This window comes from Gilliamella sp. G0441, assembly GCF_050589305.1.
GTDB lineage: Bacteria > Pseudomonadota > Gammaproteobacteria > Enterobacterales > Orbaceae > Gilliamella.
Window position 1 is genome coordinate 1 of record NZ_JBNRJF010000001.1, and the last position, 57,671, is coordinate 57,671.

55 protein-coding genes, 1 tRNA gene and 1 pseudogene (1 of these 57 running past the window's edge) are annotated in these 57,671 nt (G+C 34.0%); 8 read left to right on the forward strand and 49 right to left on the reverse strand.

Features of this window, described 5'->3' with window-relative positions; genetic code table 11:
* From ACKJXD_RS00005 to ACKJXD_RS00035, 7 genes and pseudogenes are all read right to left on the reverse strand, one after another.
* Positions 1 to 324, reverse strand: a pseudogene (locus ACKJXD_RS00005) (hypothetical protein); the annotation flags it as partial.
* Between the two features lie 807 nt (positions 325 to 1,131).
* On the reverse strand, positions 1,132 to 2,199 hold the full coding sequence (locus ACKJXD_RS00010; RefSeq protein WP_430875158.1) for a tyrosine-protein phosphatase: 1,068 nt from the start codon (positions 2,197 to 2,199) through the stop codon (positions 1,132 to 1,134).
* A gap of 10 nt (positions 2,200 to 2,209) precedes the next feature.
* Positions 2,210 to 3,025, reverse strand: a complete 816-nt coding sequence (locus ACKJXD_RS00015) for a PTS system mannose/fructose/sorbose family transporter subunit IID (RefSeq protein WP_294829654.1) — start codon at positions 3,023 to 3,025, stop codon at positions 2,210 to 2,212.
* Positions 3,022 to 3,828 (reverse strand): PTS mannose/fructose/sorbose/N-acetylgalactosamine transporter subunit IIC, encoded by an 807-nt coding sequence (locus ACKJXD_RS00020; protein WP_430875159.1) that lies wholly within the window; start codon positions 3,826 to 3,828, stop codon positions 3,022 to 3,024. The genes ACKJXD_RS00015 and ACKJXD_RS00020 overlap by 4 nt, the downstream gene beginning before the upstream one ends.
* 34 nt (positions 3,829 to 3,862) lie before the next feature.
* Complete coding sequence (locus ACKJXD_RS00025; protein ID WP_430875160.1) at positions 3,863 to 4,342, reverse strand: PTS system mannose/fructose/N-acetylgalactosamine-transporter subunit IIB; 480 nt, start codon at positions 4,340 to 4,342, stop codon at positions 3,863 to 3,865.
* A 10-nt stretch (positions 4,343 to 4,352) separates the two neighbouring features.
* Positions 4,353 to 4,799 (reverse strand): PTS sugar transporter subunit IIA, encoded by a 447-nt coding sequence (locus ACKJXD_RS00030; protein WP_430875161.1) that lies wholly within the window; start codon positions 4,797 to 4,799, stop codon positions 4,353 to 4,355.
* Positions 4,800 to 5,077: 278 nt separating this feature from the next.
* Positions 5,078 to 5,923 (reverse strand): MurR/RpiR family transcriptional regulator, encoded by an 846-nt coding sequence (locus ACKJXD_RS00035; RefSeq protein WP_430875162.1) that lies wholly within the window; start codon positions 5,921 to 5,923, stop codon positions 5,078 to 5,080.
* Positions 5,924 to 6,652: 729 nt separating this feature from the next.
* Between ACKJXD_RS00035 and ACKJXD_RS00040 the strand changes: the two genes are divergently transcribed.
* Positions 6,653 to 8,014, forward strand: coding sequence for an APC family permease (locus tag ACKJXD_RS00040; RefSeq protein ID WP_430875163.1), 1,362 nt, complete (start codon positions 6,653 to 6,655; stop codon positions 8,012 to 8,014).
* Positions 8,015 to 8,138: 124 nt separating this feature from the next.
* On the opposite strand, the gene ACKJXD_RS00045 is transcribed toward ACKJXD_RS00040, so the two are convergent.
* The 9 genes from ACKJXD_RS00045 to ACKJXD_RS00085 form a co-directional block, all read right to left on the reverse strand.
* Positions 8,139 to 8,402, reverse strand: coding sequence for an HPr family phosphocarrier protein (locus ACKJXD_RS00045; protein ID WP_065558280.1), 264 nt, complete (start codon positions 8,400 to 8,402; stop codon positions 8,139 to 8,141).
* Positions 8,403 to 8,538: 136 nt separating this feature from the next.
* Complete coding sequence (locus ACKJXD_RS00050) at positions 8,539 to 9,477, reverse strand: phosphatidate cytidylyltransferase (protein ID WP_411598653.1); 939 nt, start codon at positions 9,475 to 9,477, stop codon at positions 8,539 to 8,541.
* A gap of 56 nt (positions 9,478 to 9,533) precedes the next feature.
* Positions 9,534 to 10,019 (reverse strand): hypothetical protein, encoded by a 486-nt coding sequence (locus ACKJXD_RS00055; RefSeq protein ID WP_430875164.1) that lies wholly within the window; start codon positions 10,017 to 10,019, stop codon positions 9,534 to 9,536.
* Positions 10,006 to 11,322 carry a phosphatase PAP2/dual specificity phosphatase family protein gene (locus tag ACKJXD_RS00060; protein ID WP_430875165.1) on the reverse strand — a complete coding sequence of 439 codons (1,317 nt, stop codon included), beginning with the start codon at positions 11,320 to 11,322 and terminating at the stop codon, positions 10,006 to 10,008. Before ACKJXD_RS00060 ends, ACKJXD_RS00055 begins: the two co-directional genes overlap by 14 nt.
* Before the next feature lie 12 nt (positions 11,323 to 11,334).
* Positions 11,335 to 13,086, reverse strand: a complete 1,752-nt coding sequence (locus tag ACKJXD_RS00065) for a bifunctional alpha/beta hydrolase/class I SAM-dependent methyltransferase (RefSeq protein WP_430875166.1) — start codon at positions 13,084 to 13,086, stop codon at positions 11,335 to 11,337.
* 13 nt (positions 13,087 to 13,099) lie between these two features.
* Positions 13,100 to 13,708, reverse strand: coding sequence for a CDP-alcohol phosphatidyltransferase family protein (locus ACKJXD_RS00070; protein WP_267359900.1), 609 nt, complete (start codon positions 13,706 to 13,708; stop codon positions 13,100 to 13,102).
* Positions 13,709 to 13,773: 65 nt separating this feature from the next.
* Positions 13,774 to 18,048 (reverse strand): acyl-CoA dehydratase activase-related protein, encoded by a 4,275-nt coding sequence (locus ACKJXD_RS00075; protein WP_430875167.1) that lies wholly within the window; start codon positions 18,046 to 18,048, stop codon positions 13,774 to 13,776.
* Between the two features lie 256 nt (positions 18,049 to 18,304).
* The gene (locus ACKJXD_RS00080) at positions 18,305 to 19,024 is read right to left on the reverse strand and encodes an epoxyqueuosine reductase QueH (protein ID WP_430875168.1); all 720 of its coding nucleotides are present in this window, start codon (positions 19,022 to 19,024) and stop codon (positions 18,305 to 18,307) included.
* 281 nt (positions 19,025 to 19,305) lie between these two features.
* Complete coding sequence (locus ACKJXD_RS00085; protein ID WP_220215206.1) at positions 19,306 to 19,638, reverse strand: DMT family transporter; 333 nt, start codon at positions 19,636 to 19,638, stop codon at positions 19,306 to 19,308.
* A 536-nt stretch (positions 19,639 to 20,174) separates the two neighbouring features.
* Between ACKJXD_RS00085 and ACKJXD_RS00090 the strand changes: the two genes are divergently transcribed.
* Positions 20,175 to 20,693, forward strand: a complete 519-nt coding sequence (locus ACKJXD_RS00090; RefSeq protein ID WP_267380348.1) for a hypothetical protein — start codon at positions 20,175 to 20,177, stop codon at positions 20,691 to 20,693.
* On the opposite strand, the gene ACKJXD_RS00095 is transcribed toward ACKJXD_RS00090, so the two are convergent.
* From ACKJXD_RS00095 to ACKJXD_RS00200, 22 genes are all read right to left on the reverse strand, one after another.
* The gene (locus tag ACKJXD_RS00095; protein ID WP_430875169.1) at positions 20,694 to 22,361 is read right to left on the reverse strand and encodes a terminase large subunit; all 1,668 of its coding nucleotides are present in this window, start codon (positions 22,359 to 22,361) and stop codon (positions 20,694 to 20,696) included.
* Positions 22,345 to 22,689, reverse strand: coding sequence for a phage terminase small subunit P27 family (locus tag ACKJXD_RS00100; protein ID WP_430875170.1), 345 nt, complete (start codon positions 22,687 to 22,689; stop codon positions 22,345 to 22,347). The genes ACKJXD_RS00095 and ACKJXD_RS00100 overlap by 17 nt, the downstream gene beginning before the upstream one ends.
* 142 nt (positions 22,690 to 22,831) lie before the next feature.
* On the reverse strand, positions 22,832 to 23,200 hold the full coding sequence (locus ACKJXD_RS00105; RefSeq protein WP_430875171.1) for an HNH endonuclease signature motif containing protein: 369 nt from the start codon (positions 23,198 to 23,200) through the stop codon (positions 22,832 to 22,834).
* A 7-nt stretch (positions 23,201 to 23,207) separates the two neighbouring features.
* Entirely contained in the window at positions 23,208 to 23,501 is a 294-nt protein-coding gene (locus ACKJXD_RS00110; protein WP_430875172.1) for a head-tail connector protein, read from the reverse strand.
* Positions 23,494 to 24,696, reverse strand: coding sequence for a phage portal protein (locus ACKJXD_RS00115; RefSeq protein ID WP_430875173.1), 1,203 nt, complete (start codon positions 24,694 to 24,696; stop codon positions 23,494 to 23,496). The genes ACKJXD_RS00110 and ACKJXD_RS00115 overlap by 8 nt, the downstream gene beginning before the upstream one ends.
* 2 nt (positions 24,697 to 24,698) lie before the next feature.
* Positions 24,699 to 25,253 (reverse strand): HK97 family phage prohead protease, encoded by a 555-nt coding sequence (locus tag ACKJXD_RS00120; protein WP_430875174.1) that lies wholly within the window; start codon positions 25,251 to 25,253, stop codon positions 24,699 to 24,701.
* Between the two features lie 32 nt (positions 25,254 to 25,285).
* Positions 25,286 to 26,443, reverse strand: a complete 1,158-nt coding sequence (locus ACKJXD_RS00125; RefSeq protein ID WP_430875175.1) for a phage major capsid protein — start codon at positions 26,441 to 26,443, stop codon at positions 25,286 to 25,288.
* A 225-nt stretch (positions 26,444 to 26,668) separates the two neighbouring features.
* Complete coding sequence (locus tag ACKJXD_RS00130; protein WP_430875176.1) at positions 26,669 to 26,932, reverse strand: hypothetical protein; 264 nt, start codon at positions 26,930 to 26,932, stop codon at positions 26,669 to 26,671.
* A gap of 13 nt (positions 26,933 to 26,945) precedes the next feature.
* Positions 26,946 to 29,339, reverse strand: coding sequence for a phage/plasmid primase, P4 family (locus ACKJXD_RS00135; protein ID WP_430875177.1), 2,394 nt, complete (start codon positions 29,337 to 29,339; stop codon positions 26,946 to 26,948).
* Between the two features lie 14 nt (positions 29,340 to 29,353).
* Positions 29,354 to 29,935, reverse strand: a complete 582-nt coding sequence (locus ACKJXD_RS00140) for a hypothetical protein (RefSeq protein WP_430875178.1) — start codon at positions 29,933 to 29,935, stop codon at positions 29,354 to 29,356.
* Entirely contained in the window at positions 29,932 to 30,135 is a 204-nt protein-coding gene (locus ACKJXD_RS00145) for a hypothetical protein (RefSeq protein WP_430875179.1), read from the reverse strand. Before ACKJXD_RS00145 ends, ACKJXD_RS00140 begins: the two co-directional genes overlap by 4 nt.
* Before the next feature lie 2 nt (positions 30,136 to 30,137).
* A complete protein-coding gene (locus ACKJXD_RS00150; protein WP_430875180.1) occupies positions 30,138 to 30,860 on the reverse strand; it encodes a host cell division inhibitor Icd-like protein in 723 nt (240 codons plus the stop codon).
* 67 nt (positions 30,861 to 30,927) lie between these two features.
* Entirely contained in the window at positions 30,928 to 31,461 is a 534-nt protein-coding gene (locus tag ACKJXD_RS00155) for a BRO-N domain-containing protein (RefSeq protein ID WP_430875181.1), read from the reverse strand.
* Positions 31,448 to 31,735, reverse strand: coding sequence for a helix-turn-helix transcriptional regulator (locus ACKJXD_RS00160; protein WP_430875182.1), 288 nt, complete (start codon positions 31,733 to 31,735; stop codon positions 31,448 to 31,450). The genes ACKJXD_RS00155 and ACKJXD_RS00160 overlap by 14 nt, the downstream gene beginning before the upstream one ends.
* A gap of 10 nt (positions 31,736 to 31,745) precedes the next feature.
* A complete protein-coding gene (locus tag ACKJXD_RS00165) occupies positions 31,746 to 31,925 on the reverse strand; it encodes a helix-turn-helix transcriptional regulator (protein WP_065569266.1) in 180 nt (59 codons plus the stop codon).
* A 189-nt stretch (positions 31,926 to 32,114) separates the two neighbouring features.
* Positions 32,115 to 32,882 (reverse strand): hypothetical protein, encoded by a 768-nt coding sequence (locus tag ACKJXD_RS00170; protein ID WP_430875183.1) that lies wholly within the window; start codon positions 32,880 to 32,882, stop codon positions 32,115 to 32,117.
* A gap of 412 nt (positions 32,883 to 33,294) precedes the next feature.
* Positions 33,295 to 34,521 carry an integrase domain-containing protein gene (locus tag ACKJXD_RS00175; RefSeq protein WP_430875184.1) on the reverse strand — a complete coding sequence of 409 codons (1,227 nt, stop codon included), beginning with the start codon at positions 34,519 to 34,521 and terminating at the stop codon, positions 33,295 to 33,297.
* Between the two features lie 161 nt (positions 34,522 to 34,682).
* Positions 34,683 to 34,758, reverse strand: a tRNA-Lys gene (locus ACKJXD_RS00180).
* A 279-nt stretch (positions 34,759 to 35,037) separates the two neighbouring features.
* Positions 35,038 to 37,896, reverse strand: a complete 2,859-nt coding sequence (locus tag ACKJXD_RS00185) for a valine--tRNA ligase (protein WP_430875185.1) — start codon at positions 37,894 to 37,896, stop codon at positions 35,038 to 35,040.
* A 245-nt stretch (positions 37,897 to 38,141) separates the two neighbouring features.
* Entirely contained in the window at positions 38,142 to 38,987 is an 846-nt protein-coding gene (locus ACKJXD_RS00190) for a Rossmann-like and DUF2520 domain-containing protein (protein ID WP_430875186.1), read from the reverse strand.
* Positions 38,988 to 39,276: 289 nt separating this feature from the next.
* Positions 39,277 to 39,732, reverse strand: coding sequence for a DNA polymerase III subunit chi (locus ACKJXD_RS00195; RefSeq protein ID WP_294829394.1), 456 nt, complete (start codon positions 39,730 to 39,732; stop codon positions 39,277 to 39,279).
* Positions 39,733 to 39,750: 18 nt separating this feature from the next.
* Entirely contained in the window at positions 39,751 to 41,232 is a 1,482-nt protein-coding gene (locus ACKJXD_RS00200; protein WP_430875187.1) for a leucyl aminopeptidase, read from the reverse strand.
* A gap of 142 nt (positions 41,233 to 41,374) precedes the next feature.
* Here ACKJXD_RS00200 and lptF point away from each other — a divergent pair, with 142 nt between their 5' ends.
* Together lptF and lptG are read left to right on the forward strand one after the other, a co-directional pair.
* Positions 41,375 to 42,478, forward strand: a complete 1,104-nt coding sequence (lptF, locus tag ACKJXD_RS00205) for an LPS export ABC transporter permease LptF (RefSeq protein WP_294829399.1) — start codon at positions 41,375 to 41,377, stop codon at positions 42,476 to 42,478.
* Between the two features lie 11 nt (positions 42,479 to 42,489).
* Positions 42,490 to 43,554: an LPS export ABC transporter permease LptG gene (gene lptG / locus ACKJXD_RS00210; RefSeq protein ID WP_294829402.1), complete on the forward strand. Its 1,065-nt coding sequence runs from the start codon at positions 42,490 to 42,492 to the stop codon at positions 43,552 to 43,554.
* A gap of 64 nt (positions 43,555 to 43,618) precedes the next feature.
* Here lptG and msrB read toward each other — a convergent pair whose 3' ends face one another.
* Genes msrB through msrA form a run of 3 tightly spaced genes read right to left on the reverse strand, consistent with a single transcriptional unit; the run spans position 43,619 to position 45,175 of the window.
* Positions 43,619 to 44,065, reverse strand: coding sequence for a peptide-methionine (R)-S-oxide reductase MsrB (gene msrB, locus ACKJXD_RS00215; protein WP_220215213.1), 447 nt, complete (start codon positions 44,063 to 44,065; stop codon positions 43,619 to 43,621).
* A gap of 33 nt (positions 44,066 to 44,098) precedes the next feature.
* Positions 44,099 to 44,623 carry a cytochrome b gene (locus tag ACKJXD_RS00220; protein WP_220215214.1) on the reverse strand — a complete coding sequence of 175 codons (525 nt, stop codon included), beginning with the start codon at positions 44,621 to 44,623 and terminating at the stop codon, positions 44,099 to 44,101.
* 3 nt (positions 44,624 to 44,626) lie between these two features.
* Positions 44,627 to 45,175: a peptide-methionine (S)-S-oxide reductase MsrA gene (gene msrA / locus ACKJXD_RS00225; RefSeq protein WP_430875188.1), complete on the reverse strand. Its 549-nt coding sequence runs from the start codon at positions 45,173 to 45,175 to the stop codon at positions 44,627 to 44,629.
* A gap of 99 nt (positions 45,176 to 45,274) precedes the next feature.
* On the opposite strand from msrA, the gene ACKJXD_RS00230 reads away from it, so the two are divergent.
* Positions 45,275 to 45,547 (forward strand): DksA/TraR family C4-type zinc finger protein, encoded by a 273-nt coding sequence (locus ACKJXD_RS00230; protein ID WP_220215216.1) that lies wholly within the window; start codon positions 45,275 to 45,277, stop codon positions 45,545 to 45,547.
* Positions 45,548 to 45,781: 234 nt separating this feature from the next.
* Here the strand turns inward: ACKJXD_RS00230 and ACKJXD_RS00235 are convergent, their stop codons facing one another.
* Positions 45,782 to 45,991 carry a hypothetical protein gene (locus ACKJXD_RS00235; RefSeq protein WP_065558216.1) on the reverse strand — a complete coding sequence of 70 codons (210 nt, stop codon included), beginning with the start codon at positions 45,989 to 45,991 and terminating at the stop codon, positions 45,782 to 45,784.
* Positions 45,992 to 46,320: 329 nt separating this feature from the next.
* Here ACKJXD_RS00235 and ACKJXD_RS00240 point away from each other — a divergent pair, with 329 nt between their 5' ends.
* The gene (locus ACKJXD_RS00240; RefSeq protein ID WP_220215217.1) at positions 46,321 to 46,971 is read left to right on the forward strand and encodes a DUF421 domain-containing protein; all 651 of its coding nucleotides are present in this window, start codon (positions 46,321 to 46,323) and stop codon (positions 46,969 to 46,971) included.
* 50 nt (positions 46,972 to 47,021) lie between these two features.
* Here the strand turns inward: ACKJXD_RS00240 and nsrR are convergent, their stop codons facing one another.
* Complete coding sequence (gene nsrR, locus ACKJXD_RS00245) at positions 47,022 to 47,438, reverse strand: nitric oxide-sensing transcriptional repressor NsrR (protein ID WP_220215218.1); 417 nt, start codon at positions 47,436 to 47,438, stop codon at positions 47,022 to 47,024.
* Positions 47,439 to 47,607: 169 nt separating this feature from the next.
* Positions 47,608 to 49,278 carry a hydroxylamine reductase gene (gene hcp / locus ACKJXD_RS00250; RefSeq protein WP_430875189.1) on the reverse strand — a complete coding sequence of 557 codons (1,671 nt, stop codon included), beginning with the start codon at positions 49,276 to 49,278 and terminating at the stop codon, positions 47,608 to 47,610.
* Positions 49,279 to 50,425: 1,147 nt separating this feature from the next.
* On the opposite strand from hcp, the gene ACKJXD_RS00255 reads away from it, so the two are divergent.
* Both ACKJXD_RS00255 and cysK read left to right on the forward strand, forming a co-directional pair.
* The gene (locus tag ACKJXD_RS00255) at positions 50,426 to 50,791 is read left to right on the forward strand and encodes a nuclear transport factor 2 family protein (RefSeq protein WP_430875190.1); all 366 of its coding nucleotides are present in this window, start codon (positions 50,426 to 50,428) and stop codon (positions 50,789 to 50,791) included.
* Between the two features lie 410 nt (positions 50,792 to 51,201).
* The gene (cysK, locus tag ACKJXD_RS00260) at positions 51,202 to 52,167 is read left to right on the forward strand and encodes a cysteine synthase A (protein WP_294828006.1); all 966 of its coding nucleotides are present in this window, start codon (positions 51,202 to 51,204) and stop codon (positions 52,165 to 52,167) included.
* Between the two features lie 82 nt (positions 52,168 to 52,249).
* Here the strand turns inward: cysK and ruvB are convergent, their stop codons facing one another.
* The 5 genes from ruvB to ACKJXD_RS00285 form a co-directional block, all read right to left on the reverse strand.
* Positions 52,250 to 53,254 carry a Holliday junction branch migration DNA helicase RuvB gene (gene ruvB / locus ACKJXD_RS00265; protein ID WP_294828003.1) on the reverse strand — a complete coding sequence of 335 codons (1,005 nt, stop codon included), beginning with the start codon at positions 53,252 to 53,254 and terminating at the stop codon, positions 52,250 to 52,252.
* 14 nt (positions 53,255 to 53,268) lie between these two features.
* On the reverse strand, positions 53,269 to 53,877 hold the full coding sequence (ruvA, locus tag ACKJXD_RS00270) for a Holliday junction branch migration protein RuvA (RefSeq protein ID WP_430875191.1): 609 nt from the start codon (positions 53,875 to 53,877) through the stop codon (positions 53,269 to 53,271).
* Between the two features lie 274 nt (positions 53,878 to 54,151).
* Positions 54,152 to 54,490: a YbaB/EbfC family nucleoid-associated protein gene (locus ACKJXD_RS00275; RefSeq protein ID WP_220215224.1), complete on the reverse strand. Its 339-nt coding sequence runs from the start codon at positions 54,488 to 54,490 to the stop codon at positions 54,152 to 54,154.
* Positions 54,491 to 54,522: 32 nt separating this feature from the next.
* Positions 54,523 to 56,649 (reverse strand): DNA polymerase III subunit gamma/tau, encoded by a 2,127-nt coding sequence (gene dnaX / locus ACKJXD_RS00280; RefSeq protein ID WP_430875192.1) that lies wholly within the window; start codon positions 56,647 to 56,649, stop codon positions 54,523 to 54,525.
* A gap of 321 nt (positions 56,650 to 56,970) precedes the next feature.
* On the reverse strand, positions 56,971 to 57,671 hold the 3' portion of the coding sequence (locus ACKJXD_RS00285; RefSeq protein WP_220215226.1) for a M20 family metallopeptidase. Its footprint extends 478 nt past the window's final position; only the last 701 of its 1,179 coding nucleotides appear in the window; its start codon lies beyond the right edge, outside the window; the stop codon is at positions 56,971 to 56,973.

Consider the following 57,671-nt stretch of genomic DNA (forward strand, 5'->3'; position numbering starts at 1 on the left):
ATTCGGGACATTTAATGCAAAAAAACCTTCTATCTTTTCATTTTCACAATATAGCTCCACATCAAAAAACTGAAGAGTATTTGTATTGGCTTCTAAGACTTCTTTTAAAAGTTTATTTACAAGTTTAGGACCTGATGATTCTAATATTAAGGCAGATTTAACTTTATTTAAATTAGATTTTTTAGAGATACTAAAAAACAATGGTAATTCTTTTTCAGGGAAAAATCTTCCTTTCAAAAACTCTTGATAATCTGTCGAAATATCATTTTCATAAATAACCCAACCATATGTATTCTTGGTAGTATTTATAATATATCCTTTCATAAAATCATCCCCGGTAATAATGGATTACATCATTTAAATATATTCGCTTTATGTCATTGGCACATATAAGGTTAAATGGAATCGAGTCTTTAGCCTATTAATTATCATACGCCAGATTGTGTTTTTCGTCATAGACTATTCTTGTTTAGGTCGATATTAGCATTCGCAGGTAACTTAAGAATATTAATACTTTTTGAATATTAAATCCCAATTTATCCAACAATAAATGTTTCAATGATAGGAGAATGATATGACGATTTTAGTACACTGATATTGATAGATTTGATGAAATTTTGTAATGTCAAAGAGTTAATTAAAAATTTCTAAGTATGAAAGAATGCGTATAAATTTGTCTTAATTATTTAAGACAAATCTAAAAAGTTAGTAATAAATGAGCTACTGTCCATTTTTATATTCCAAAGTATATAGTGATTGGTTAATGGAATTATTTTAAAAAAGAAGCCGAAATAGCAAGAAATGAAAAGGAATTAAAGAAAAAATTTATTTTAAAGTATAAAATTAGATATAAATTTATTACTACAATTATTTCATAGATTTCAATAATTATCATGACTCTATTTGCACTTACTTCTTGGTTTTTCTATAAAAAAGATGGGTTCTTTTAAATAACTACTTTTACATTTATATTATTAACAATACTTATGTTTTATATATCAGTTAAAGTAAACAATTAGACATCTAATAATTATAGAATTTTGGAAGAATTAAAAAAATGATCAGGTTGAGAAAGTAATCAAGGAAATAAAAGCGCAATATTTTGCGCCTTTATTCAAACATAAATAATATCTATTCTAAATAGAGATCTTGCATTGTTTTAAAATCTTGATCGGTGAAACCTAATTCTTGTTTAATATAGTTAGCTGGGGTTCCAGCAACTTCTTTCATGGTATTGAGAATTTCCATAATAAAACTTTCTCGAGTATCAATAAGACTTAATAGATAACCTAAGACATCTTCATTATCGGTAATTTTGCGATAAGCATCCATTTTAATTTTATTGCGCTCTAGGCGATTTTTTTGCGTTAGCATGTAATCATATATAATATCTTCTTCGGATACTCCTAACATTACTTGCAATAGCAATACTCCATAACCAGTTCGATCTTTTCCCCCACGACAATGCTGAATGCTTGGGCTTGAATTTGGCTTCAACAAGATGCGAATCATCTGACTGTAAGCATTTTTGGATTTGTCACTTAGAACAAAATTACGATATTGTTCAAAAACTTGTATCCCTTCTCCATTCACTAACTCTTTAGGAATATCCCGTATTACACTTTCCACTAAAGCACGATCTTCATCACTTGGATCGGCAGCAAATTGTGCAGCAAGCTCAGCGGTTTGAGCAGAAGCATTTAGATTGAATGTTTGTCTTTCTCCTACATTGGTATTTGGACTATTTTTAATTTCATTTTCACTACGATAATCAATAATAGTTTTTATATCGAGCGCTTTTATATAAGCTTGTGCATCTAGGGTTAATCCATACAAATGATTTGAACGATAAAACACTCCCCATTTGATTCGTCTCCCATCTTGGCCAACATAACCACCATAATCTCGAAAATTATTTAGACCAGTTATTGGTAAAGTTCTTTCACCAAAAATGAGCGGTTTTTTTTCTTTTGTCTCCAGAATAAAGTAAATACGTTTTTTACTTTGTAACGGATCATCAATGATTACTGGACTATGCATGTTTTGCCCAATGAGCGTTTTATTTTGGGCGTATGCATTATTTTCTTCAGTCCAATATAGATTAACGAATTGTTGATTTAATTCATCGAATGATATTACTATTTGTCCCTGCTTATTACGTACAGCTGTTACTTGCTTATTATATTGTTTTTCCATCATTTTTACCCAATTAATGTAATATACCTAACATTGAAAGAATTACCCCTAATACCATTACAACTATGATTAATGTAACAGTATATTTACCTTGAAACTTTCTAACTAGGTAAAACACCCCTAAAGCAAATAGAATAGTCAACAAATTAGGCATAACTTTATCAAACATTTCTTGCACTTTGATTGATTGTTCACCCACTTCAATCATTAAAGGAGTAGAAACTTTGACAGTTGAGGCAATCAATGAACCTAGTACCATTACGCCAACTACGTTAGCTAAATTACTGATTCTCTGAATAATGTTTGAGTTTTTCGATTGTTCAATTAGATCAACACCTTTATTATAACCATAATGTACAAAGAAGTATTTTGTGAAAACATTAACTAAGTTATAAATGAGGAACATCAAGATCGGTCCAATAATATTTCCTTGCAAAGCAAAAGCTGCACCGATACTGCCACAAATTGGCATCCAAGTAAATTTTAATAGGCTATCGCCAAGACCTGCAAAAGGTCCCATCAATCCTGCTTTCAAAGAAATAACAGCTTCTTTTTCATCTTCTGACGTTTTTTCTTCCATCGCTGCTGTTACACCTAAAATTAAGGCACCAGCATTTACTTGAGTATTGAAAAATTCAAAATGACGTCTCATAGCGCGAACTCGTGTTTCTTTATCCGCATTCTTATAAAGCCTATCTAAAATTGGTATCATGCAATGAGCAAAGCCAATTGTCTGTAATTTTTCATAATTAAATGAAAACGGTATAGTTTGTATACGCCAAAAAACACTGTTAAGATCTTTTTTCGTGATTTTTTTTTCATTATTCATAAATCATATTCCTCTTCAATTGCCATATTATTCGTCAATGTAGTTTTGTCCTCATTGTTGTTGGTAAATTTTTCGTTCTTTTTCCCTGCCATATAGGCCATATCGTAAAGTACGGCGAAAGCAAGAGCGATAAAGGTAATTGGGATAATAGGTAATTTAAGATAGCTGGTTAAAATAAAACCAAGTAAGAAGAAAAACCACATAGCACCTTTCAATAACATAAGTAATAAAATACATATACCAACTGCAGGGATCAATTTTGAAGCAACCCCCATTCCGTTGATAATCTCTTTTGGAATTGCATCTAAAATTGCTTTAACTAAATCACTCCCAAAATAAATCGCTAAGAAACAGGGAACTGCACGTATCAAGAACCATATTGGTGTCGAAAAATAATGAATTCTAGCTAACTCTTTGTAGCTACCATTTTGAATGCTTTTTTCTGCCCATGGATTTAAAAAACAAGCAAAAGATCGCCAAATAATCAATAATTGTTGACAAAGTATTGAAACAGGAAGAGCTAATGCCACGCCAGCAGCAATTCCCCCTTCAGTCGCAATGCCAAGAGACACACCAATTATTGAGCCAGCTACAATATCAGGAGCAGAATAAGCCCCAACATTTCCTATACCCATCCACATCAATTCTAATGTTGCACTTATTGCCAGTCCTTGAACTACATCACCCATAATAATGCCAGCTATAGTTCCTGTTAATAATGGTCTGCGAAGCATTTGTGGACCAACATCATCTAATGAACATATTCCCGCCCATATGGCGACAAGAATAGCCTGTGTTAACATAAGTTAACCTCCAATATTATTAAGAAATAGTATGTTATGAATTACTAATCAGTGATTTTAGTAAAACAATCGGATCTTTAGGAACCATTTGAACTTCAACTATCACATTTTTGTTAATAAGATTTTTGAATGCTTGCTCTTCTTCAGGCGTAACGGATACTGCACGTGATAACTGATGACGTCCATTTTGCATTCGCATTCCTCCTACATTAAGTTTTTCTAATTCTAATCCAGCTGAAACCATCACATCCACATCTATACTGTTTGTGAATAGCAACATTGTGCGTTTTTTGATAGGTGTTTTTTTCAGAATTTCAATAAATTGCTGAACGCCAAAGACAAGTACTTTTAATCCTGCTGGTGCAGACATTGTGAGTACCGATTGTTGAACTTTATCGTTAGCAACTTTATCGTTAATGACTAAAACTTGTTCAATATCATAATTTTTTACCCATGTGGTAATGACTTGTCCATGAATAAGACGATCGTCAATTCTAGCAACATTAATTGGCATTTAATTCTCCTTATAAATCAGTAGTGTTTTCTCGTTGAAAATTGATTACTTTGGCAACGTCAATACAGCTCTGCGGATATGCATCTTCAATAGCTGATTTAACGTCGTTAAGAGTACCTTCTCGATTATTTAAAACTTCAAGTAGCACTGGAATATTAAACCCACAAAATAGCAAGACATCCTTGTATTTTATTAGTAATTCACTCGCTAAATTGCAAGGAGTTCCCCCCATAATATCAACCAAAATAATCACACCATTACCTTTATTAAGATTCTGGTAACTATCAATCATCTGCTGACGTAATTCATCTATATTGCTATCAATCAAGACTGATATTATTTGAATATTTTCTTGTTGCCCCATGAGCATTTGAGCACATTCCATTGCTCCTTGAGCAAAAGGACCATGACTGGCGAGAATAATGGGTAATTGTTGTTCCATCTTAATTTTCTCCATACAAATTGATTAAATGTAATAATATTACTTTTTTCATAATATATTTTAGTAATAAAATTACATCTAAGTTTGATTGAAGTCATCATTTTTTTTAATATTTTGAAAAATTTGTGAACTTGATCATGTTTATTTTGAAATGTTATTAAATAACATATATTTATAAAAAAAATATAGTAAGGAATTGGATAGAGGTGAGATTAACAATAAGAAACGATTTATTATAACCAATAGTACATTTATAAATGTTAACTAATTAGAAAATTTGAGTTTGAATGATTTTATTTATGGTTAGGATACTTACGCTTTTCTCGACTTTGGGTTTGCTGAAATAAATGTTTATCATACTTTCTAATAAACAAATTTGTTAATAGCATATTTATAACAGATATTTGAGAAATTTTAGATCGAATAGGAATAAGCCGTGATGCATGTTCCATTGATGTCGTATGTAACACAATATTTGCCAATAAAGATAATTGGCTCTGCCCCATTTTGGTGATTGCAATTGAAGGAACTTTCAAACTTTCGGCTAGTTTTAATAATTCAACACACTCAGGGGTTTCACCAGAATGTGAAATGATGATAATTAGATCATTTTTACTTAATGTGCTAACAATGTTTCGGCTTATATGAGCATCAAAATGGCAGTTTATATCTTTTTTTATTTTTATAAGTTGGTATTCCAACTCTTTTCCAACTAAACCACTACTGCCAACACCAAAAATTACAATTTTATGACTAGTGATAATTAGATCAACTGCTTGATCTAATGCATGAAGATTCACAATTGAATGAGTTTCATCAATAGAAGATTTTTCCATAGCTTGTACTTTTCGATTAACATCCTGTAAGGTATCATTTAGATTTATATCATCCTGTAAAATTTCAGCATTATGTTTTTGAAGGGGAGATGAAATGAGATCAACTTTGAAATCACTAAATCCACTATAACCTAGCTTATTACATAAACGTAAAATAGTACTGGTACTAACATGATTGAGTTTGGCTAAAGCTTGAATACTCATGTTTTTTAATGATTGTGAATGATCCATTATATATTGTGCAACCACAGATTCTTTTGGAGATAAATCATTTTTAATTTCTCTGAGTTTCAAATTAATCATTGCTCGCCTCGAAATTTAAATATGGGGTTAAAAGTATAAGGTTCCTCGTCAAAATAATAGTTTTTTTATTTTTAAATCTATTTATTCTTCTAAAACTATTTTAATTGCTCATAATTATATATTATGTTTTAACATTCCGTTTTTTAATCCTAACATGCTAATTTATTGAAGATTGTTTTAATATATTTCTTTAGTTACGATCGATATTATCTTTCTTTTTCGACATGATGCCAAGTATATTCCGTAGCACTAAATTATTAATCACTGACTTTTCAGAAGTCTAAATAAAATCTCAATACAATCACTTTACCTGTTTAAAAATTCATTATTTTATGGATTTTTGTTTATAAATGATTTATTCGAATAACCTATTAAATTCGTAATTACACCTTCTTTTATCAGTTCCTATTATCAGAAAATTCCTTATCAAATTAACCTTGCTTATCTAATTTCAATCTTCTTTATTTTATTAAATTATAAATTGCTTAATATTAAAAATGTCATTTTCTATGAGTTTAAACAATCTATTTTTATTAAGATTTGTTTAGAAATAATTCATATTAAATGATCTAATTCAAAATTTGCATAATTTAATGTCAATATAATAAAAATTAACTTGCATAATTAGAATAATGTGGGAGAATTCCCTGCCGCTTTTAGCGGGTAAAAAGGCAAAACTATACTTAGTAGTTTTTTATTGTTTTTTGGGACAGAGGAGCAAAGTTAGTCATGTCCGCAATAAAAATGAAACGAGTTTTAACCACACCTGCATTGATTGCATTTGGTTTAGCTTATATGGTTCCTTTGGGGATCTTTACCACTTATGGGGAAGTCACTGTTACAAGTAATGGACACTTACCTATAGCCTATATTATCACTCTAGCAATGATCTTTTTCACAGCATTGAGCTATTGCCGCATGGCCAATAAGCTACCAATTGCTGGTTCAGCCTATTCGTATGTTCAACGTACTTTTGGTGGAAAAGTCGGTTTTTTGGTTGGTTGGGCTCAAATTTTAGATTACCTTTTTTTACCAATTTTAAATTATTTGGTTTTAGGTATTTATTTAAACGAAGCGTTTCCAGCGATTCCTGCACCCGTATTTGTTTTAGGATCTTTAATTGGCGTAAGTTTACTCAATTATTTGGGAATCAAATTAATTAACTCGGTTAATTTCACTTTGATCATCATTCAAATGATTTTTATCGGTTTATTTATCTTTTTGACATTTACAAACGTTAATTTAACGCCTGATGCTATGATGAAACCATTATTAGTTAATGCTGGCGATTTTAGCGGATTACTTTCTGGTGCAGCAATATTATGTCTGGCTTTTTTAGGGTTTGATGCTATTGCGACATTAGCAGAAGAATCGAATGATGCCCAAAAATCGTTACCAAGAGCAATTATCTGGACTGTCCTTATTGCTGGATGTATCTTCTTAATCGTTTCTTATTGTGCTCATTTAGCCTATCCAAATTGGACTGATTTTGCAGAGAATAAAGATACCGCAAGTTTAGATGTTGTTCGTCGTGTGGGCGATATTAGCCGGTTAGGTGGAGAGTTTATGTATAACTTCTTCCAAGCGGCTTATTTAACTGGTGTATTTGCCTCTGCAATGACTGCACAAACCAGTGTTTCACGAATCTTCTATGCAATGGGTCGTGAAGGTGTATTACCAAAGCAGATCTTTTATCGTATTCACCCTCGTTTTAGAACACCTTATTTATCTATAATATTTGTGGCATGTTTTTCATTATTATCGTTGGTGTTAAGTTTAACATTGGTTGTTTCAATGATTAGCTTTGGGGCGTTAGTCGCATTTACTTTTGTCAATTTATGTGTAATTAAAAGCTATTTAGGTGAAGGTCAAACCAAAACATTAGCGTTAATCATCAAATATGGCCTTTTACCGGCAATTGGTGTTTTACTTTCTTTATGGTTGTGGACTAGTTTAGATGCGACAGCCATGATAGTTGGTTTAATTTGGCTCGCTATTGGATTTTTCTATCTGATATATTTAACTAAGGGTTTTACAAAATTATTGCCATCTATTGATCCACACGAATTAAATTCAATCATCAAAGATTAGCTTAATTCTTTTAAATAGTTCTACTTAAAAGTATTCAGTTCTCGCCCTTTTAAAACCATTCCGTCGACCTAAGTCGACGGAATAGATATGTTTATAACATTCTGTTTTGATAAAGATTTATCAATTATTCACCAAAACCAGTAGCAAATAATTCGCGGATTTCATCCATTGCAGCTTGCTCGTCTTCTCCATCACAGATGATTTCAACAGTTGAACCACCTTTTACACCTGCTCCTAGCAGCCCCATCATACTTTTTAGTTTAATTGCTTTGTCGTTATAAACAAGCTCAATTGATGATTTATAGCGACCGGCTAATTTAACTAATGCCGTTACTGGGCGCGCATGAAGACCGGTTGAATTTTTTACTACCATTTGCTCTTTTAACATACTAAGTCCTTCTTTCTATCTTAAGTTAATACAATACCTAGTATTTATATCATAAAATAATCTGTTTTGCTCATTTTTAGATATAAATTTTTATAATTTATACAAAGCTTTTTATTAATTTAAACTTAATACTATTTTATGCCCAATAATATCTGACTACATGAAAAAAAACAGGCGCAGCAAAACAGATTGAATCGAAACGATCAAGTACACCACCATGTCCGCCAATTAGGTTACCCCAATCTTTTACCCCCCTATCACGCTTTATGGCAGACATAACTAATCCGCCAAAAAATCCTAGCAAGGTGATCATGAGTGAAATTAAACCAGCTTGAATAAAACTAAATGGCGTAATCCAAAACAGACAACTACCAATAAAACTGGCTGTAATTATGCCACCAATAAATCCTTCCACTGTTTTTGATGGTGATAGATTTGGGCTAATTTTATGTTTACCAAATAATTTACCAAAGACATACTGCAAAACATCTGACATTTGAACAACTAACACCAAAAAAGCAATAAGTAATAAATTTCGGTCGTGATAGCTATCAATTTGGAGTGACAATAAGGCAGGTACACAAGAGATATTATATACGGTGATGACTAATCCCCATTGTACTTCGGCCGTTCTGTCTAAGAATTTAAATGAGGATCCAGTAACTGTGGCTAAAATCGATAAAATTAAAAAACCGTATACTGGAATGAATATGCTAAATAGACCATACCATGAAACAGCGACTAAAATATATTGCGCCGGCAACGCTATTCCGAAAGCAAATATTAAAACGTAATAATCATCTCGGCTAATACTGGTCAGATTAAGAAACTCGCGTAATGCTAAACCCGATACCACGAAAAATAAAAAAATGACGGCTAATTTTCCGATCAAAAAAGCAGTACCTAAAATCGCCACCATGACCCACCACGCATTAATGCGAGTATTTAAATTATCAATAACCCGATTAGGTGATCGAATTCGATGTTTTAACATGAGTCCAATTAACGAAGCAACGATTAAAAATAGAGTAACGCCCAAAAATAGCAATAAAGTATGGTATTGATAGTTAGACATCTATTTCCTCAAATTGCTGATTTTTTAATACTTTAAAAATGAATGTTGAAATCATTTTACAATAAATTATAAATAATACGACTGGCAAATCCGCCTATAAAGAGTAAAAGTTGGATCATCACTGTCACTATTTGAATTTTGAAAAGTCGTAATGTCCCTTTTTCGCGCTCATACATTGTTCGAGATTTAGAAAAATCAGATTTAATTAAACCTAATTTTACAAGCGCATGATCTAACTCTTTCAACACTATTGAGGGTTCATGAATATATGGCGTCAAATATTCAAAAAGTTTGATATCGAAATTAGTCCTAAGTGCATAATATTGACTTATTAAGCCTAAAATAAAAACAAAAAAACAGATTAAACTTATCAGATTCGAATCATTAATTGCCAGATAAATAAAACCAATGACCAGCGCAGAAATTGTTAAAAACCCAGAAAAAATATTAATTTGCTTACTTAAAGAAAGCAAACTACACAATGTCACAATTTGAGTTTGATTGGTGTGAAACTGTTTTCTATTATGATCAGATTTCAGCATGTAGATTTCTGCTCCATTCTATTAATATTAACCGTTGTCTAGTTGAAATAATAATATTACGCCGACATGTTCTTACCTTAGCTATCGCATCATCAACATCCTTGGCTCGATGAGTCCACAACAACCACGCGATAACTGCTGTCGCACTTCTTGAATAACCTAATGCACAGCAGACTAACAATCGACCTTGCAGTCGATATTGTTCAATGATTTCAGCCGTCATTTGACATTGCGCTTGCGTGAGCGGTGTCATATCCAAAATGGGCATTAGCATATAATTACCTTTAAATTGACCTATCGGCAGTTCTGCACATAAATCAACAATAGTTGTAAATTGATTGTGTTTCAGATAGTACGTTGAAGGAATTCTACCTAAATAAACGTTATCCTCAATGAAATTGTTTGGATGGTACCGAATCGTCCATAAACGTGAATTGATCCACATAATGATAAAATAAGGTAAATATAATAAAATAACGACGAGTGAAAAATGCCCATTAGATTGTTTTTGATATCCTTTTGCACCTATCAATAAATAATTAAGGGCGACCAACAAAAATGCCCCAGAAAGCCAAAATAGCCAAAGTCCCCACCCCTTCATATAAATGGCCAAACTCATGGTTAACAGAGTTAAACAACAATAAATAAAAGCCCAACGGTACTGTTTTGATAAAAACGCTAATTTTAGGGTAAATATACCATCATTAGGCCATAACCATATGCATAAACACCCCACCCATACACCAGTTGGGATATCAAAAAAATGATGTTGCCAGGTTGTTAATACCGATAGCGCAATTAACAAACACCAAATATGCAAAATATAACGGAAAAAAGTCTGAAAATAATTAGCATAGAACTGCCATAAAATAATAAGTAATGTGATATGTAATGATGGGGCTTGATTAAAAGGTTTATCAAATCCCATAAGAATATCAAAAAGTAAACCAAAAAATCCGTCCATAGCTGGACGATCAAAACTGAATTTAAGTGGGAAAACAAGAAAACAACAGACACAAATAATTTGTGCGGTTAATAATCTAAAACAAAGTGTTTTTAATGACTGATTCGATTTTGCTAGTAATATAGCAAGTCCATACATTAAATCTATCGACCAATAGGGCACAATCGTCCATGACCAAAGTGGTATGATCGTTTCCCAATCAAAAACAATGCTACTGACATCATTACGTTCAGCTGTGAATGCATTGCTAAAATTGTAACTAACAAAGAAAAATACCGTTAACCCGATAAGCCATAAACATTTGTTAATGTTTAATTGAATAGAACCCTGCTTCATCATAACGTTAATCAATTAATCAATGCGCTGAGCTAATGACACCGTAAAAATCCCCCACTGATCAATACGCATTGTGACTTTTCGAAAGCCTGCTGCCATGACAAGTTGATCCATTTCAAGTTGTGTCCGTCTGCGCATTATCCATGGTTGCCCGTCACGATGTGAAGTTAATGCTCGAGCAATAAACTCAAGTTGAGGATGCCAAGGTTGATTGGTATAAATTAAATATCCACCTTTGGGGATAGCATCCGCTAAACCCGATAAAGATTCACGTAATAATGAATTATCACTAAACAATTCATACAAACCAGAAACGACAGCTAATGTTGGTTTAGGCGATAGGTCAGCTAACTGCTGTCTGTTAAAAGCATCGCCCTTTTCAAACTGTACAAGGTGACTCAAGCCTAATTCAGTAATCAAATTTTGACCATCACGAATATTAATATCGCTATAATCTCTAAGGAGTACTGAATCAGGTTTCTTGGCTAATTGATTAATAGTCTCAAGAATATAACGTCCATGACCTGCTGCTATATCAACAATATTGACGATATTATCGTGTTTTTGTAATTGCGATATGGCTAGTTTTAATAATTCTTCAAGATGTATTTTACGTTGCCGAATTCCTCGCCAACCCATTGATTGCAAATAAATATAGTCAAAAAACTGACCTAATTTTGAACTTCCTGAAGGTTGATTACGATAAACATAATCCAATGTGCTACCTGAGTCGAACCCAGTTTCAACTCCAAGTTTGATACCATCAGAAATTTTACTGGCATATTTCAAATTAGCTTTGATGAATTTCCAGTAAAGAGGTTTAACTATTCCCTTAACAGGCAATGATAAATTATCGGCTTCTTGCTTAGTATAACCAACAAGGTCTGCGTTAACCAAAGAAGGAATATTCGGTTGATTTGCAAAGCACCCTATAATAAAACGCCTTGCTCTTTCAATAGCGATATGGCGTTCTTGTTCACCAAACGTGTCATGATAAAAATTAGGCAAAATATGAAATTCTTTTTGAGTGGTACCTAAATTTTCATAAAACTGTTTCTGAGGTTTGCGTCTGACAACAAAATCAGAACCAGAAACAAGTATTTGAGTCGGCACTGTTATTGCATTAGCATCTTGAACAATACGATCAGCTACAGAATATAAATCAAGTAGCAATCTAACTGAAATTGGTCGAGTGATTAATGGATCTTGATTAAATGATTCTGCTCGTTGTTTGTCATGAGTCAATAATCCAGATTTAACGTAACTATTAACAAAAAAATTACCTTTCAGGTTATATAATAATTTTAAACCAGGTACGGCCAAAGGAACATAAAGTTTTACACGAAAAGCAGGCGCACCTAATACTAATGCCCGAATATTGGGGTTATAATCATGCACCCAAGCACTCGCAATGACGGCACCCACACTTTGTGCAATAATTGCAATATCTTGTTGTCTTAAACTGAATTCTTGGGTAATGTGTTCAATAAAAGCATTCGCATCCTTGATCAGCGTAGCAAAATTGGGGGCATCGCCTCGTTCACCTTCTGATTGTCCATTACCTCGGGCATCCCATGCAAAAATGTGAAAATTAGGTAATTCAAGTTCGTCGGCAAGATGCGCTATTCGACCAGAATGTTCATGTCCACGATGAAAAAGCACAATCGCTTGATTAGGTTGAATATCGGCATCTATTGCAGGCCAGTAGCGATAAAATATTTGGCAACCATCATGGCTTGTGAATGTTTTTTGTTGCTGTTGACGCATCGACAACTCCTTGTTAAATTTTAGCTTCTTGCAAACCTTTTCGAATTCGATTCACAGTCGTCCATATGAGTAAAAAAATAATTATCCCTAATAACGCATTTATCCAATTCAATGGTAACAAACCGGTAGCAATACCTAAACTGATTAAGCTAAAAATAAAAGCTCTATCGCTTTTTCCCATTGGACCGTCATACCGTCTGGATGCACCAATTAGTAACCCTAAAACACCACTATATTCAGTTAAAAAAGACAGTAACACAATCAATATCACTAAACCAGTATTGACACTTGGCACCTGAATAAATACTAATAATAGCGCACAATCGGAAATAACATCCGTTATTTCATTTAAATATGCGCCTAAATTAGATTTTTGATGATACTCTCGTGCTAACATGCCATCAATGGCATTGAGCGCCATTCGAATAAACATCCATACTGGAATTAAGAAAAATAGCCAAAGATATTCAATAAAATAACTCACAATCAAGGCGATAAAAATAGAGCCCATACAAGCGAATAAGGTGACCTGATTAGCGGTAATGTTCACACTATAGAATTTCTCAACGCAGGGACGAAGTAACGATTGAAATCGGGATTTTAATTGATAAATTGATAACACAAACAATCCTTTTATAAATTATCTTTTTACTATTACTTACACTGAATCGTCATGTACTTTAACATTTAAACAATCCGTTGTAACTGGGTATACTTTAATGAACTTACCATAAAATGCAAACGATTAAGCACATTTACTTCACCTGCACCATCATCAAAGTCTAAATAGAGTAAGTTAAGTTTTGGATTAAGATCTCGCATTCGTTTTTCAACACCTTTAGATACAACATGATTTGCAATACATCCAAACGGTTGCAGGCTAATAACATTGTTAATTCCCTGTTCAGCAAATGTCATGATGCCAGCAGGAATCAACCAACCTTCACCATATTGATTCGCCAGATTTAAGATTTCTTCAGCCTTTTTAGACATATCGCGTATATTATGGAAAGGTTGATAATACTTAAATTGGGACAAAATTTTATTTGTTTTATCAATATATCGATGTGCAATCTTTTCAAAAAAGGACATTAGATAAGAGATATAACTCTTTGATGAGAGATAATTATTGACATTACTATCATAATTAACAAAACATTGCGCAAAAAACTCAATCATTGGTGGAATAACCGGTTCAATACCCTGCTCGACTAACCATTCAACACTGTGTTGATTACCAAAACTATTATATTTAACGTAAATTTCGCCCACTATACCGATTTGTGGACAATCTTTATGGTGTGTTTCAATTTGATTAAAGTGTAGAACGGCTTGCGTTAATAGTTCGAAGATGGCCTTTCTACCTTGCTTTTGTTGAATAAGTTGTTGCAATTTATGCATATAAAGCGCTTTAAGCTGATCAGCTTGTTGTTTAACTTTCGCTCTTGGCGCAATGGCGTAATACATTTTTGATAGTGAATCAGCAAAAAGCATCGCAAAAAAAGTTATCGGTAATGTTTTAAACCAATTTAGCTTAAAGCCAGGTTGTTCTATTTCATGAATATTTCCAGTACTAAGTGAAATTATGGGAATATCTTCAAAACCATTACTGATCATCGCTTTTTTGATCAACGATAAATAACTACTCGCTCGACATTGTCCACCCGTTTGAGTTATCCCTATTGCCACATCATTACGGTCATATTTACCTGAACGCAATGCTTTAATAATATCCCCAACAATAATTGTTGCTGGATAACAGATTTCGTTATTGCAGTATTTTAATCCCCATTCGACTGAACGCTTATCTGGTTTAGGTAATGTTTCCAGTTTATAACCCGATAACGCAAAAATTGGCGTTAAGAGCGGAGAATAAAAATCGGAGATAAACGGCGCTAAAATGGTTCGACGCTGCTTATCTTGCTTGCTAAAAATAGCCGTTTTTTTACGTTCAACTGTTTTTAGCGGTTGCTGATGATTCATTCGTATTGATTCAATAATGGATCGTAAACGTAATCTGACAGAACCCGTTGCAGTAATTTCGTCAATACGAATTATCGTACCGGTTTTACCTTTTGATTCTAAAATTGCTTTACACTCATCGGTAACAAGAGCATCAGGCCCGCAACCAAATGAATTAAGTTGAACAAATTGGATATTATTGGGTTGCTCTGCAACGAATGAAGCGGCAGCATATAAACGATTCGGGTAGCTCCATTGTGAACAAATTTGAAGTTCTGGCGATAACTGGCTAATGCCACCTAATACAGAATCTTCAGTAATCACATCACAACCAAGCGCATTTAAGATTTCAGGTGTTTTATGGTTTATTAAACTATCACTATGATAAGGCCGTCCTGCTAAAATAAATACATATCGCCCTGTTTGTTTGGCATTATCTAATACTTCAATCGCTTTGTTGTAAAGATTTTGTTTAAACTGGAACTGAGCCATTAATGCTGCCGAAAAGGCGTTATCAATGACTTTTTTCGCTATACCTAATGACCGTAAATATTGAACACAACTTTTTTTGAGTAACTTCACATCCGTGAAATTCATCACAGGATAATCAATCGGAATACCATATTTTAATTCTGGATTGATAGCACTATGTATGACTTCTGCATAACTACTCACAATAGGACAATTATAACTATTTACTGCATTATCAAACTGGGATGATTCAAATACGACCATAGGCATAAAAATACGATCCACTTTTTGACCAACTAATTCCATAATATGCCCATGTACTAATTTAGCAGGAAAACAGATACTATCAGACATCACTGTACCTGCTCCTTGTTCATAAATTTTATGGGTCGAATAAGGTGAAAGTATTACGTTGATACCACTTTGAGTCAATAACGTATGCCAAAAAGGAAAATTTTCATATTGTCCAAGAACACGAGGTATGCCTATATTAATTTTTGCTTGAGGATTTTCGACAGTGATTCGATCAAACAAGAGCGCGTTTTTATAATCAAACATGTTAAAGGCATGATTATCTTTATATTGATTATTACTTAAGAAACGTTCACATTTATTACCGGAATAATATTTTTGCCCATTGGCAAAACGGTAGATCATAATATCACAATTATTTTCGCACCCCTTACAACGAGAAGGTTTCGCTTTGTTATCTTCAGCTTTTGCTAAGTTATCCAGCCCAATAAATTGTGAAGGTGTATTATTTTCAACAAAATGATTTTTTGCCACTAAAGCAGAGCCATAGGCGCCCATTAATTCAGGGATATTTGAGCTGGTGATTTGCGCACCGGTTAATTGTTCTAAGGCTCGAAAAACAGCAGGATTCTTAAAAGTTCCACCTTGCACGACGATATTATTACCTAATTTACGCATATCGTGCAGTTTAAGCACTTTATGAATTGCATTTTTAATCACTGAAAACGCAAGTCCAGCCGAAATATCCCCCATGGTGGCATTTTCGCGTAGGGCTTGTTTAACTTTAGAGTTCATAAAAACAGTACAGCGTGTACCTAAATCACAGGGATGAGTTGATTGACAGGCCGCATCGGCAAAATCAATGGTATTTGAGTTTAATGATTTAGCAAAAGTTTCAATGAAGGAACCACACCCTGATGAACAAGCTTCATTAAGTTCGATATGATTAACCACACCATTGGCAATAAAAATGGCTTTCATATCTTGACCACCGATATCCATGATAAAACTGACATCTGGATCAATATGCTTTGCTGCGGCAAAATGCGCCATCGTTTCAACTAAACCATCATCAATACCAAATGCGGCTTTTAATAACTCTTCGCCATAACCGGTGACACCCGTACGCAAAATCACAATATCTTTATTGGATGTCTCAATTTCTTTTTTTAATTGAGATAATCCTTTAATCAGTGCACTTATTGAATGACCGTTATTGGGGGCATAATAAGTAAACAGTAGTTCATCATCTTCACTAATTAACGTAATTTTGGTTGTCGTTGAACCACTATCTATGCCCAAAAAAGCATTTTGCTTTTTATAATCTGCGATATTTAATCGAGGAATATCGATATATTTCCGTCTTTTTTTCCAGTCATCAAATGATAAGGCTTCATTAAAAAGAGGAGATAATCGAAAAGATTGATTCACTGCAATTTTTGTTGAAGCATTTAATTTCTCGATAAAACTATTAATTGAAAGTTCAGCACGTTCAATCGGATGAATTGCCGCCCCCCAAGCAGACAACAATGTTGGATAAGGCGTTTCAACTAGCTGATCTTCACCTAATTTCAACGTATTAAGCGCTGCTTTACCTAAGGTTGGAATAAAGGAAAATGGTCCACCAATTAACATCACTTTAGGAACGATATCATAACCACGAGCTAAGGTATTAACAAGTTGAATACAAACGGCATGTAAAACAGAATAGGCGATATTTTCTTTTGAGACGTTACGACTAATAAGATTTTGGACGTCGGTTTTGGCAAAAACGCCACAACGAGAAGCAATAGGAAAGATTTTGTCATGATGTTGAGCGAGTTGATCAAATTGTTGAACAGGCGTGTTTAATAAGGTTGCCATTTGATCGATAAATGCCCCTGTCCCACCTGCACAGCTTCCGTTCATTCGAATATCGGGCGGGCGATCGGGAAAGAAGAAAATCATCTTACTATCTTCACCGCCAATATCAATTAAGGTTCTGACTTCGGGATAGTTGCGCTGCACAACTTCAGATGCCGCCACCACTTCTTGGATAAAAGGAATATCGGCTTTTTCAGATATTCCCATACCAGCCGAACCCGTTACCTTGACGGATAGACAAATATCATTACCAAACTTTTGTTTAATTTCATTAAGTAAATTGAGGACTGTCGCCACAATATGTGTATTATGACGAACGTAATTGGTATAAACAAAATTGTCAAACTCATCAAGTACAACACATTTCGCTGTTGTGGAACCCACATCTAAACCAAATTTAAATAATTTTGACATAAGCAGCACATAATCCCCAAAGCATCCATTACTTTTTAATCGATATAATCAATATCGCTTTATTTTTTATGTGTAATAATTATAGCCGAATCTTACTTTTTTTTAATCAATTTGGTTAAAAAATATCTTGTTTTAAAGTTGCGTTTTTAAAATCCTATTAAATTAATTTCTATCAGAGAAAATAGTTAGCTAAAACCATTTTTAATAGGGTGAACTAACTATTTTTTTGCATCTTTTATGAGGATAATAATATGTATTAACTCATTTTTTCTAATCCCTGCTTAGCGATCGCAATAACATTTTTTAAATCGACGCCTTGCGCTTTAGCAGCAAAAATACAACCACAATAACATTGTCGATAGACATCATATTCTTTGCAAAGCTCGATAGAACGTTTATAACCATTATTTTTTTTAAAATCGGAAGGGAGATAATTCACCGAAAAAATTTCTTGTATTTCAAAACCCAGTTGATTGATTTTCTGGCTATTTTTTTTAGGACTTAACGTCAATGCACTCGCAAAATAATCAAATCCCAATTCTTGCGCTTTAATCGCTGCCAAATCTAACCGCATTTTATAGCAGAGATGACAACGCTCTCCTCCTTCGGGTTCATCACGCAAATGCCCAACTTGTTTAACAAACGCTGCTGGTTGGTAAGGTGCTTCTAAAAACTGGACATTATGCCCTGTTTTCAGGTTAAAATCGTTGATGAATTTTTGTTGAACCAGACTACGGTGTTCATATTCAACTCTTGGATGAATATTCGAATTGGCAAAATAGATAGTAATATCAGCATACTGCGCTAAATACTCTAAAACATAGGTACTACATGGTGCACAGCAACTATGAATCAATAATTTAGGGCGAACTGCTTCGTGCTGCCAATCCGCAATGACTTCTTGTAAAACAGAATCGTAATTGATTTTGTTATGAGGATTTAATTTTTCCAGTATATTTTTAGCATTAATTAACATGATGACTCGTTTATAATTTTGATGATTAAAGTCTTTTTAAGCTGCGCTATGATATAGCGATAAACGCAACCATTCAAGCTTAGCATGTAATTTTTTATACTGAAATAAAGGTAATAACTAAAACTTTTTGATAATCTAATTATGACGTCAATAGCGTGCTTTTACTCAATAGTCATTAAACCTGAAGTTTATTCAATCATCTAACCTTGTTCATTGATTAACTTATTAAAACAAACTGTTATACTGATTAATTATTCATCTCAAAATCGATATCAATAATATTAGTGCCCTGACACTTTAGAAAATAAGTTTATAATAATTACCCCAAACATGATAAATCCCATACCGATTACAGCCGCTAAGTCCAAAGTTTGTTTCAGAAAGATCCAAGCAATCAAACTAATAAGCACAATACCAATTCCTGACCAAATCGCATAAGCAATACCTACGGGAATGGTTTTTAATGCTAAGGAAAGAATATAAAATGATGCGCTATAACCAACAATTGTAATAATAGAATAAATAAGATGGGTAAACCCATTCGATAATTTTAATGAAGATGTAGCGATAACTTCACAAATAATAGCGAAAAAAAGATAAAGATATGCATTCATAATAATACCTATAGTCATTTGAAAAACAAATTTATTGGTTAAGTTTAACCTTAACGTTTTGATGTTTTTTAACCTATCATACCTTAATCAATAATATTAAAGCTTAATTATGGTTTCATTTCATCATGCTAATTTGAACAAACAGGTAAATTTGAAAGCTATCAAAGCTAGAAAATTATGAAAAAGGAATATTAAAATGGTGGGTTGTGAGGAAATCGAATTATAATAATAACACATTGATATATAATGATATTATAAAAACAATATGTTAAACATATAACATAATGTATAACATTAAATATTGATGACCCACTCAACTTATCACCGGCATGTAATATATCATCCATTAGCAATAAAGTAAAAAGTTAAAAGAAAACTTCTTTTTTGTGATTTTATGACACTAACAACACTAACAAAATTTATTATTAATATTCAACGCATTAAGGTGGTGTTGTTATAGTGTTGTATGTTGTTAATAACATGATATTATATTATTTCATTTTATATAGCTGAGCATAAATTAAGGTATTTTTATTATGGAAGAATGGTTAATTGAAAATAAAGACTGGTTTGTTCCTTTTGCAACTCTACTATGTGCAGCTTTTGGCGGCTGGTGGGCAGGTAGAAAAAGAATAGGTATTGAAGTTTTATCGAAAAATAGACAAGAATGGATTAATGACTTAAGAAAACAAGTATCGGAGTTTACAAGCATATCAACAAAAATGCCTGTAGATATTATCTATAAAAAAATAACTACAACATACAACATAAATGATAAAAATGAGATTATTGAAAAAATAAGTAGGCTTGCAATTATTCGCGACTACTTAATTTTATTATTGAATCCTGATGAAAAAGATAGTCAAAACATAAACACTAGTATTCAAAATATAATGTCTATCATTAACGATCTAAATAATAAAGATAAGCAAGAACTTTCTGAAACAATACTTCAAGAATTTAATAAAGAAATATTACATAAAATTGAAGAGCTAACAAAAAATACACAGAAAGTATTGAAAACTGAATGGGAGCGAGTAAAAAAAGGGGTGTAATTATAACTCAATCCCTTTAAACTCATTTAATGCTTGTATTTGTGCATCGCTTAGATTGATATCGACTTCGCCATACTCAAGCAAGTAAGTGCCAAATGACATCAGGAAAGCAACGGCAGGATCTATCTTGTTGGCTGCTTTCTTTTTGTTGGGCTTAATATTGGCATTCGCATCGGTTTCCATCACTACATTACCAACCGCCCAAGAGAGAACAGGATCGCCATTGTGATTAATGCGTTTACAACTGATAAATACCTCGGCAGTTTTTGCTGTTGGGCTATAGCGTGCATAAGTTTGAGGAAATGGCTCAACGTCTAAGCCAATATTTTGTAATTGGGTTCTTAATTGCGTGGCGTTCCACACGTCAAAGCCTATTAACTTAATATTAAACTGCTCACTGTCTTTTAAAATATCATCTCGAATTTGGTCATAATCGATACAATCGCCTTTGGTTACTCGAATCCAACCCTGATTAACCCATTTACGGTACATTTCCCTATTTTTGTTAGCCACATTATTAAGCTGAAATTCAGGAATATAATGCCTGGTTAATAATCTAACCTCAGTTTCAAACGGAAATGAATAACAGACGCTAGTAATATCACTGGTGGATGATAAATCTAATCCGGCATAACAATCTAAGCCTTTTAAATCATCTTCCGAATAATCAACCTTACATTCTGCCCAACTTCCAATATTTACCCAAGGTGTGGCTCCATTACACCAAATATTAAAGCGTTTAGTGAGCATTTCGACCCACTGCGAGGGTATTCCTCTGGCTTTCTTGACTGTGTCCTCTAAGGCTACCCTATCGACCGAAATATCAAGATTAGGATTGGCTTTAACCCATAAATCAGGGTTATCAATCTCGTTCTCGTCGTCCAGTTCGTAAATAAGCACTAATTGCGATTCATTAACTTCGCTACCCTCTAAAATCTGGCAACAATAATCATAATGCTGTTTACACGCTGATATTGTGTTACTACCTGCGGTAGTGATAGCAAATAAAATGCCCTCAGGTCTAGCTCCCATACCTAGCTCAAGGGCTGAATATACGCTGTTATCGGGGTGTAAATGGTATTCATCTACAATGGATAAACTAGGGTTAGTCCCCTCAATAGTCGCTGCTTTTGATGCTAAAGGTCGTAATAGGCTATTTTGCTTAGGGTTGATCACTTTATGCTGTTGAATGGTGACCCTTTTCTTTATTGGCTTGCTAAGTATTGCCATTTGCCTAGCATCATCAAATACGATTCGGGCTTGGTCACGGCTAACGGCTGCAGTATAGATATCTTGTTGCCCTTTCTCCATAACTAAAAACCAGTTAGCCAGTATTGCCGCTGTTGTTGATTTAGCGTTCTTTCTCGGTACTTGTACATAGGCACTACGATACTTTCTAAGTCCAGTTTTAACGTGCTTAAATCCTAGCAGATTGGCGAATAAAAATTGTTGCCAAGGCTCAAGCTCAATAGGTTTAGCTCTTAGATGACCTTTGACATGTGGGCAGACTTTAGAAAAAGAAATCAACTTGCTGACAACTTCACTATCAAAGTAATAAATAGGATTATCTAAATCAATAAAATAGCGGTTAATCGCTTGTTTTAAGCGTTTACATGCAGGAATATCACCATTTTTAACGGATAATGCGTAATTATGCCAAGCGGTCAAGCTCGTCTTCCTCTTCGGCTTCTACAGGATTTTTACGACGGCTTACTGGGTCAAATCCAAGTAATGAAGCCATTTTAATCATAATTTTTTCAGCTTCTGACTTAGCACTTAATGCAGGATTACGGCTTTCTGTGCCTTGTGAATTAACGATTGAAAACCCACGCTTTGCAATGTCTTCCATAGCTTTGCGATACATTGAATAATTAACACAATACAATTCTAAGTTAGTCCAATCGGCCGGTTGAATATCATCACGCTGTGCTAGGTGCTCGGCTCTTAGTTTCCATTGCTCTTTAGCTAATTTATCTAAATATTTGGGTACTTTCATCTTATTATTTTTCCTCTACTTTCTAAAAAATCACCGTGCGTAAAAATTTGAGGAGGGGGGTGGTCTTTTAGCTTTTTGAATTTCTTTGAACATTCCCCCCTACCCACTCATCATATCTGAGGACGGCTATCAGTTGTCTTTATTATGAAGATGACCCAAATCCTCGTTTATCGATTACTCTTGTCTTATAGCTATGACAATCACGGCATAATGGTTGATGATTACTTGCTTGCCAAAAGAAAGGATCTCTTTGCCCATGCTCAACAGGTTTAATATGGTCTATTACAGTAGCAGGAGTTAGTAATCCTTTATCCTTACACATCTTGCATAATGGGTTATGCTTGAGATACTCAGCTCGATATATTTGCCATCGGTGGTTATAACCTCTCTGTGCTGCTGTTCCTCGTGCCTTATCCTGTTCTTTACCTACTCTATGCTCGTTACAGCGTCCCGATTTAACACGATTACGACAGTTAGGATATGAGCAACGTCTTAATGGCTGTACTGGCATTGCTCACCTAATAGATAGCAGGATCACGGTAAACACTCCAAAGCATATCAACAGTATGGGGCACTTCCTTAATTGTTAAGTCGGCAATCGTTTCTCTATTGGCATATAACGATCCAATATAAAGTAAACATCCTACTTTAATCGCTGGTGTAAATTCCAAGCCATTATCAAATCTTTTCCCTATATGCTTTTGACAAGTTTCTATTGCAGCGTCAATATATAATTGTAATAGCGTATCTTCATCATCATAATCAATACGACAATGTTCTTTTACTTCACGCAAGGTGATTAAGTTACTCATTATCGATTTCCTTTTTAACTTCTACGGTTTGCTTCCATGCCTGACTAAACTCTTCACCGCCCTCATAAGGTTGTAATCCCTCTTTTAACCTTGCCTCATTGGGATTCATTACCCCTGATTTAATCGCAATGTTATAACTGTTAAAGCGATCTATCGGACTGGTGCGCATCAGATCGGATGTATCAAACTCAATTAAATATCGGCTTTTATCTTCGCTAACATCTATCATCAAGGCATCTTTTAATTGTTGTTCAAAGTTAGTTAGCCATGGTCTTAGCGTTAATGTTAAAAATGAGCGTGTGGCTTCTGAAAAGTTACTGTATGAACTATGCGAATATTCTTGTATAAACATTGGGCTAATATTAAATATTCGAGCGATATCCTCAATTGTAAATCGTCGGCTCTGCAACCACTCAGCATCTTGATTACTCATACCTAATTGCTCGTACTTCATGCCACCCTCAAGAATTGGGGTTTTACCTGCGTTCTTTGCACCTTTGTAGCGTTCTAATGCGTTTAGGGCTTTTTTGCCTTTTGCATCGTCCATCCATTCAGCCATTGAAACATAACCACTTGCCATTAAGCCATTTTTCATGACAGATGATCCATGTCGTTGTTGCGCAAGCCCTAATCCTATAGCTTCACGGCATATTGTCACAGGTGAACGCCCGATAAAACCGTCATCACTTGCATAACGTAAATGTAATACTTCATCTTGTAAGTAATTTGTGACATTGCCGTCCTCATCAACAATCGAGTAAGCATAACGTCCATTACCTAATCGTTTTGGGGTAACTGCATAAGGTGGAAAGCTTTCAAGTCCATTAGGTCGTCCGTCTTTACCCCAATGAATAACCGCATAAGCATTACCCCCTAATAAACAATGTCGCATCATAGTCCGCTTAAATTGATACGGTGTTTGCTTAGTATTTGGCATCTCATTAAGCAAATACTCAACCGGATGATTTGATACTCGTTCACGTTCGCCCTTTTTATTAAGCTTATAGAGATAACACGGCATAGAAGCAACCGCTTCACTAATTACTGTGACCGCATTCATCACAGCGGGTAATGCCTCAGCAGAACTGGGTGAGACATATTCTCCCGAATTGGTATTAGGCAAGCCAAGATAAGAGATTAACTCGTCTAAAGTCATACTTCGCTCTTCTTTATTCTTCCGGCTAAATAATCTCATGCTTATAACTCCATAAGTTCAAGCCATGCTTTGCTTAAATCTGGCTGTAATTTAGCTTTAGCTTCAAGCATTGAGCGTTTAGCGATTTGGATATCACTTTCTTGGTAAGCTGGCATACTTGTGACGGTTACTTCGAATAGTTCAGCAGTATTTACAGTTCTGATACAAGGCTCTTGATTAAAATCCCATGATTCAGTTGTGGCCATAAAACCAAACGACATACCGCGAATATCACCACGATCAACACTAACGAGTAAATCACGTCCTAATTGTGTGTCGGGAGGGGTAAGCTCAAATCTTAGCCCGATATCATCCTCATTAAGAATTAATGTGTTAGATGTTGTCCGACCTAATAGCGCTTTGTGGTCATGTTCAAATAAAGCTCTGATATCAGGATTTGTGCTTAATGATTGGCTAAAGGCTTTTGGCGAAAATTGCTCATAAAATTCACCCCATATTAGCTGTGATCGGCTATTCCACTTAACCACATAACCCACAAGCTTAGTATCATCTCGTGATATCTCAATGCTTCTTATTTCATATTGTTTCTTATCCATATCAACCTCAAAGGGGCATATAGCCCCTGTTATTATTTATTTGCTGATAGTTCTAAGATTTTGATAGCATTAGAATCAACCAAACCACCGCCTAAATACTTATCAGTGTGAACTTTATAAAATCCTGGTTCTGTAATATTATCTGGACGAGTTCTTACACCTGTTTCGTGGTCTACAATGTAGTAACCTCTTTTAAAATCACCTACTGCAACGACTGCGCCTGTATCATTCATATTTTCCAAATAATGAACAGGTTTACCTAAAAGCATGTCAGGATCGCCCGCTTTTAATCCGTCACGCCAAATATAATCACCATTACCATTTTTAAGTTTTTGCAATGTTGCTGCAGTATTTGAGTTCATTACCCATACAGCATTTTTACGGTATTTCTTTTTAAGTTTGAAAAGTAAATCAATCAAACTATCGGCCGTGATTGCGGTAATTGTCATTTTTTCAAGTGTACCGAATGGACGATCTTTATCTGCTTTTACTACTTGCGGATAAGCAAGGAAACCTTTAGCTTTTTTCGTGCCGTTACCACTGATAAGGTCTAATTCCTCAGTTTCGACAAAAGTATCCTTGATTTCATCAGTTAACCAACTTAAAACATCTAGATCGCTAAAGTCTAAGATTTCTTGAGTCGTTTTAGGATAAGCATAAATTGGGTTTAATTTGATTGATACTTCTTCAAGTTTAGGGGTAGCTGTCTCTGTTCGAGCTGTTCCCTCTTCGCCATGATTAACTACTGCACCACCTACCGATACCAGTTTTTTATACTCATTTGAGTCAATTTTTTTGACGGTACAGATAGCACGCATTTCGGATTCATCCGATAACTGGCGCATGATTTCCTTATCTAACTCAGGAATAACCGTATAACCACCATCAGCAGGAACGCCAGTAGAAAGCGAACTAGCCTCACCAGTACGGATATAGTTGCGTAATTCTTCGTTAGTGAGTTTTTTATCAATTGGTTTAGCTTTATCCGCAAGGCTACGCTCTTCGTTGGCTAAGGTTTCATAGTTTGTAATTTCGGTGTTTAACTCTTCTACTTTTGCCTTAATGGTGTCGAATTGTGTTTTTTCTTCTGGGGTCATACTGCGATTTTCTTGCTCGGCTTTATCAAGCATTGATCGCATTTCAGCTACTTTGGTTGCTTTTAATTGACGTAATTCAATAAGTTTTTTCATATCTTTATTTACCTGTATTTTTGTTATTTACAGCGAGATATGAAAGGCTTTGAAAGGTGATAGCGATTAAACTATAAAAGGTGCTGCGCTTTGGTTTTAGACTGCCATATCTGCGCTAATTATTGGTTTTTCTATTAACCCAAAAAGCAGTCTAACAAAACAAAATACTATTGTTAATTCAATTGGTTAGGTAAAATTCACCTGAAAGCATCAGAACAAAACTATTTAACATTTATGATATTTTGGATGAGCTTCATCCAGTGCAGCCCTATAGCTTTTTAAATGCTCAATCAATAAATCAAGCTGATCTTTATTTGTTGCCACTGGCTCATCCGAAAAAACATGTCGAACAAAGCCATGAGCATCTGCATAAAAAAAAGCTTCTTTATTTAGAAATTCTTTGTATTCTGAGTTTGTCATATCTCCTACAAATTTTGTAATATCGTAATAGTCGTTATGGTCTTTAATGTCTTGTTGTGTAATTGGCATAATTGCCTCCTATTTATTGTTTGTTGTATTTATGGGTAAATCTGTTATGAAGTTCGTTATCAACATCTAAAGCAGCATCAGGAAACCAGTCATTACATTTATCATAATCAAGATGTAAGTTAGTTCTGCGCCCTTCACTTTGTCTAGCTCGTATAATGACTTCTACATCATACTCTTTCATTGCTGAAGGTAGCGCATTAACAAAGTTACGAAGTGATAACGGATTTTTTAAGTTATTATTTTCGATGAAAGTAATATAAGCATGATATAAAAATCGCTTAAACTGTACTGGCGTTGAGTATTTACCTATCATCATTCCATCAGGTTTATCGGTTGCAAAGAGATAACTACAAAAATCAATTAATGGATTAGTCAATCTTTTAACTTCGATAGCTTCTGATGATTTTTGTTGCTTAATCAGTAATGATTTAGCCTTGCTATCATCCTCAAAATAGTTAAAGAGGTGTCGAATAATAACGGATAACTCTGCACTAATTTTATCTTTAAGATTAGGATCTCTTTCATTAGCAGGGACAGGCTCGCCAAAGTGAAAAATAACCCTACGCCGTGAGATACCGCCATCATCATTACTAAATGTCATAGGGTTGTTATTAATCGCTAATACAACAGCCTGTATCTTAGTTGAATAAGGTTTCTTGTATTTTTCATCTATTGCCACATCATCACCGCCAGTAATCGCCTTGATACCGTTACCCTCACCGATATATTTGGCTTGGTCGGGTAAAATGATTAATGATTGCCCAACAATAATTGACCTTTCTCTTGGTTTTTCTAATGCGTCCATATTTGCCGATACCGTATTATTCTTGCCTGCTAGCATGGTAGCAATCTCAGCAAAAACACTTTTACCGCTACCGCCTGCGCCAGTAACCTCTAAGAATAATTGCCAGTCATAACGATTGGCTAAAATCATGTATAATGCTGCCTTTATCGCATCCATTTTAATCTTATCTTTTTTAGCTGAACGAGATAGCCATTGATAAAAATTAGGTGCATGAAGTTCCAAGTTTTCATTAGTTACACTATCAACATAATCAACACTATTAATTGACTGTAACCAATGGCTTTTGGCATGGGGTTTAAATGCACGATCATTTAAATCAAAAATACCATTTCTAAATCCTATTAAATTTCTGGCTTGCTCTCCTTTCAACGGTATTTGTAATTTCATGGTGTCAATGGTCGATTTAATGCCTTTTTCAGAATAGTAAGCATTTGATTGTCTGAACAATTGAACTAATTCACGTTTTAGATCCATTTCAGAAATCATTTGCCAAACATTATCCTTATATAGATAGACTTCATTTGTAAGCATATCCAAGGCGAGATTATTATCATAATGCTCTATCAGTACATCAGCTTTCTGGCTAGCTTGCATTTGTGATAAGTCAGGAACAGCTTTTTGTTTAACTTCGGTAAAACGCTCCTTACTCTCTTTAATTGATTTTTTAATATTCTTGTTAAAATCCTGCTTGGCTTTTTCAAGTCCAAATTGTTGCCTGTAATCATCCCAATCACATTTATAATATGTATCGGGTATCGAATAAAAGCCATTTACGGCTTGTGCTGCTTCTATTGCTTTTTCTTTACCTGTATTTTTATCATTACCAATATCGTTATCACCAGCAATAATAATTTTAGCGGTTGGATTCAGTTCACAAATAGACTTAGCCACATGGATAAGATTACCTGCGTCAATGGCTGAGATAATTAGCAAGTCAGGTTTAATCTGTAACAAAGTAATGCCAGTAGCCAAGCCTTCGCAAATAATAATTTTATCTGAAACGCTCAATTTTGAGCACACCTCTTTAGGCGTAAGTAATGTTGTACATATCGCAACAAATGCCCCTTTTTTACGTGTACCTTTCATTAATAGTTTTTTTCCGTCTAATTCAACAAAATGTGCACCTGTATATTCAGCGTTGATATTAATTAACGGAACTATAATCTTATCACCGTTTATTAAAGGAAGATTAAATGACAACCCTTTATTGGTCAGATAATCCGATTGCCCCAATGTTGCTTGTGAGAGTAAATACTCAACTTTTTTGCATACGGAACCGCTTTCTTGCTTGTAGTCTTTTCTTTTGGTATCTTTTGTTTCATGACTAGTTAAATTCGTAAGCATTAGGTACCCAGATACTTTGCTAGCGGCTTCCATTTTAGAACAATCATAACTATTTTTAACTAATTCTAATCCATCACCAGCACCACATACGTTACATATCCACGTGCCTCGCTCTTCTAAATTATCGAACCTGAATCTATCTTTACCACCACATACAGGGCAAGGCATATGCTTACCTGTACCAACATTAATCCCTAGACCTTCAAAAATAAGCGGCCATTTCCCTTTTGCTGTTTTTACGATCTGTTCAATATTCATCGTGTTAAATGTCCTTAATGCGTAATATATTTATGAAATACAATGTGATTATGGCTTACCAAAACATGATTAAACATTTCAGATAAGAATATTGCACAATGAGGGTATAAAGTGATATCCCGTCGATTTTGAATCGTGTCTTTAGAAAACATTTGATAGTAAAAGAAGATAGTAAAATCATTTGCTTTTTTTCCATATACTTTCAAAAATTGACTTTCTATTCTTTTTTTGAGAACAGTTTTCACAAATTTTAGATCGAAGTTTATAGTTGTATTGCCGTGTGGATAACAATTACCTTTAAATTGTTTATTGCAATGGTTAATAACCCCCCATGCAACAAAACTACGCAATATCGAAAGTATCTTTTTTGTTGGCTGATGATTAAAAGCATCTTTAATACCGTCGATAACCGAAACTTGGAAATTATCTAATTCTTTTTGTTCAATAAAAAGGAGTTTTTGTTTCATCTTATCGTTCCTATAAGCTAGGGGGATAGCATGCATATGCCCCGCTTGCTTTTGATTATCGTACTTCATAAAATATATTCCTACTGATCTGTTTTGATTTAATTTGTTAACACTAGAAGGTATTTTCATTTGTCGTTTTCCTCCAAGATGTGCCTATTCATGAATCCTTCTGCTGTTTCCTGTAAAAAATCTCCTGTTGCACTCAAAGAGTTACTAAGGTGTTCCACATCTTGGGATTCAATCCCCTTTCCATCAACCATACGGGACAACATTTCTAATAGGGACTTAGCTTGAGCTATTCTTATGTTTAAAAAATCAATACTATTCATAGCTAGATCCCTCCAAAGCTTCTAATGTCTTCAATAACTGGATATAAGCGAATTCTGGCAATAAAGATAAGGGATGATTTGCCTAGGCTCTTGCGTGCTTGGCTTTCGGTTGTTGCCGTTGTTTGGACCACTTGAGCCGTTGATAGGTCATAGAATTTGTATAGTTTGGATTGTCTTGCACATAGGTGTGCGTTATCATAGCGGTTAGCCATAATCATTACCTCATTTAATGGTTGGGTTAGATCCCTCGATAGTGTTCCCGCACTTCTAGGGATTGCTTTTATAAGATAATTACTTATATAATGGTAACTACCAATGCAAGATAAAAAAGAAAAAAAAGATTTCGACCGCTCAAACAGTACAATGAAGCATATTCGTTTTGAAGATGATTTACTTGAACAAATTAACCGACAAGCCAAGAAAAATGGTGAATCTTTTTCAGGCTGGGTCAAAACTGCTTGTAAAATGAGATTAGGGAAATAATTTATGAAAAAAGTAATATTTATTATTATAGTAATCGCCATTGCGGGATATTTAGCATATGATAAATTTAATGCACCTTGTGCAACAAATGACTTACTATGTAAAAATAAAGAATAGCTAAAATTCCCTCGAACGCTTCCGAAATCTACCAAATTTATTAACTCTACGCTATTATAAAAACGTGCTTTAAATGCGTGACGCTTTGGCACAATTTCAATGCATCTGGTTAGTTTTACTGTCATTGAAAATTCCTTATTAAATGATTTGAGTGATTGAATAGAGGCAACTGTGACAAATTGCCTTTTTTATTTATATCAAAACCAATTCGGGTTGGTATTTTGCCCATAATGCCCTTTCCTCTGCGATTAAATTAGCTTTCCATTTTTTACAAGCTTCTAAATTACGTCCTCTTCTGCTTGATTCAATGCGATATTCTTTTTCACGTTTTGCATGATCATTCAAGAAAGCCCAAGGCACACCATAATCCCCAGTTTTACGAATTGTTGGAATAACTTCACCAAATACCCAGTTACTAAATCGATAAGCAAATGTTCCTTGTTGAATTGCTTTTCTACTTCTAGCAATCAACTTGTAAAATCCTGATTCTGAAATTGCATTAACAAATTCATTCCCTCTAGTTATGCCCTTTATTGAATAAAGGGCTTTTTCATTTTCATTTAATGACTTTATTGCATTGGTAACATTTTTGATTTCTAACGCATTACATACATCAACAGCAATAAACCAAGGTTCGCCTAAATGAGTAATGATTCTTACTTCAATGCCATCAAATTTAATTACGCTTAATTCATCTTGTTTAACAATCATCTTAATAGCTTCCATTGGCAAATCCTCGTCGTTTAGTCGGTTGATTTATCTTTTCTACTGGTGGTGGATTATCTATCCAGTGAAGTAATTCCACTAATGACCAACCGCAAGAATTAGCGCCTAACGATTTTCTTAATGGATATTTACCCTCTTTCTCAAGTTGCCAAGCTGTAGATCGGGCAATACTAGTAATTTTGTATCTTTCATTTTCACGAACCAGGCGATCATATTGGATGCCGTATTTATCTCTGATTGCTTTGTGTTGTTCTAGAGTGATTGAATAAGTCATTGAAAGCCCCTTACTGTACTCGGTTGCTTTCTAAGTAGGTTTTAACTTCGGCCATGTCGTAAACTACTCGACGTTTGCCAACTTTAATACCTTTGGGAAAATTTGGATCATAACGTAATGTATTCTTAGCACAGCCTAAGATTAATGCTAGTTCATCAAGGGAATAGTATTTTGGAGTATTTAACTGCATTTCTTACCTCATAAAGTTCGTTTGTGTTTAACTAACGAGGTGATTATCTATCTGTTTTTTCTGCAGTGTAAGTGTATGAAAATATTTTAACCATAGTTAAAATTATTTTTATTACAGCTAATTACTTGATTTTATTGTTTTTTAAAAAATGGTTTTTAATGTTTTTAGGACAGCTATTAAACCTATATTCTAAGTTAATAATTTGAAATCTGGAATAGTTCCATTTTGATCTGGGCGGTTTCCTTTTAGTCCAGCCTTTGATAAATAGCCGTATACCGTATCTAATGAAGGTATGTTGCTGGTGTCGTTTGAATATTCTTTATATAAATAGTTTAATATTTCGTCCCTTAATTGAAATAGTCCTATCTCAGGTGTTTGCTTTCTATTTAATTGTGCAATCCTAATTACCTCAGACTTATATTTATTTGCAGGCCTACCTGCTTTTTTGCTTATTTCTTCGCTATTTTCTTTGGTTTGACATAAAAACTTATTAATATCACCATAATTATTTTTTATAGAACCAGTTAGATCTGGTATTGATTGTGCCTTTTCACTAATTTTTAGGGCTTGTTCTAAAAGACTTCTAATATCTTCAGTTAAAAAACCAACATAATAATCTGTTGCATCCCACATACACTGTGATATAGGGCGATCTCCATATTCATTCCTATTTACTATATACTTAGTTAGCCTTAACCTCTCGGTGTCTACATAAATAATAAACCCAAAAGACCCATCCTCTGGCATACACCAGTACGGTTGTTTTCTTAGCAAGAGTTGAATGGAGCTAATAGTAAATTGAGTGTTTCTAGTATAGGAAAATATCTTTAATTGTATTTTTTTCTCTAAAACAAAATGAAAAAGTTCTTGAGCATTAAGAGTAAATCCAGCATCACTGAAATATCTTAATGATTCATCAAATGTTAGCTTATCCCGAAGATCAAATAAATTAGCCATTGTTCCCCCAAACAATCCCCTATGAAATGATTACGCCAGTCCGTTAGGGTTACGGATATTCGGTGATCAGCCTAGGCGTAATATTTATATTATACCAATACTGTATAAAAAAACACTTATTTAAATACCACTATTTACTGAAATTTAGCTAGCCAAAGGAAAGGATCTCATTTAGGAAACTGCACGAATTTGGAATCAATTTAATGACATAATTTTATGTTATATATGTTATTATTATCTTTTCATAACACTTAAAAAAATATATATAAATCAATTATATTATGTTATTAGTGTTGTTAGTGTTATTAAAAATATATATAAAGTAATTCTTATATAAGAGACACTAAAAAACCAGTCTAATTGACTGGCTTAAATATGTGAATATGACAAAATTAAATTTATAGTTTTAATATTAACTACCTGACAAGGATATATTTCCTTGGCTAGCTTGCTCTACGAAATCACCCCACCATTGCATCATATCTCTACGTTTATCTAGGTAGGTTGCTCTATTGTAAATTGCTCTTACTGCATTCCTATCGACGTGGGCAAGTGAGACTTCAATCAAATCATAATCAAAGCCATGTTCATTTAATGCTGTAGATGCTAATGACCTAAAGCCATGAGCAACTAACTCACCTTTAAAGCCCATTCGTTTTAATGCTGTATTGACTGTTTCTTTATTCATATGTTTATTGAAAGGTGCTTTTAATGTTGGAAAGACATATTCACCATGACCGCTAATAGGCTTCATTATCTCAATTATCTTTATTGCCTGTTTATTTAGTGGAATAGTATGATCTCTTCTCATTTTCATTTTCTCTGCAGGTATCGTCCATAATTCATTTTTTAGGTCTATTTCGCTCCATAATGCAGATACTGCCTCAATTGGTCTTGTTATGGTAAGTAGTTGCCACTCAATCAAGCATCTTGTTTGTAATTCAATACTAGCCAACGAAATAGCTTTCATAATTCTTGGTAACTCTGACGGTGGTAACGAGGGCATATTTTGCTTATGGGCAACTTTAAACACAGCCCCTATTTTACCCGTTGGATTATATTCAATCAGATCATTGTTAACAGCATAAGTCATTACTCTATTAATTCGCTGTGATATCCTCTTAACTGTATCTAGTTTACCGGCACATTCAAGAGGCTTTAAAGCTTCAATAAAATCTTTTGCCTTTAGCTGTGAGACGGGTATATCGCCAAGGATAGGATAAATATAATTAACAAATGAATTTTTTATTCGCCTAATTGTTCCACTAGTGATATCTCTTGAGTTCTGTTGTTCAAGCCATCTTTCAGCCACTTTATAAAATGTATTATCTTTCTCTTTTTTTGTTTGGATTTGTATAGATTGTTTATGCTGTTGTGGATCTACTCCTTGAGATACCAAAGAACGATATTCATCTCTTTTTTGTCTTGCGTTAAGTAATGTGATTTCTGGATAACTTCCAAAACTAACTAATGTACGTTTTTTTGAATCAGGACTCATATAATTAAATCGCCAAATTTTAGAGCCATTAGACTTAACTAATAAATATAAACCATTGCCATCTGATAAAGTAAAATCCTTTTCCTTTGGCTTGGCTGACTTGATTTGAGTATCGTTTAGAGGTTTTATAATCTTGACCATGTTATACGAATTTAAGTTATATTTGAGCGTATAACATAATATATAACATAAAAGTTTGAATTTCGCTAAATCTTCTTGAACTTAGTTAAACAGTAAATTAGCTAGAAAGCTTGTTATATAAAGGTTTTTTGAACGTTTTTGAATTTGGATGAATTAAGGAATGGTGGGTTGTGAGGGGATCGAACCCGCGACCAATTGATTAAGAGTCAACTGCTCTACCGACTGAGCTAACAACCCATAAAAGTATTTTCGAAGTATATAGTAAACTTAATTCAAAAGCAAATTAGCTATACAAATTTTTTTTGTAAAACATTGATATTAATCTTAATATATCATTTCTTACCTTAACGGCTCATGGTCTAATTGCACATACACGATGTATCATTTTATAGTGGTAGTACTTTATTAACCTTGATAGCTATCAGTTAACATACAATTTCAGATATCATCGATAAGCAGTTATGTAGCAAGGTAAAAAATCTCTCGCTAATTTAGCGAGAGATTTTATTGGCAAGACTATAAATTTTTAATCGCAAGATATTGTTCTTGCAACTTGGTTTTATCATCAATATAGCCTTGTTGTTTTTCTTTCTCTTTGGCAACGACTGCTGCCGGTGCTTTATCTACAAAACTGGCATTCGATAATTTACCGGTAATACGGGCTATTTCACCGTCAATACGGGCTATCTCTTTTTCAAGACGCGCTAATTCATCGTCTTTATTAATTAAGCCAGCCATTGGCATTAATAGCTCAGCACCATCCACCAATTTAGTTACTGACAATGGCCCCGTTTCACCCTCATCTAATAAGACAATTTCGGATAATCTGGCTAACGATTCAATGAAATTGATATTATCACTGATGATTCGATGAACTGTAGGCGAAGCTTTACGAATCAATAGTTGCAATGGTTTACTTGGTGCAATATTCATCTCAGCACGAATATTTCGAACAGCAATAACCACATCTTTAATCCAGTTAATATCCGCAACGGCTTGGTCATCAGTAAGCTTGCTGTCAAATGCAGGCATCGGCTGTAACATAATGGTATCGGCTTTAATCGCCATTAACGGTTTGACACTTTGCCAAATCTCTTCTGTAATAAAAGGAATAATTGGATGTGCAAGTCGTAATAATGCCTCAAGAACGGTGACTAAGGTATGACGGGCAGCACGTTGTTCGGATTGTCCACCATTGGCTAATACTGATTTAGTCAATTCTAAATACCAGTCACAGAACTGATTCCACGTAAATTCATATAAAATATTAGCAGCTAAATCAAATCGATAAGTATCAAAAGCTTCACGATAAGATTTTACGGTTTGGTTAAATTCAGCTAGTATCCATTTATCCGCTAAAGAATAAGCCAGATCGCCACCTTTGAAACCACAATCATGTGCTTCGGTGTTCATTAGCACATAACGGCTAGCATTCCAAAGTTTATTACAGAAGTTACGATAACCTTCTAAACGTTTTAAATCCCAATTGATATCTCGCCCAGTTGATGCAAGCGCCGCTAAAGTAAAGCGTAATGCATCAGTACCATGTGCTTCTATCCCGTTTGGAAACTGTTTTTCCGTACGTTTGGCTATTTTTTCAGCCAATTGAGGTTGCATCATATTACCAGTACGTTTTTCGAGTAAATCAGCAAGTGATATCCCATCAATCATATCTAAAGGATCGATAACATTTCCTTTAGATTTAGACATTTTTTGCCCTTCTTCATCACGAATCAAGCCAGTCACATAGACTGTTTTAAACGGAACTTGAGGTTTGCCATCTTTATCTTTAATAAAGTGCATGGTCATCATGATCATTCTAGCTACCCAGAAGAAGATGATATCAAAGCCTGTAACTAAAACATTCGTTGGATGAAAAGTTGCTAAATCATCCGTATTTTCTGGCCAACCTAACGTTGAGAATGTCCAAAGCGCAGATGAAAACCACGTATCAAGTACATCTTCATCTTGAGATAAAATAATATCGTCAGATAAATTATTTTCACGTCGAACTTCAGCTTCATCTCGTCCAACATAAACACGACCTTGCTCATCATACCAAGCAGGAATACGATGTCCCCACCATAATTGACGTGAAATACACCAATCTTGAATATCATTCATCCAAGAAAAGTACATGTTTTCGTACTGTTTTGGTACAAATTGAATATCGCCATTTTTCACCGCATCAATAGCTGGCTCAGCTAACACTTTAGCTCGAACATACCATTGGTCAGTTAACATTGGTTCGATCACAACTCCACCACGATCACCATAAGGAATGGTTAAATCATGCGGTTCGATTTTTTCTAAAATAGCTTGAGCTTCACATGCAGCAATGACCGCTTTGCGTGCTGCAAAACGCTCTAAATTTTGGAACTCAGACGGAATATCAGTTGAATAGATATCACTTGCTTCACCATTGGTATCAAAAACTTCAGCTTGTGCACGAATATCACCGTCAAATGTAAAAATGTTGATCATCGGTAATTGATGTCGACGACCGACTTCGTAGTCATTGAAATCATGCGCAGGTGTAATTTTTACACAACCGGTACCTTTGGTCATATCAGCATGTCCATCGCCAACAATCGGAATACGACGGTTAACAAAAGGCAATATCACATAGTGACCAATTAAATCTTTGTAACGCGGATCTTCAGGATTAACAGCCACACCGGTATCCCCAAATAGCGTTTCGGGGCGAGTAGTTGCAACCACTAAATAGTCTTTGCCATCAGCAGTTTTTGCGCCGTCAGCTAAGGGATAACGCAAATGCCACATAGACCCTTTTACTTCACGATTTTCAACTTCTAAATCAGAAATAGCTGTACGTAACTTCGGATCCCAGTTTACTAAACGTTTACCACGATAAATTAAATCCTCTTGATAAAGCCTTACAAATACCTCTTTAACGGCATTAGATAAACCTTCATCCATGGTAAAACGCTCACGATCCCAATCAACCGAATCACCCAAACGACGCATTTGCTTAGTAATGCTTCCCCCAGATTCGGCTTTCCATTGCCAAATTTTTTCAATAAAAGCTTCACGACCATAATCATGACGGGTTTTACTTTCTTCGGCTGCGATTTTACGCTCTACCACCATTTGCGTTGCAATACCGGCATGGTCAGTACCAGATTGCCATAATGTGTTATGACCTTGCATACGATGATACCGAATCAACGCATCCATAATCGTTTGTTGGAACGCATGTCCCATATGTAAACTACCTGTCACATTAGGTGGTGGAATCGCTATGCAATAGCTAGGCTGGGATTTGTCACCGTTGGGTTTAAAATAACCGCTCTGTTCCCAATGTTGGTAAATGGGTTGTTCGATTTCTTGTGGATTATAAGTCGAATTTTTCATATAAATGCATTAATCCTAATTCAAGGCATAAAAATGGAATTATTCTACTATAAAATAGATAAACAATAAATTGTCATGACATGTTGTCAGGTGGATTTAATCCACAATTAGATTTTTTATCAAAACACAATATTAAATTTAAACTATTTTATTCAAAAAACAGATAAAATGACTTCATATTGGAAATATTATTAGGATAGTTTTTAGCAGAACTTATGCTGAGTCAAAACAATATTTTAAGATTACTACAGCTCTAGTTCTAATTGTTTACAATCTCTATTTGAATGTTTTTTACGGCTTATATTTATTAAAATTGTGGATAATTGTTGATAAATTGGTTTTAGTTCATCTGGCATTATCGTCAAATATTGATTGATAGTTTTGATATCTCCACGTTCAACAGGGCCTGTTAATGCATCAATAATTCCTTTTCGATAGATATTTTTTGCATTGCTCAAAAACAATGGGTGCCAAGCTTGCTCACTGAATTTTTCATCAAGTCCACACTGATAAAGTAATTCAACACCTATTTCGACCAAAGCAATAATTTGATTACTTAACATCACGCAAGCTGCATGATAAAGCGGTTTTTTTTGTGCTGGTAAAAAAGCAATAGGATTTTTTAACGGTGTGAAAAAAGAGTGTAATTTACTTAAATTATTCTTATGCGTTTCAAGTGTAAAAGAAACACCAGACATTGCTGTATAGCAATCGAATCTATCATAGATGGCGTATAATGGATGCAACGAAAATGCATAGGGATGAACAATTTTATTTTTATTGAAAATATGCGAGGTTAAGAGCCCACTACAATGTCCTATCCATTTATTTTGAATTGGCAACTGACATAATTCATCCCATAACATTAAGACTTGTTGTTCAGCTGTCGTAATAAAAATACACTCACAATGACTAACTAATTCAGATAACGTCCGAAAAGCTTGAGTTTGGGTAAATTCACTTGCGATTTTGGCATGCTCATATGTTCGACTATAAAAACCAGCGATCGTCATACCACATAAGGAAAAGTATTTAGCTAATGTACAACCTACTTTACCAGCTCCAATAAAACCAATAATCATTACATACATAAATATTTAAAAATTAAGGTATTATATCTTAACTTGTCTAATATTCAATTAAATATCTTTATTTGCCATTAAGGTTATTATTCATGCAATATTAACGTTATAGCTTGACAATCAAGCTATCATCAGGAAAATTTAGGGAGCAAGTAATTGATTAAAATAGTCAGATCAATTTTCATGTATTTATTGAAACAAAATGGCAAAAGGCAATAAGCGCAGTAAATGTTTATTGTTGAAAAATTAAAAAATTCCATTTGGCTTATTACTTCTTGCCTTTTTGTATAAAGATAATTTATTCACACATAACTGGAATAGTTTTTAAATTAAAGCCAGCATCTTTGTAGGATTTATATCTCATTCTTGCAAGGGTTTTTAATCGCTCATCAACGGGTACAAAATCAATAATATCTCGATATACACCCGAAAATTCAGGGAATTGTTCCTGCAAATTAATCAATAATTGGCGATTACCACTACTGCGTTTTTGAGGCCAGCAGATTTCAACAGGCGATCCCCCTTTCATTCCTTCGCCGACTAAATTATGAGGAACAAAATTATCGGTATCCAGTTGCCAAAGGTATTCATCGATACGTTCAGCTTGAACTTGATCTTGGCAAGCAACCAGCACTCTTTGTTTTGCTTGCCATGCCTCGACAATTTTTTGGCAAGCGAGTTTTTCATAAAACAATATGCCTGTTTCGCTTGCTTCTGTTTGGTTTTCTAACAGATAGAAAATCACTTTTTTCATAAAAATAGTAATGCCGTCTTATTGATCTAATAAATATTGAATCAACATAGCAACTGGTCGCCCTGTCGCACCTTTGTTTGCACCTGATTTCCATGCTGTACCCGCAATATCTAAATGTGCCCAATGGTATTTTTGAGTAAAGCGAGACAAGAAACATGCCGCTGTAATCGTACCACCATCACGCCCACCAGCATTGACAATATCGGCACAGGTTGATTTAATCTGATCTTGGAAATCATTATCCATTGGTAAAGCCCAAGCTTTATCATCCGCTTTATTAGATGCATGCACTAATTGTGATACTAACTTTTCATCATTTCCCATAACGCCCGTATAATGATGTCCTAAAGCCACAATACATGCGCCAGTTAGCGTTGCAATATCAATCACCGCTTTTGGATTAAAACGCTCCACATAAGTTAGTGTATCACACAAAACTAAACGACCTTCCGCATCAGTATTAATCACTTCAACTGTTGTTCCTGACATTGTCGTTAAAATATCACCAGGACGATAAGCATTACCATCGGGCATATTTTCACATCCAGCCATAACACCAACCACATTAATTGGTAAATTTAATTCTGCTACAGCTTGCATTACGCCATAAACGGTAGCTGCGCCACACATGTCATACTTCATTTCATCCATACTTGCAGCTGGTTTAATTGACAAACCACCAGAATCAAAAGTTAATCCTTTACCGACTAAAACAATAGGTTGAGCTTTTTTATCTTTCGCGCCTTTATATTCAATAACAGTCATAATCGATTCATTCTGTGAACCTCTTCCTACTGCTAAGTAAGCATTCATATTTAATTTAGCGAGCTCTTTTTCACCTAAACATGTCGTTTTTAATGATCCATACGTTTTATCGAGCAATTTACCTTTTTCTGCTAAATATTGTGCATTACAGATATTTGAAGGCATGTTAGCCAGTGTCTTAGTAGCCAAGATAGCATCGGCAATAATTTTACCTTGCTGAAGATTACAACTCATTGATTGAGTTTGTTTTTTATCACAATAAATCAAATTAATTTTCGTTAGATTTGGTTTAGGTGCTTTCTCAGTTTTGAATAGATCAAAGTGATAAGTTGTATCGTTCACAATTTGAGGTAATTGTTTCGCAATCATTAAACTATAGGTATTATTGACTGTTAGTAAATCCCAAGTGATACTCTTAATATTTTTAGCAACTAACTCTTTTACCACATTTTGAATCATTTTTTTGGCTTTAGAAAAATCAAAATCTTTACATTTGCCACAGCCAACCAATAATAACTTTTGTTTTAAACCATTTATACAAGGATACAATAATGTCGTTTTTCCAAGTTCACCACTCACATCACCACTTTTAATGAGTTGACTAATCATGCCATTGGTCAATTGATCGATTTCATTAACAAATTCAGATTGTTTTTTGCCAGAATCTATTGAAATAATTAAACATTCTGTTTTTTGATTAGCTAAGGTATGACTATTTTTAATTAAGAATTCCATAATGTTTCTCTTGTAAAAGATAATGTGAATAGTATTATTCTATCGATTCATCATGGGATAGCAACAAAAAGATAACTAATTATCGTTATTTCAGTTTATAATACTTAGATCTTAAAAACGTTTAATTTTATATAGGTAAAATGTGATAATTCGTCGATATTTAGTTAAAGAGACATTGAAAACACAAGGTGCAATTTTATTTATTCTGCTCCTTATTTTCTTTTCTCAAAAATTAATTAAAATTTTGTCGAGTGCGATTGAAGGAAATATTCCTCGTGACTTAATCATGCCCCTGTTAGTCTTGGGCATTTCAAATATGGCCGATCTGATTTTACCACTAAGCCTTTTTTTAGGTGTGCTTGTTACATTTGGTCGCTTATATTCTGACAGTGAAATGGTTGCTATGCATGCCTGTGGGGTGAAAAAAAATGTCACCTACCAAGTTGTTTTTTTACTTTGTATTTTTACGTGTTCATTAAGCTTATTTAACACTATTTGGTTTGGTCCCTGGTCAAGTATCAAGCAAGATCAATTAATTGAAAATGCAAAATTAAATCCCAGTTTAGCTGGTTTATTATCTGGTCAATTTCAACAAACACCGGATGGAAATTCAGTTATTTATATTGGTAATGTTAATAATAATAACTTAGACAATGTCTTTATTGCCAAAGTGAATACTAGAAATAATGAGCGACCATCTATAATTATTGCTAACAAAGGGAAAACAGGACACGATAAAGAAGGTAATCAAATTATTACGTTGGAAAATGCAAATCGTTATGAAGGAACGGCTAATCTAAAAGATTTTCGCATTTCAAATTTTCATAATTATTTAGGAATTATTAAACCTAAAGAATTAGAAATGAACAATGATGATGATAAAATTGATGTTCAGCAACTAGGTATATTGGAGTTATATCATCACAATACAGCCAAAACTAAAGCTGAATTTTATTGGCGGTTAACATTAATAATTTCAGTTCCATTAATGGCTTTTTTAGTGATTCCGTTAAGTGTATCTAACCCAAGACAAGGTAGACTTGCGCAAATATTACCTGCATTACTTCTTTATTTAGCTTATTTTTTATTAGCAAGTTCTGTAAAAGCTAACGCAGGAAAAGAGCGTTTAGATGCAGAAATATGGTTTTATTTAATCAATATAGTTTATTTTATAGTTGCAATTATTTTGAATTTTTGGGATAGCCTATTTATGCGTAAACTTCGATTAAAATATGTGGCATCATAAAGGAGAAAAACGTGTTTTCGATTTTAGACCGCTATATTGGTAAAACAATTTTAAGCACCATTGGTATCAGCTTATTTTTATTAATTAGTCTTTCAGGGATTATACGGTTTATAGATCAATTACGTAAAATAAAAGGTGATTATGATGCTTTCTCAATAGGTCTTTATACTGCATTAATGACCCCCAAAGATCTTGAAACCTTTTTACCGATGGCTGTGCTATTGGGAGCGCTAATTGGGCTTGGTTTATTAGCATCAAGAAGTGAACTTATTGTAATGGAAACATCTGGGTTTAGCCGTTTTAAAATTGCAAAAGCAGTAATGAAAACAGCAATTCCGCTAGTTATTGTTACTATGGCAATAGGAGAATGGGTCGCACCTAAAAGTGAACAAACCGCACGTAATATGCGTTCAGAAAAACTATATGGTAATTCACTAATGGCTGAGCAAGGTGGTTTATGGGCTAAAGATGGCAACAATTATATCTTCATCGGTCACATAAATGATGATAATTCGATTTCAAATATCACTATCTATGAAACAGATAATAACAAATTATTATCAATTACTCATGCTGAGTATGGTTCTTTTAATAATAACAAATGGACATTATCTCAAGTAGAGAAGAATGATTTAACAGATCCTATAAAAGTGACAGGGTCAAATATGTTAACAATGGACTGGAAAACTAATATCGCACCAGATAAACTAAGTATTGTTGCCTTTGATCCTGATTCTCTCTCTGCTACAGGGCTTTATAAATATTCACAATACCTTAAAAGTTCGGGGCAAGATACCAAATATTATGATTTACTTTTTTGGAAAAAAATCATTAAACCAATTTCGGTAGCTGTAATGATGTTACTGGCACTTTCTTTTATTTTTGGTCCGCTTCGAAGTGTGTCAATGGGAGTAAGAGTTATCATTGGAATTAGTTTTGGTTTCCTGTTCTATATAGCTGACAATCTATTTGCTCAAATCAGTATTGTTATTGGTATTTATCCTATCATAGGTTCACTATTAACAAGCTTTGTCTTTTTGATGATTAGTTACGTATTATTTAGAAGACAGAACTAACATATACCATTCATAATGAATAAAGAATAAATCCTATTATCAATTATCGATAATAGGATCTATTTTATCTATTTTTCTTAAACAACTTCAAATATTGCCCATACCCAGCTGCTTCAAGTTTGTTAGTAGGAATAAAACGTAAAGCTGCAGAATTTATGCAATAACGTAATCCTCCTAATACTTTTGGCCCATCATTAAAGACATGACCTAAATGTGAGTCTGCTTTGATAGAACGAACTTCAGTACGTTGCATACCATGACTATTATCGTTTTTTTCTAAAATGTTTTTAGCGTCAATGGGTTTAGCAAAACTAGGCCAACCACATCCGGAATCAAATTTATCTAACGAACTAAACAGCGGTTCCCCTGACACGATATCAACATATAAACCTTCTTCATGATTATCATTAAATTCATTTTCAAAAGGAGGTTCTGTCCCATTTTGCTGAGTTACATGATATTGCATTGGTGTTAATGCTGATATTGCTTTTTCTTTGATTAATTTATTCATAATTCACCTAGTCTTTTTAAAATTAATAAAGTGTTATTTTATTAGCATCGATTGAAGGACTTTATCTTTAACCCAAAAGTAATGATATAGAGCCCCAATGACATGAAGCATAATTAATATAGCTAACAAATATGAACTGACTAAATGTGTTGTATGAAAAAACTGATAAAACTCATTTGGTACGTTTATAGCAGGAATGGAAATCATACCAAAAAAATTGAGCGGACGGCTACTCATCAAATAACCAGAAAGTGGAACAATTAAAAGAAAAATATAGATAAACCCTTGAGTAGATTTTGATAAAATCCGTTGCAATCTTTGATGTTTATCTAAAACATCTGGGATGCCATATTGTATAATCACTTTAATACGCCATATCGTTAAAATAAAAACCAAAACGCCGATTGATTTATGTAACAGATATATATTCGGCATCCCTCCCAAAAATTGGGATAAGATGATTTTAAACATAATTATTAAAAACGCTAATATAACGACTACTGCTGATAGCCAATGTATTATTTTTTGTTGACTACGATACTGAGGGTAATCTTGCATAACTTACTCACTTTTAAGTTTAGATTTATCTTGCCAATGCTGAGACAAAAAAGCAGAACGACCAGATAATTGATAATAACGATTATAGTGTTGTGATTGTTTTTTATAAAAATCTTGATGATACTCTTCAGCCGGATAAAAAGCGACAGCCGGTTCGATAGCGACCCGAATAGGGTGAGTAAAACGACTACTTGCCTCTAATTCTTTTTTCGATTCTAATGCTAAATTGTGCTGAAATTCATTATGATAAAAAATAACTGGGCGATATGAATCCCCTCGGTCTGCAAATTGACCATTTTGATCCGTAGGATCAATTTGCTGCCAAAAAATATCCAATAACTTTTTATAACTGATTTTTTTAGGATCAAAAGTGATTTGAACAGCTTCAGTATGCCCAGTATCACCTTGACAAACTTGTTCATAGGTTGGATTTGATACATGTCCACCGGTATAACCCGATACCACACTAATAACACCCTCGTATTGATCAAACGGCTTGACCATACACCAAAAACAACCGCCGGCAAATGTTGCTTGCTCATATTGTTGCATAATAATCTCCAATAAAATGATTTTAAAAGACACCCCTTGAAAAAGCTTAAAAAATCACCATTTCACAAGCTAACCATCTCAGTTTTAGGAGGATCGAATATGGCTAGTGGTTGGGCATCTGATGATGCCGTTAATCAACAAATTGAAAGCACCATTGCTGATGCTATCGAAAATGCTAGACGCCAACTTAAACAAGGTGCTCAAAGTGCTGATTTCTGCGTTGAATGCGGAGATCCTATTCCACAAGCACGAAAGCTTGCATTACCTGGCGTACAATATTGTTTAAACTGCCAACAGGAACTGGATAAGCAATCTGCTAAAGCGGCAATTTTATATAATCGCCGAGGCAGTAAAGATAGCCAACTTCGTTAGTGATACAGTTAATTGCTTAATTATTATATTCATTGTTATATATAACTGAAATCACTCTTTTAATTAAAAACATGTTGGATTCAATACAAATGCCTAGATAATGATTTATACATTTTTGGAGCGTTACTAATTGTTCTTTGCTAGTTTTAAAAGTAAAAAAACAAGCAACGCTCCTTTTTAATACTTTTGATAACCAAAACACATAGAATGTGAATGTATTTTAGCAATGATTTTCTACTTTTTTTTATCTGGATGAGGATCTTTTACTGAGTCGCCCTGCCCTGAAACAATATACCAACCATTTTTAATATGGGGTTTTTTGTTATGATCCGGACATGGAGGCAAGGATTTTTTACTTTGATTTGAAAAAGTATAACCACAATCAGCACACTTGTAGGTGCCCGCTGAAACATCACTACCGTATGAAGCAAATTTCTGTACCATTATTAGCTCCTCGTATAATTGTTTGTTAGTGATAAGCACATTACTTATCTCTATTATATATAAACGTCTATCAATAAAAAATCAAGTTCAGATTTGATTAATTTACAATCGGACTGATAATTTTATCATCAAATTTATCAAAAATCAGATATAATAAAAACTGCTTTTCAAGTAAAAACACGTTTTTAACCATATTCTATTTAAATTAAAACTTACTAAATTTAATCACGTCATTTTTTAATTAATAATGAAAATAAGTAGATTTTTATTTCTCTAAAAAGGCATGGATCAATGCCAGTTAAAATAACTTAATAATTTGGAGGTTGGAAATGTATTTACTACAAATGGCGCCGAAATTTTTACTTGCGTTAATCATTTTACTTATTTACGTGAAATTATCGGGTAAAAGCCAAATTGCCCCGATGTCTCAGTTAGATCAGGTTGGTAGTATGGTAATCGGTGCGTTGGTTGGGGGAGCTTTACTCAGTCCAACTGTTTCAGCCTGGGAAGCAGCAGGTCTTGTCGCAATTTGGGCAGCGTTATTAATTTTAATTCGGTTTATAAAATCAAAGAACTCTCGTTTAAGGGATGCCATTGATGGTGAAGCAATTCAATTAGTTAAAAATGGAAAATTATTAACCGATAATTTTGCTAAAGCAAACTTACCGGTACGTGATTTTGAAACTTTAGTGAACATACAAGGAATATCCTCATTTAGTCAATTAAAACAAGTTTGGTACGAATTAAATGGTTCATTAACCATCATTAAGAAAGGTGAAAAAGATATTGCTGAATTGATTATTGAAAATGGCTGTATCAGTCAAGATAATCTTGAACAACTAAAAAAAGATGAAGATTGGCTTATGCAAGAAATTCATAAACAAGGATATGAAAAAGTCGAAGACATTTTTTGTGCAGAGTGGTTTGATAACAAATTAATCATTTATCCATATGATAAAAAAGAAGAAAAGTCAGCTTAGCACTTACTTTAAAAAATAACAATTTAATTAACTTTAACTAATTTAACCTGTTAGTTAAAGTTATTTAATTGCACATTTTTATCCACGAGATCTTCAATCGTATACTTTTCAAGCTCTTTCAAAAATGCTTCCTTAGCATCTGAAAGATAATGTTTTAAACGACAAGCAGGACTAATATGACAAAATGACAAACTGCAATTAAGAATATTAAGAGGTTCTATTTGCCTAACCACAGTACCAATATTGATCTGTTTTTTTTCTATTTTTAATTTAATGCCCCCGTTTTTTCCTTGTTTAGTCTCGACATAACCTAATTTGCTTAAATTATAAACTACTTTAACTAAATGGTTTTTAGAAATTTTAAAATAGTTACTAATATCTGCGATACTGACTAACTGCTCATCTTTTACAGAGGATAAATAAAGAAGAACTCGTATACTATAATCGGTAAAACTTGATAATTGCACAGATTTTTCCTATCAACTTAAAAAACTTATCATCTCACATTATAGGCAATCTCAATGATTATATTAACTATCTTTTAATGACTAATTGAAATTTATTATTTAATTAGATTCTCTAATTATCATTGTTTTATCCTCATCAACAAGATGAGGATATGTTAAATTTAATTTTTCAAGCTGCGCAATAATTTAGAATTTGATTCAAATCTTTACTTGCTTGAGTTGTCAAACGTAAATCAAATTTATCTTTTAAAATATTCAATATATTGTCTGTTAAAAATTCTGGCATCGAAGGGCCAGCATAAATTCCCTTGATTCCAAGCGATAATAATGTCAATAATATAACGATGGCTTTCTGTTCAAACCATGATAGTACCAATGTCAATGGTAATTCATTCACCCCACATCCAAAAGCTTCAACCAACGCCAACGCTAATTGTACTGCTGAATAAGCATCGTTACATTGTCCAATATCAATTAATCGTGGAATACCATTAATGCTGCCAAAATTTTGCATATTAAATCGATATTTACCACAACCTAACGTCAAAATAATGCTATCTTTAGGGACTTGATTTGCCATTTCAGTATAATAATGCCGTTCACTTTTACTACCGTCACATCCACCAATTAAAAAGAAATGCTTAATATTGCCTGCTTTTACTTGTCCGACAACCGTTGGTGCCACATTTAACAAAGTGTTACGTGCAAATCCTACTGTTATAAAATGTTCTAATTCAGTGTAATCAAATCCGGATTGATTCAATGCACACTCAATAACAGGACTAAAATCATCTGTTTCAATATGAGTGACGCCCGGCCACCCCACCATGCTTCGGGTAAAGATACGCTGCCCATAGCCTTGAGTAAATGGATTAATGATACAGTTAGATGTCATGACAATAGCGCCGGGAAAATTAGCAAATTCTGATTGTTGATTTTGCCAAGCTGTACCGTAATTTCCAACTAAATGAGAATATTTTTTTAATTCAGGATAAGCATGAGCTGGTAACATTTCACCATGCGTATAAACATTTATGCCTTTATCTTGAGTCTGCTCTAATATCAAACGCAAATCATGAAAATCATGACCAGACACAAGAATACATTTTCCTGCAACAGGTTTTGTATTGACTTTGGTCGGGATTGGATCACCAAATGAATTTGTGGCTCCAGCATCAAGCATCCCCATTACTTTATAATTCAATCGTCCTATCTGCATAGACAATTGAAATAATTTATTAATATCCGATGGGTTATCACCAAGATAACTCATAATTTGGTGATATTCGGTGTAAATATCTTGGTTAAATTGCCCTAAAACTGCTGCGTGTTCCATATATGCAGCCGCCCCTTTTAATCCATATAATGCTAATAAGCGCAGTCCAATGACATCCTCACCCACTTTGTCTTGTTCCCGCTTTAACATAACTAAATGCGAAAAATCCAATAATTCTTGTTTGGATTTGGGAAAATCAAGCTGGGCTACATAGGTTAATGCTGGCAAATGCTCGTTAAATTGAAGTACAGCAGCTTTAGCAAGCTGTTCTAATTTTTGAGAATAGATATCAGCTTCTTCCAGATACGCCAACATTCTATCTGCATCAAAATTCACATTAGTTAACGTTGAAAAAAATGTTTGTGCAGACCATCTATCGATTTGTCTATCTACGATTTCATGTCTACGACAAATTGCAGCCCAAAACGAAACCTTTTGTAAACTGGCCACTAAAACATCTTGAAGATCAGAGACTTCCGCTGTTTTACCACACATTCCTTTAGAATAACTACACCCTTTTTCATTTGATTTTATTATAGTTTGCTCACATTGAATACAAAACATTATTACTCCTGTTTTCTTTCCTCTTACTAAAACAGGTATATAAAATACATGTTTAAAATAAAAAAAGAAAGAGGATTTACCATTTTTAAATTTGTGAAAATTGTTAAAAATATCTAATATTTAATCTTCACTAAAGAGCACTTTATCCAATATTAATACTATAAAAAAGTGGATAAATACGATGCAAAATTAAAATATGATGAGAAGTTAAAAAGAGGCAGAAAAAAGACTATTTATTTGAGAACAGATTAAGAATACTGATTGAGTGAGAAAACATGCCGATTAAATACAACTTTTCAATTAATTACCAAACCACAAATAAAATTATTTTAAAAAATAATTTTAAAATATTCTTTACAAGAATTAACTGATTTTTCAATAAGTTATAGTCTATAATTGATAAATATCAATCACCAGAACAAATATGTTAAAACTATAAAAACAATAGATAATTTAATATTAGTTATCAGAATATAAGGAAAAAAACAATGAAATTTTATTACTTTCCAGAACCACCAAATTAGCCTTATACCTTTTATTGTAATAACCCTGATACAATAAAAGTTATCACTAAAATAAACAAGGGAATTTTTGTTAATTAACAAAAATAGTACTTGTAATAGTTTAGTACTAATTTTATTTGAATATTAATTAGAACAAATAGAAGTTTTTTACGGTTTATACCAAATGATTTTAATTCAATATAGAAAATAAAAAGAAAATTATAAAATGGTATTTATGACGACTGAAGGATTATCATTAGAATCTTTATAAATACCATATCCAACATTTCCCATAATAGTGTCTAATGCTTACTCACTAACCACACGACAATTTTACCATCCGGAAATTAGCAAATAATTAATACACCAATTATATATATCAAAAAAGAGCAATTGGTTTTATATCATTAATGGTAGATGATAGAGTTTTATTATTTTATTTTTAAGGCAGAGAAAATTACTAATTTGATTGTTATACGTGACATTTTTAATCAGAGATGATATAACAAAAGAAGTATTAATTAAATGCAACCTTATCTTATAATCTAATCGTCATTTTTAATCACTTACAGACCAAATATCTTCTGTTCCTATGAATTATTAACTTTACTGTAATTTGTGTCTTCCTAAAAGAGGTCTATAACATGAAAAACAAAGAGTTAGTTGAGAACTATTATAAAGATGTGTTTATCAATGGTAATGTAGATAAAATCCCAGTTTATATTGCAGAAAATTATATTCAACACAATCCCCAGGTTGAAGATGGTCAAGCTGGTTTTATTAAATTTTTTAAAAACTTCATTAAAACAGAACCTAAGATTGAAATTATAAATGTTAGCTGTGAAGGTAATATGGTTTACGTTTTTTATAAATGCTCATTGCCAGACGGAACCATAAATAAAGTTTGCGATATTTATCGTGTTGAAAGCAATAAGATAGTTGAACATTGGGATGTTATAGAATCTCATGTTGAAAAAATTAAATCTGTTAACCATAACAGCCTTTTTTAAATAAAAATGGTATTTTAACAACCTTATCAAATAGATGCCTAAAATGATAAGGTTGTCTATCAATCATAAGCTTTCTATTTTCTATATTAAAAAAACATGCTTTTATAATTCAATATTAATAGTAGATTACAAAATCTCATCCGTCTCGTTATGAAATATTCATTAAAACTGTACACATTTTTTTTATCCTATGATCAAAACCACCAAAGTCAGACCGACATTATGCAAACTCACTTTTTAAAGTTTTTATTTGATTACAATATTTATTCTAGAAAACTTATAGCTAAAATGAATATTGTTATAATTAATAATTAGTATCATCTTTTTCAGTAATCTTTATAATACTAAAAAGCTTAGCAATAGATAATAAACGCTACCCCTTATCCAAAGTCACTTAAAAGGATTCATTTATGAGTAAAATCTTTGATGATAATTCTCAAACTATTGGCTATACGCCACTTGTTCGCTTAAAACATTTTGGTCATGGTAATATTTTAGCCAAGGTGGAATCTCGTAATCCCAGTTTTAGTGTAAAATGTCGTATTGCATCAAATATGATTTGGGATGCAGAAAAGCGTGGTTTATTAACTTCTAATGTTGAATTAATTGAACCAACCAGTGGGAACACAGGGATAGCATTAGCAGCTGTTGCAGCTGCACGAGGTTATAAGTTAACTTTAACCATGCCTGAAAGCATGAGCATTGAGCGACGAAAATTATTAAAAGCATTAGGTGCTAATTTAGTTTTAACTGAAGCAAGCAAAGGGATGAAGGGTGCTATTGAAAAGGCAGAGGAAATTGTTGCGAGTAATCCCAAACGCAATATCATGTTACAACAATTCAGTAATCCAGCAAATCCAGAAATTCATGAAAAAACAACCGGGCCTGAAATTTGGCTGGATACCGATGGAAAAGTGGATATTTTTGTAGCAGGAGTGGGAACAGGCGGTACATTCACGGGGGTAACACGATATATCAAAAATACCCAAGGTCGAAATATTACAGCGGTTGCCGTCGAACCAAGCCAGTCACCTGTAATTACTCAAGCACTTGCTGGTGAACCACTTAAACCAGGTCCACATAAAATTCAAGGTATCGGGGCTGGTTTTATTCCAGCAAACCTCGATTTGAGTTTAATCGATTTAGTTGAAAAAGTATCGAATGAAGAAGCCATCGAAACTGCGCGCATACTGATGGAAAAGGAAGGAATTTTGGCAGGAATCTCTTCAGGGGCAGCAGTTTTTGCCGCTGACCGGTTGGCTAAATTACCAGAAAATACCAATAAAACCATTGTGGTAATTTTACCTTCATCGGGTGAACGCTATTTAAGTACTGATCTATTTAGCGGGATTTTTACCGAAAAAGAATTGGGATGATTTAGAATAAAAATACCGTCAAATGACGGTATTTAATCAACTTGATTTGAAGATTTTATAACAATTTAAATTGATTAACACATTATGATTCTTGAATAATACCAAAGTGTCGATATGCATGCGGTGTTGCAATTCTGCCACGTGGTGTTCTTTGAATATAACCTTGTTGAATTAAAAAAGGCTCAAGCACATCTTCAATCGTTTCTCGCTCTTCACCAATTGCAGCAGCAATATTATCTAAACCAACTGGACCACCCATAAATTTTTCAATAATAGCTAGCAGTAATTTACGATCCATATAATCAAAGCCTTCATTATCGACATCGAGCATATCGAGTGCTTGGGTTGCTATTTTTTCATCAATAATACCTTTTGATTTAACATCAGCATAATCTCTAACCCGGCGTAATAAACGGTTAGCTATTCGAGGGGTACCACGTGAACGTTTAGCGATTAAATGAGCCCCTTCACAGGATAAATCCATACCCAAAAATTTTGCACTTCGACTAACAATATATTCCAGATCTTCGACACGATAAAATTCAAGGCGTTGTACGATTCCAAATCGATCACGCAAAGGTGATGTTAATGAACCTGCTCTTGTTGTTGCACCAATAAGGGTAAAAGGTGGGAGATCGATTTTAATTGAACGCGCAGCTGGTCCTTCGCCAATCATAATGTCTAATTGATAATCTTCCATTGCTGGATATAAAATTTCTTCAACGACAGGTGATAATCGATGAATTTCATCGATAAAAAGGACATCATTAGGCTCTAAATTGGTTAACATGGCAGCGAGATCCCCCGCTTTTTCTAAAACTGGGCCTGAGGTAGTACGCAAATTGACATTCATCTCATTAGCAACAATATTTGCTAAGGTAGTTTTGCCCAATCCTGGAGGACCAAAAATAAGAACATGATCGAGAGCATCACATCGCTGTTTTGCAGCTTGAATAAAAATTTTCATTTGCTCACGTACATGGGGTTGACCAATATATTCATCTAAATACTTTGGGCGAATTGCACGATCTAAAGACTCTTCTTCTTTTTGAGCTTGTGGTGCTATTAGACGATCCGCTTCAATCATAATGCTTACCTATTTTATAACGCAGATTTTAATGCTTCACGTATAAGCGTTTCACAATCCATTTCAGGTTTAATAACTTTACTGATGATACGGCTTGCTTCTTGTGGTTTATAGCCTAAAGCAATAAGAGCTGAAACAGCTTCACTTTCAATTTGATTTGAGGATTTTTTGATATTACCAGTTTCTATTATGGTCATTGAATCAGATAATTCTTCACCGAAGCGTTTAACACGGTCTTTCATCTCCACTATTAATCGCTCAGCTGTTTTAGTGCCTACACCGGGTAATTTAACCAATGTTTTAATTTCACTTTGTTCAACAGCCACAATAAACTGTTTAGCTGACATTCCTGACAATATTGCTAATGCTAATTTCGGTCCAACACCATTAACTTTAATTAATTCACGAAACAATTCTCGTTCTTGTTCATGATTAAACCCATATAATAATTGCGCATCTTCACGAACAATCAAATGCGTGAGAACGATAACTTCTTGACCATTATTCGGCAATTCATAAAAACAGGTCATTGGCATAAAAACATTGTAACCGACACCACCCACATCAATGAGCACTTTAGGTGGCTGTTTTTCTATAATGATCCCACGTAAACGACCTATCACAATTTATCCTTAATATTGAGTGTTATTAGCATTATCAATGACATAAAAACAACAGAAATTAATGAATTCTCAAGTAAATTCAACTTATTGAAAACATTGAATGTCGCCATTGATATTGAATATATTAATTATTGTCGATTAGTTTACCTGATGGAATGAAAATAATAAAGAAAAAACTGTATAAATAGACAGGCAATGAGTAAGAAATTTTGCCGATAAGTTCGGCAAAATATGAAGCACGAATAATAAGTTAACTGTATTAAAATTAGCTGTATTAAAAAGGCATTTTAAAACCTGGTGGTAATTGCATTCCGCCCGTAACTTGTGACATTCTCTCTTTTTGAGCTTCATCTAACCGGCGAGTAGCATCATTAAAAGCAGCTGCAATGAGATCTTCTAACATTTCTTTATCATCTTCATTCAATAATGAAGGATCGATTTCAATGCGTTTACAGCTATGTGCGCCATTAATTGTAACTTTGACAATGCCAGCACCAGATTCACCTGTTACTTCTAATTTGGCGATTTCTTCTTGAGCCTGTTGCATTTTTGCTTGCATCTGCTGGGCTTGTTTCATTAAATTACCCAAACCGCCTTTTCCACCTGAAAACATAATTATTCCTCTTTAAAAAATTTAGTCCTTGATTATACAGGACGAATACTTGTTTCATCAATCTTGGCTTCAAAATATTGACAAATCATCGCGACTTTTGGATCTTGATTAATCGTTATTTTAGCCTGCGCAAGTTTTTGTTGATAAAGGTCTTCACGCATTTCTGAAGGTGTTTTAATATTTTGGTTATCATCAATGATAACGTTAATTTTTAATGGTTTTTGTCGATAACTTGACATCGCTTTTTCTAATTTTGAAATATTTGCTGATGAATTTACGAGATGTTTTACTGCCGATCGCAAATGTAAAACAATATTTTCATCATCAATTTGTTCGATATAGCTATTTATCGCAATTTGGTTAATTAAAGGCGCAATATCCAGTTTCTCAATCTCCGCACACCATGCGTCTTTTTGCACCATTTCATCAATTAATTTTTTTATCATTTCGGGCGTTTTATCACCATTTAATGATTCGCGAAAGCTTTTCGTATCAATGACTAATTCATCTTTAGTTTCAATTAGTCCACATGACTGCCATTGATAATTTTCAGCAGTAATTTGCTCTTCATCAGATTTAGCTAAGCTCTTTTCATTTTGCTTCAATGGTAGATTATTATCAGTGACATGCCTTAATGGTGCATTAATACTTGCTTCGTTTGGTTGATTTTTCTCAACCAATTCAGACTTTTTTTTATTCTTTTCCTCTTGTATTAATTGCATCCGCATTTCTAAAATGCTTTTGGTCACTGAAGAAACGTCATCAGGAATCGGCATATCTTGTTTAGCCGATTGTTGAGGACTATTTTGAGAATGTTTTATTTCTGATTGCGAGTTACTCTCAATACGTGATGTTTTTTCTGGCCCTGCTTGATGAAGATTAGGCACTGATTGTGGTGAACCGAATGCTGATTTTTGATGAATATCAGTCACGGGCGGTACATTACTCATCGAATCAGATGTAGCGTTTGATATGTCACTCTTACTAGCTGATGCTTGAATAGGTAAAGGCTTTGATGGCTGCGGCGCCTGAACCGTTGAATTTGTATTTGATACTAAGGTACTGTTACCATTAGTCTTGGGTTGAAATGCTAACGCTCTTAGAAAGCTCATCTCAACACCTATTTTTTTGTCAGGTGAATAAGCCAACTCCTTACGACCCATCAATAATATTTGATAAAATAATTGTATATCATTCGGTGCAATATATTGTGCTAGAAAACGAATTCGTTCTTCATTATCGGTATAATCACCCAATGCAGTTGGAACAATTTGTAATAAAGCGATTTGATGCAAAAGCGTAATAGTTTCTGCAAGTAGACTATCCCAATCTACCCCTTGTGTTGCTGCCGCTTCAATTTGTTGCATCAAAGCATTACCATCATTTTGATAAAGTGCCTCAACCAATAAAAAAGGAATTGTTTTATCCAGTGTCCCTAACATAACGCTGACTGATTGCGCATCAACAACGCCATTACCTAGAGCGATAGCTTGATCGGTTAAACTTAAGGCATCTCGCATACTACCATTAGCCGCTTTAGCTAATAATTGAATCGCCTTCGGCTCAAATTCAATTTTTTCTAGCTGCAAAATGTGAGAAAGCTGTTCAGATATAAGCGAAGTATCTAGCACATTTAAATGCAAATGTAGACAGCGTGATAATATGGTAATCGGTAACTTTTGCGGATCGGTTGTTGCCAACAAAAATTTGACATGTTCAGGTGGTTCTTCTAATGTTTTTAGCAAGGCATTAAAACTGCTACGAGATAACATGTGCACTTCATCAATTAAATAGACTTTAAAGCGCCCTTTGGTTGGTAAGTATTGGATGTTATCTAATATTTCACGTGTATCTTCAACTTTAGTTCGTGAAGCGGCATCAATTTCTAAAAGATCGACAAATCTGCCTTGCTCAATATCACGGCAATTATCACACTCTCCACAAGGAGTGGCTGTAATCCCACTTTCGCAGTTTAAGCCTTTAGCAAGTAAACGAGCAATAGAGGTTTTCCCAACACCGCGCGTGCCTGAAAATAGATAAGCATGATGAACCCGACCTAGCGAAAGTGCATTTGATAGAATTTTGAGGACATGCTGTTGCCCTACTACTTCAGTAAATGATTTTGGTCGCCATTTGCGTGCCAGAACTTGATAACTCATATTCACCATTGCGTATAACTAATCAATTTGGCATCAATAATATCATAAAGCGTAAAATTAGTCTTTAAGATGACAATAAACTATTTACAATTGCTTTATTTAGTGTTGGTCTACGTGATATGTATTATTAATCTTGTTTATGTGACTAGTTTTCAATAAGAAATTAACGATAAGAATAAACTGAATTTAGCTTGTTTGGATATAGAGTAATATTTGCATTAATACAAATACAAATTAAATGGTGGGGAGTGGAAAATTTGAATATTGTCTAGATAAATCCCAACCATTATTTCGATCACATAATGGTTGGATTATTCATAATTATTGTTGATTCAAATATGACCAAGCATATTGTGCGTAAAATTCTGCGCCCATTGTCATGCCGTCCTCATCAACATTAAAACAACCATGGTGATGTGGCCACTGTGTATCTTTTTCAGGATTCCCCGAACCCACTAATGCAAATGCACCGGGAATGTTTTCAGTATAAAAACTGAAGTCTTCACCGCCAGTTGTTGGTGGCTCAAAATAAAGGGCTTCTTCACCAAACGATTCAACGATGACTTTCTGTGCTAAAAGCGCAGATTGTTCATCATTAATGACGGGTAACGTACCATAAATGTATTCTACTTCAGCGGTTGCACGATACATTGCAGCGACTTGATTGGCGTAACGGCGAATAGCATCTTCGATTTTATTTCGCACTTCAACACTAAAACAGCGAACCGTACCTTCTAAAACCGCATTTTCCGCAATGACATTAAAACGAGTACCGACATCCATTTTTCCTATAGTGACCACCGCCGGGGTAAGCGGAGACACTTCGCGAGAGACAATAGATTGTATGTTCATCACAAATGAAGATGCCACCATGACAGCATCAACCGTGTCGTGAGGCATCGAGCCATGCCCGCCCTTTCCTTTGAAACGGACTGTGAGCAAATCGGCAGAAGCAAAACTTGAACCTACCACACAGGATACTTTTCCGACAGGTGTTTGTGACCAGATATGCATACCAAAAG

Bases quoted from the DNA above. Each gene is read 5' to 3' on its own strand.
- ACKJXD_RS00125 (WP_430875175.1), bottom strand. From the start codon at position 26,443: ATGAAAAAACTTATTGAATTACGTCAATTAAAAGCAACCAAAGTAGCT.
- ACKJXD_RS00015 (WP_294829654.1), bottom strand. From the start codon at position 3,025: ATGAATAATGAAAAAAAAATCACGAAAAAAGATCTTAACAGTGTTTTT.
- ACKJXD_RS00145 (WP_430875179.1), bottom strand. From the start codon at position 30,135: ATGAATAGTATTGATTTTTTAAACATAAGAATAGCTCAAGCTAAGTCC.
- ACKJXD_RS00020 (WP_430875159.1), bottom strand. From the start codon at position 3,828: ATGTTAACACAGGCTATTCTTGTCGCCATATGGGCGGGAATATGTTCA.
- ACKJXD_RS00100 (WP_430875170.1), bottom strand. From the start codon at position 22,689: ATGAAAGTACCCAAATATTTAGATAAATTAGCTAAAGAGCAATGGAAA.
- ACKJXD_RS00240 (WP_220215217.1), top strand. From the start codon at position 46,321: ATGTATTTACTACAAATGGCGCCGAAATTTTTACTTGCGTTAATCATT.
- ACKJXD_RS00170 (WP_430875183.1), bottom strand. From the start codon at position 32,882: ATGGCTAATTTATTTGATCTTCGGGATAAGCTAACATTTGATGAATCA.
- ACKJXD_RS00185 (WP_430875185.1), bottom strand. From the start codon at position 37,896: ATGAAAAATTCGACTTATAATCCACAAGAAATCGAACAACCCATTTAC.
- ACKJXD_RS00080 (WP_430875168.1), bottom strand. From the start codon at position 19,024: ATGTTAATTAATGCTAAAAATATACTGGAAAAATTAAATCCTCATAAC.
- ACKJXD_RS00030 (WP_430875161.1), bottom strand. From the start codon at position 4,799: ATGGAGAAAATTAAGATGGAACAACAATTACCCATTATTCTCGCCAGT.
- ACKJXD_RS00060 (WP_430875165.1), bottom strand. From the start codon at position 11,322: ATGATGAAGCAGGGTTCTATTCAATTAAACATTAACAAATGTTTATGG.
- ACKJXD_RS00130 (WP_430875176.1), bottom strand. From the start codon at position 26,932: ATGCCAATTACACAACAAGACATTAAAGACCATAACGACTATTACGAT.
- ACKJXD_RS00120 (WP_430875174.1), bottom strand. From the start codon at position 25,253: ATGGATAAGAAACAATATGAAATAAGAAGCATTGAGATATCACGAGAT.
- ACKJXD_RS00175 (WP_430875184.1), bottom strand. From the start codon at position 34,521: ATGGTCAAGATTATAAAACCTCTAAACGATACTCAAATCAAGTCAGCC.
- ACKJXD_RS00010 (WP_430875158.1), bottom strand. From the start codon at position 2,199: ATGATGGAAAAACAATATAATAAGCAAGTAACAGCTGTACGTAATAAG.
- ACKJXD_RS00035 (WP_430875162.1), bottom strand. From the start codon at position 5,923: ATGATTAATTTGAAACTCAGAGAAATTAAAAATGATTTATCTCCAAAA.
- ACKJXD_RS00140 (WP_430875178.1), bottom strand. From the start codon at position 29,935: ATGAAAATACCTTCTAGTGTTAACAAATTAAATCAAAACAGATCAGTA.
- ACKJXD_RS00105 (WP_430875171.1), bottom strand. From the start codon at position 23,200: ATGCCAGTACAGCCATTAAGACGTTGCTCATATCCTAACTGTCGTAAT.
- ACKJXD_RS00275 (WP_220215224.1), bottom strand. From the start codon at position 54,490: ATGTTTTCAGGTGGAAAAGGCGGTTTGGGTAATTTAATGAAACAAGCC.
- ACKJXD_RS00165 (WP_065569266.1), bottom strand. From the start codon at position 31,925: ATGCAGTTAAATACTCCAAAATACTATTCCCTTGATGAACTAGCATTA.
- ACKJXD_RS00190 (WP_430875186.1), bottom strand. From the start codon at position 38,987: ATGTATGTAATGATTATTGGTTTTATTGGAGCTGGTAAAGTAGGTTGT.
- hcp (WP_430875189.1), bottom strand. From the start codon at position 49,278: ATGTTTTGTATTCAATGTGAGCAAACTATAATAAAATCAAATGAAAAA.
- ACKJXD_RS00160 (WP_430875182.1), bottom strand. From the start codon at position 31,735: ATGACTTATTCAATCACTCTAGAACAACACAAAGCAATCAGAGATAAA.
- ACKJXD_RS00150 (WP_430875180.1), bottom strand. From the start codon at position 30,860: ATGACAGTAAAACTAACCAGATGCATTGAAATTGTGCCAAAGCGTCAC.
- ACKJXD_RS00135 (WP_430875177.1), bottom strand. From the start codon at position 29,339: ATGAATATTGAACAGATCGTAAAAACAGCAAAAGGGAAATGGCCGCTT.
- ACKJXD_RS00025 (WP_430875160.1), bottom strand. From the start codon at position 4,342: ATGCCAATTAATGTTGCTAGAATTGACGATCGTCTTATTCATGGACAA.
- ACKJXD_RS00055 (WP_430875164.1), bottom strand. From the start codon at position 10,019: ATGCTGAAATCTGATCATAATAGAAAACAGTTTCACACCAATCAAACT.
- ACKJXD_RS00195 (WP_294829394.1), bottom strand. From the start codon at position 39,732: ATGAAAAAAGTGATTTTCTATCTGTTAGAAAACCAAACAGAAGCAAGC.
- ACKJXD_RS00050 (WP_411598653.1), bottom strand. From the start codon at position 9,477: ATGTCTAACTATCAATACCATACTTTATTGCTATTTTTGGGCGTTACT.
- ACKJXD_RS00235 (WP_065558216.1), bottom strand. From the start codon at position 45,991: ATGGTACAGAAATTTGCTTCATACGGTAGTGATGTTTCAGCGGGCACC.
- ACKJXD_RS00090 (WP_267380348.1), top strand. From the start codon at position 20,175: ATGGAAGAATGGTTAATTGAAAATAAAGACTGGTTTGTTCCTTTTGCA.
- ACKJXD_RS00155 (WP_430875181.1), bottom strand. From the start codon at position 31,461: ATGGAAGCTATTAAGATGATTGTTAAACAAGATGAATTAAGCGTAATT.
- dnaX (WP_430875192.1), bottom strand. From the start codon at position 56,649: ATGAGTTATCAAGTTCTGGCACGCAAATGGCGACCAAAATCATTTACT.
- msrA (WP_430875188.1), bottom strand. From the start codon at position 45,175: ATGCAACAATATGAGCAAGCAACATTTGCCGGCGGTTGTTTTTGGTGT.
- ACKJXD_RS00085 (WP_220215206.1), bottom strand. From the start codon at position 19,638: ATGAATGCATATCTTTATCTTTTTTTCGCTATTATTTGTGAAGTTATC.
- ACKJXD_RS00065 (WP_430875166.1), bottom strand. From the start codon at position 13,086: ATGCGTCAACAGCAACAAAAAACATTCACAAGCCATGATGGTTGCCAA.
- ACKJXD_RS00255 (WP_430875190.1), top strand. From the start codon at position 50,426: ATGAAAAACAAAGAGTTAGTTGAGAACTATTATAAAGATGTGTTTATC.
- ACKJXD_RS00110 (WP_430875172.1), bottom strand. From the start codon at position 23,501: ATGAGTAACTTAATCACCTTGCGTGAAGTAAAAGAACATTGTCGTATT.
- ACKJXD_RS00230 (WP_220215216.1), top strand. From the start codon at position 45,275: ATGGCTAGTGGTTGGGCATCTGATGATGCCGTTAATCAACAAATTGAA.
- cysK (WP_294828006.1), top strand. From the start codon at position 51,202: ATGAGTAAAATCTTTGATGATAATTCTCAAACTATTGGCTATACGCCA.
- ACKJXD_RS00075 (WP_430875167.1), bottom strand. From the start codon at position 18,048: ATGTCAAAATTATTTAAATTTGGTTTAGATGTGGGTTCCACAACAGCG.
- ACKJXD_RS00115 (WP_430875173.1), bottom strand. From the start codon at position 24,696: ATGAGATTATTTAGCCGGAAGAATAAAGAAGAGCGAAGTATGACTTTA.
- ACKJXD_RS00220 (WP_220215214.1), bottom strand. From the start codon at position 44,623: ATGCAAGATTACCCTCAGTATCGTAGTCAACAAAAAATAATACATTGG.
- ACKJXD_RS00200 (WP_430875187.1), bottom strand. From the start codon at position 41,232: ATGGAATTCTTAATTAAAAATAGTCATACCTTAGCTAATCAAAAAACA.
- ACKJXD_RS00045 (WP_065558280.1), bottom strand. From the start codon at position 8,402: ATGTTAAAAGAGCAAATGGTAGTAAAAAATTCAACCGGTCTTCATGCG.
- ACKJXD_RS00040 (WP_430875163.1), top strand. From the start codon at position 6,653: ATGTCCGCAATAAAAATGAAACGAGTTTTAACCACACCTGCATTGATT.
- ruvB (WP_294828003.1), bottom strand. From the start codon at position 53,254: ATGATTGAAGCGGATCGTCTAATAGCACCACAAGCTCAAAAAGAAGAA.
- msrB (WP_220215213.1), bottom strand. From the start codon at position 44,065: ATGAATAAATTAATCAAAGAAAAAGCAATATCAGCATTAACACCAATG.